Here is a 55,359-nt window from a genome sequence, read left to right on the forward strand (position 1 = left end):
TAAGGTTGCACGTGTGCGCCTCAACGGCGGCGTTGAAGTTACCGCGTACATCCCCGGTGTAGGCCACAACCTGCAGGAGCACTCCATTGTGCTCGTCCGTGGCGGCCGCGTTAAGGACCTTCCGGGTGTCCGTTACAAGATCGTCCGTGGCGCCCTCGATACCCAGGGTGTCAAGAACCGTAAGCAGGCTCGTAGCCGCTACGGCGCAAAGATGGAGAAGAAGTAATATGCCTCGCAAGGGTCCGGCCCCCAAGCGGCCGCTAGTTCTAGATCCCGTTTACGGCTCCCCGCTGGTCACCCAGCTGATCAACAAGGTGCTCGTCGACGGCAAGAAGTCCACCGCAGAGCGCATCGTTTACGGTGCACTCGAAGGTGCTCGTGCCAAGTCCGGCGGCGACCCGGTTGCAGCCCTCAAGAAGGCCATGGAGAACGTCAAGCCTTCCCTCGAGGTCCGCTCCCGCCGCGTCGGCGGCGCCACCTACCAGGTTCCGGTTGAGGTCAAGCCGGGCCGCTCCACCGCACTCGCCCTGCGCTGGCTGGTTGGCTACTCCAAGGCCCGCCGCGAAAAGACCATGACCGAGCGCCTCCAGAACGAAATTCTGGATGCCTCCAACGGTCTCGGTGCCGCTGTGAAGCGTCGCGAAGACACCCACAAGATGGCCGAGTCCAACAAGGCCTTCGCACACTACCGCTGGTAATACTTCCCGGACGCCGCCGGCTCCACCGGGCCGGCGGCGATCGTGCAGTTCATCCGAAAGGGAGACACCGTGGCACAGGACGTGCTTACCGACCTTAGCAAGGTCCGCAATATCGGCATTATGGCCCACATTGATGCCGGCAAGACCACTACTACCGAGCGCATCCTCTTCTACACGGGTGTGAACCACAAGATCGGCGAAACGCACGACGGCGCTTCGACGACTGACTGGATGGAACAGGAAAAGGAACGCGGCATCACCATCACGTCTGCCGCCGTGACCTGCTTCTGGGAAAACAACCAGATCAACATCATCGACACCCCCGGCCACGTGGACTTCACGGTTGAGGTTGAGCGCTCCCTGCGTGTCCTCGACGGTGCAGTTGCCGTGTTCGACGGCAAGGAAGGCGTGGAGCCGCAGTCTGAGACTGTCTGGCGCCAGGCTGACAAGTACAACGTCCCGCGCATCTGCTTCGTCAACAAGATGGACAAGCTCGGCGCTGACTTCTACTTCACCGTCGACACCATCATCAGCCGCCTCGGTGCCAAGCCGCTCGTCATGCAGCTGCCGATCGGCGCCGAGAACGACTTTGTCGGCGTCGTCGACCTGCTGTACATGCGCGCACTGGTCTGGCCCGGCGACTCCAAGGGTGACGTCACCATGGGTGCCAAGTACGAGATCCAGGAGATCCCGGCTGACCTCAAGGAAAAGGCCGAAGAGTACCGCGCAACGCTCGTCGAGACCGTTGCAGAGTCCTCCGAAGAGCTCATGGAGAAGTACCTCGAAGGTGAAGAAATCACCGAAGACGAGCTCAAGGCCGGCATCCGCAAGATGACGATCAACTCCGAGCTCTACCCGGTCTTCTGTGGCTCCGCGTTCAAGAACCGCGGCGTCCAGCCGATGCTTGACGCCGTCGTGGACTACCTGCCGAACCCGCTCGACGTCCCGCCGATGATCGGTCTCGATCCCCGCGACGAAGAGAAGGAACTGACGCGCAAGCCGTCCTCCGAAGAGCCGTTCTCGGCTCTGGCGTTCAAGATTGCTACGCACCCGTTCTTCGGTCAGCTCACCTTCATCCGCGTGTACTCCGGTCACGTGGAAGCAGGCTCCCAGGTGGTCAACTCCACCAAGGGCAAGAAGGAGCGCATCGGCAAGCTGTTCCAGATGCACGCCAACAAGGAAATGCCCGTTGACGGCGCTACCGCTGGCCACATCTACGCGGCGATCGGTCTGAAGGACACCACCACGGGTGACACCCTGTGTGATCCCAGCAACCAGATCGTCCTCGAGTCCATGAGCTTCCCGGAGCCCGTGATCTCGGTTGCGATCGAGCCGAACACCAAGGGTGACCAGGAGAAGCTCTCCACGGCCATCCAGAAGCTCTCCGCTGAGGACCCGACCTTCCAGGTCTCCCTCAACGAGGACACCGGCCAGACCATCATCGCCGGCATGGGCGAGCTCCACCTGGACATCCTGGTGGACCGCATGCGCCGCGAATTCAAGGTCGAGGCCAACGTGGGCAAGCCCCAGGTTGCCTACCGCGAAACCATCAAGCGTGCTGTAGAGCGTCACGACTACACGCACAAGAAGCAGACCGGTGGTTCCGGCCAGTTCGCAAAGATCCAGATCGCGATCGAGCCGCTGGACACGTCCGAGGGCGAGCTGTACGAGTTCTCGAACAAGGTCACCGGTGGACGTATTCCGCGCGAATACATCCCCTCGGTTGACGCCGGTATCCAGGATGCGCTGAACGACGGCGTCCTCGCCGGATACCCGGTTGTCGGCATCAAGGCCACGCTGATTGACGGCGCGTACCACGATGTTGACTCCTCGGAAATGGCGTTCAAGATCGCGGGCCGTATGGCTTTCAAGGAAGCCGCACGCAAGGCGAACCCCATCCTGCTCGAACCGCTGATGGATGTCGAGGTCCGCACCCCTGAGGAATACATGGGTGAAGTTATCGGTGACCTCAACTCCCGCCGTGGCCAGATGCAGTCCATGGAAGATGCCCAGGGCGTCAAGGTCATCCGCGCTCACGTCCCGCTGTCCGGCATGTTCGGTTACATCGGTGACCTGCGCTCGAAGACTCAGGGCCGCGCTGTGTACTCCATGACGTTCCACAGCTACGCCGAGGTCCCGAAGGCATTCGCCGACGAGATCATCCAGAAGACCCGCGGCGAGTAGTCCCTAGGGCTCTCGCAGCAACAAACTCGGGTGCGTCTCCGTCCGCGGAGATTCACCCGGTGCAGGTGGCCGGCTCCGGTCAGCCGCTTTCCGGGCAAGCCGGGCGGCCACCTGCACCGACAGACTCGAGGGACTAGTATTAGTTCCTGAATCTGCAATTTCATCAATCCAAAGCCCCCCAAGTAGACTTACTGAAGTTTCGCCGCGACAAGCGCGGTCGAAGGGTAAGTCATTTGAAAACGTTCTAGGAGGAACCTGTGGCAAAGGCAAAGTTCGAGCGGACTAAGCCGCACGTCAACATCGGCACCATTGGTCACGTTGACCACGGTAAGACGACGCTGACGGCCGCTATTTCCAAGGTGCTGTACGACAAGTACCCGACACTCAACGAGCAGCGCGACTTCGCGTCCATTGACTCTGCTCCCGAAGAGCGTCAGCGCGGCATTACCATCAACATCTCCCACGTTGAGTACCAGACCGAGAAGCGCCACTACGCACACGTAGACGCTCCGGGTCACGCTGACTACATCAAGAACATGATCACCGGCGCTGCGCAGATGGACGGTGCAATCCTCGTGGTTGCCGCCACTGACGGCCCGATGGCTCAGACCCGCGAGCACGTCCTGCTCGCCCGCCAGGTTGGTGTCCCCTACCTGCTGGTTGCACTGAACAAGTCGGACATGGTCGATGACGAAGAGCTCCTCGACCTCGTCGAAATGGAAGTTCGCGAGCTGCTTTCGGCTCAGGGCTTCGATGGCGATGAGGCTCCTGTCGTTCGCGTCTCCGGTCTGAAGGCTCTCGAAGGCGACCCGGTTTGGGTCAAGTCCGTCGAGGACCTCATGGAAGCTGTCGACAACTCCGTGCCGGACCCGGTACGTGACCGCGACAAGCCGTTCCTGATGCCCATCGAAGATGTCTTCACGATCACCGGCCGTGGCACCGTTGTCACGGGCCGCGCCGAGCGTGGAACCCTCGCCATCAACTCTGAGGTCGAGATCGTCGGCATCCGCCCGGTCCAGAAGACCACGGTTACCGGTATCGAGATGTTCCACAAGCAGCTCGACGAAGCATGGGCCGGCGAGAACTGTGGCCTTCTGCTCCGCGGTCTGAAGCGCGACGATGTCGAGCGCGGCCAGGTTGTCGTCAAGCCGGGTTCCATTACCCCGCACACCGACTTCGAGGCTAACGTCTACATCCTCTCCAAGGACGAAGGCGGGCGTCACAACCCGTTCTACTCCAACTACCGCCCGCAGTTCTACTTCCGCACCACGGACGTAACCGGCGTTATCACCCTGCCGGAAGGCACGGAAATGGTTATGCCTGGCGACAACACTGAGATGACCGTTGCGCTCATCCAGCCCATCGCCATGGAAGATGGCCTCGGCTTCGCTATCCGCGAAGGCGGCCGCACCGTTGGTTCGGGACGTGTTACCAAGATCCTCAAGTAATACTTGATGATCTGAGTTAGACCTCTGATCGGGTCGGCCGTCTGACGGCCCCCGTGAAGCAAAGAACAGCCCTGCTGCACTCGCAGCGGGGCTGTTCTTTTTTGCGGCCGCGGTCCCTGGCCTCGTCCCCTGGCCCGGCCCCGGCCGCCCGAGCCGGTCGAGCCGTGGCCCGGCTCCGGCCGCCCGAGCCGGTCGAGCCGTGGCGCGGCGTCCGTGACGCCACCAGGCTCGGGCCGGAGCCCGCGCAGGTGGCGCCCCCTTCCACCGGCGGCCCGGACCAGGGGGCGGCCGAGGACTGGACCGAAGTCACCTCCGCGTTTGCGGCGGTGGAACGCGCCGCGCCGTCCGGGGACTGCCTGAACCTCAACGTCTGGACGCCGGATCCCGGCGCGTCGGGGTTGCCGGTGATGGTCTGGATCGAGGGCGGCATGTTCGAGCTCAGCTCGACGGCGGCCTACGACGGCAGCCGCTTCGCCCGGGACGGCGTGGTCTGTATCGTCATCAACTGGCGTTCCGGCGCGGAGGGGTTCCTCTACCTCGGCGACGGCATCGCCAACCTCGGGCTGCTCGATCATCTGGCGGCGCTGCAGTGGGTGCGGGAAAACATCGCAGCCTTCGGCGGTGACCCCGGCAACGTCACGGTCTTCGGCGAGTCCGCCGGCGCGACGAGCATCGGCATGCTGCTCTCCATGCCCCGCGCCGTAGGGCTGTTCCGGCGGGCGATCCTGCAGAGCGGAGCGGCCCACCAGGTCACGCCGGCCGCGGATGCGCTGCGCATCGCCGGGTATCTGGCCGGCAAGCTCGGCGTTCCCCGCACCCGTGCCGCGATCGTGGGTGCCGGGGTCGAGCGGCTGCTGGCGGCCCAGGCTGAGTTGAAGGCCGAGCTGATGGAAAAGATCGCCGCCGGATCCGGCGGGTCCGTGGACCTGATCGTCGGTACGAACGCCGACGACTGGCGGCTGTGGCTGGTCGCCAGCGGCGCGATCGGCGGGATCACCGACGAGATCCTGAGCGGACCCGTCCGCAGCTACGGACACCAGCCCCTGCAGGCTTTCGGGCTGATTGCCGGCCAGGCTTTGCCCGCCTACCGGGAAAGATACCCGACGGCGGCCCCCGGCGAGCTGCTCGCGGTGGTCCAGCCGGACTGGTGGATGCGGATCCCCGCCATCCGTCTGGCGGACGCGCACGCCAGTGCCGCCGCAGGCACCTACATGTACGAGTTCCATTGGGCCTCGCCGGGCCCGGGCGCGGTCCATGCCCTTGAGATTCCCTTTGTCCTTGATACGGCGACACCCGATGCGCCGCTGTTCGGTCCGATGCTGGGCGAAGATCCGCCGCAGGGACTCGCTCAGACGATGCACGCCGCGTGGGTGGCCTTCGCGAGAACCGGAGACCCGGGGTGGCCGAGATATGAGCCCGGGCGACGGGCCACGATGCGGTTCGACACGGTCTCCAGGGTCGCGGAGGATCCCCGGGCCTGGGAGCGGGCCCTGTGGACAGGAACCCGCTAACCGTCCACCGGTGCTATATTTCATCTAGTCATTGGATTTAAGGAGCGCTGGGCGGGTACGGGCAGCCGGAGTCACGAAGGATGTTCATGTCGACCGCTGTTCACCCCCTGGTGGTAATACTCCTGGTTGCGGGCGCCCTCCTGCTGGGCCTGCTCTGGGGGAGGACGCGGGAACGCCGGCGTGCCGCCGATGCGAACAGCCAGGCTTTCGCTGCCGGCTTCCGGGCCGGGCACCTCCAGGGCTGGCGGGACGCTCAGGCGGCGCGGGAGCCGATGGCGGCGACCGTCCCGCCCGCGACCGTTGCGCCGGCGGCTGGGGCAGTTCCCCCGCCGGCCGCGCCGGTGCCGCCGGCGGCTCCACCGCTGGCCCCGCCGGGCTGGCCAACACGGCAGTCCCAGCCTGTCGGGGCGTTCCAGTATCGGCCAACAGCGCCGGTCCGGCCGGCAGCGCGCGACCAGGGCCGGCCCCCGCCGGTGCACCGGCCCGCTCCTTACCAGGTGGCCGACCGCCCGCCTGTTCCAGAGGAGTCCGCTGCGGATCGGGCTGCCCGGAAGGAGAAACGGGACCGGCAGAACATCAACATCACCCTCTACGTCGCCAGCCTCCTGCTGGTGGCTGCCGGTGCCCTGTTCATCGGCACCGGCCTCCCGGCAGTCCTCCGCTTCGCCGGCGTTGTCGCTATCACCGCGCTGTTCTACACCGGCGGTCTGGTCCTGCATGCGAAGGCCCCGCGGCTGAGGCCGGCCGCCGTCGCCTTCGCCGGAACCGGGCTGGCCCTGATCCCGGTCGTCGGCCTGGCCATGTACAACTTCACCCTGCCCGACGGCCCCGCCGCCTGGCTGGTCACCTCGTTCATCGGCACTGTGGCCTATGTTGCCGCCGCCGTCCGGATGGACAGCAGGGTGCTCGCCTACCTGTCGCTGACGTTTGTCGTGTCGACGGCGTGGTCCGGGATTTCGGTCGTCGGCGGAGCCCTGCTCTGGTACTTCGCGGCGCTGATCGCCATCGCGGTCATCCTGACGCTGCTGGCACTGACCCGTCCGCGCTGGATGCCGTCGGTGTTCCTCAAACCGCTGATGGACCTGCACCCGTTCATGGTCCCCGGCGTCGCCGCCGCTGCGACCTTCCTCCCGATGCTGCTGGGCAGGGGCGAGTACGCGTTCATTATGTTCCTGTGCGGAACGTACTTCGCCCTGATGGCTGCGCTGCCGCAAAGCCGGTTCCGGGTCGGCCAGTACTACGGCGCGCGGGTCAGCCTTACCGCGGCGGCGGCGGCCGCGGTCTGGGCGGCAAGCGACAGCCTGCCGTGGATGGCGCTGACCGCCATCATGCTCGCAGCCGTCCAGTCCGTGCTGCTGGCGTCCGGACTGACGGTGGGTCCGGGCACGCTGCTGGGCTCGGCCGGCCGCCGGCGGGCGGACGCCCTCGGCACCTTCGGAGCGCAACTGCTCCTGACCCTGCTGTGGGGCGCGGCCACCCTGTTCGTTGCCGCCGTGGGCCCCGCCGTCGGCCCCGGCGTCGGCGTCCCGGTGTGGCTGCCGCTGCTGCTGGCCCTGTGCACCGGCATGGCCCTCGCCGTTAGCCTGGGAGGGCTGGCGGAAGGGGCCCCCGTGGCCGCCCTCCTGGTGGCGGCGGCGTTCGGCGGCCGCGCCGGAGTCTGGAGTCCGGCGGTGTTCCTGTTGCTGGTCGCGCTGTTCTGGGCGGTGCGCTCCCTGCCCCCGGCGGAGCCCCTGCGCCGGCACTTTGTGCTCGCCGCCCGGATCGCAGCCACGCTGGCCGTTCCGGCGGTGGCCGCGGCCGCGACCGGCGGCGGCGCTGTCCCGGTGCTGTCCGCATTCCTGCTGGCTCTCGTGCTGCAGCAGCTGGCCACGGCAGCCCTGGTCCGGGCCGGCGTTCCGTCGCTGGCCCCGGACGTGAGCCTGGCGGCCTTCTCGCTGGCGGCCCTCCTCGTTCTCGCCGCGCTGGCCCTCGCGGATGACTCGACGGGGCGAACGCTCGCCGGCGCCGCCGTCGTGCTCCAGCTCCTCACGTCACTGGGCCTCGGCCGGGCACTCTCCGGGGAAGCTGCGGCCGGGACTCCGCGGCGGTCCGGTGTCCGTGAACTGCTGCCCCTCGGCATGGCGGCGGGGCTGGCCGGGCTGGCGTTTGCCGGGGTCTCGCTGGGGATCGGCAACATCAGCCTGGCCCTGACGGTGCTCTACCTCGTGGCAACCGCGCTGCGCCGCGCTTCGCTGCAGCAGCGGTGGTGCTACTGGTGGATGGCCAGGGGGACCGGCACCGTCCTGGTCCTGACGGGTTTCCAGCAGCTGCGGCGGGAGACCGGTCCGCTGCTGATCGGCGGCGAGGAGCTCATGGGTGCATCGCTGGCGGTGCTGGTGCTGGGGCTGCAGCTGGCGTTCCCCCTGCTGGCCGAGCTCCGGCGCCGGGCTCCCGGCGGCGTGGTCGCCGACGCCGCCGCGGTGCTGGTGCTGCAGGCCGCCGCACTGGCTGTCCTCACGGCCTCCGGTCTCCAGGCCCAGCCGGCCGGGGGCTGGCAGCTGACCGCGGCCGTCGTCGTGATGGCCCTCGGCGCAGCGGCGGCGGGTCTCGTGCTGCGGGCCCGCCCGCGGGCGGCGGTGTTTGCCCCGGCGGTGCTGGCGGTGCTGCTGGCGGCCCGTGCGGGGTCGGCGCTCGACGCCGAGCTGGTGCTGGGCATCTTTGCCGCCTTCAGCGCCGCGATGGTGGTGGCCTCCGCCTCGCGCACGGCCAAGGGCGTCTACTTCGCGGCGGCCCGGGTCCTGACCCTGGCGCTGGCGCTCGTCCTGAGCTACGACGCGACCGTCTCGGTCACCGCGGTATCGGTGACCTTCGGGCTGGTCCTTGCAGCCCAGCACGTGATCCGCTCGCTCATGCGGCACCGCCTGCTGGAAGTCCCGTTCCAGCAGGCGGCGGTGTGGATCACGCTCGCCGCCCAGACGGCGCTTCCGCTCGGTTACCTGGCGGCGGCGCCGGACGACGGCGGCCGCTGGGTCATCGTGCTGCATGTGGCCCTGCTGCTGGTCTCCGCCGCGGTGGCCAGCCGGGTGTTTGCGGCCCGCGGGGCCGCGTACCTGACGGTCTATGCCGCCGTGGTCGGCACTGTGGCGCTGGGGCCCCTGGCGCCGTTCGACGGCGGCATCCCTGCCGGCGGTCTGCTGGACCGGCCGGCGCTCAGCCACGACGGGGTCGTGGTGGTGCTGCTCGTGCTGTCGCTGGCGGCCACCGCCGCCGGCCTGCGGTTCCGGCGGAACGCGCGGGCCGACGTCGAACGCTGGCTCTGGCTGGCGGCGTCCGGTGCTTTCGTGCTGACTGCCCTGGTGCTGGTTCCGCTCGCCGCTGTCTGGCTGGCCGGGGCGTCGGTCCTGGTGCTGGCAGCGGTGTGTTTTGCGGCGTCGCACTTGGAACGGTGGCCGGCGCTCTACGTCCCGGCCGTGGCGGCGGCCCTGTCCGGTGCCACATTGTCCGGTGCCGCGCTGCCGGCCTCCGTGCTGCTGGAAGCCGTGCCGGGTGCCTGGGGCAGCTACCTTCCGTGGCTGGCGGGCTGCGCCGCGGCGGTTTCACTGTATGCCGTCCGGTGGCTGCGCCGCGGACCGCTGGCCGCCGATCCGGTCCGCCGCTGGTCGCTGGTGTCGGCTGCTGTCCTGGGGCTTGGCCTCGCCGCGGCCGCCGGGCTCTGGTGGGAAGCGACGGCCTGGACCGGGGCAGCACTGGTGGCCGCCACGGCCGCGGTGTGCTGCGCCGAAGCGCCGGCCAGAGCCCGCAGGGCCGGTGCGGAACTGGGACTTTTCGCCACGACGGCGGCGGTGCAGCGCGCGGCGCTGTTCGCCGGACTCGAGGCACGCTCCGAGTGGCCCGATGCGTTCTGGACTCTGCAGTGGTACGTCGTTCTGGCCGGGTTGCTAGGAGCCCTGCGCCTGGCGTCCTGGAACCGCGGGGCGGGCCACCGCAGAACGGGCCGGGCGCTGTTATCGGGCGCCGCCGGGCTGCTGACGCTGTCCGGGCTGGGGATCATCCTCGGCGGCGGTCCGGGCCAGCAGCTGTGGGTCCTGGCCCTGCTGGCCGTCCTGCTCATGGGCGGGCTGGCCTTCGGCGAACGGTTGTTTGTCTGGTGGGGTGCGGCAGGGGTGGCGCTGTGCATCATGTGGGCGATGCGCCAGTACACCTTCGCGCTGCTGGCCCTTATCGCCGCGGCCCTCATCGTGCTGGCGGTCTGGAGGCTGAACCGCAGCAAGCCCGTGGTCGACGAGCCGGCACCGCAACGTGAGCCGGCGGACCATAGTTGATGGGGACCGGGCGCTGATATCGTTGCTCTCAACGAAGGGAGCTCACAATGGGCTGGTTGATTTTCCTGCTGGTGGCCGTTGCCGTCGTCGCCGCTGTCTTTTGGGCCAAGAAGCATTTCCGCGACGAGATTGAGCGGGCCAAGCGCATTAACCGGGCCAACCGGGACAAATAGCACGCCAACGTTAAAACGCGCCAACTCGCGCCAGCTTTATTAAGCGAGCAGGCAACCAGGCCACTGCCGGCCCGGCGCCGCGGGGCCGTGCCGGCTCAGGGCTTGCGGGCCCGGCTGAGGGCCTGGTACCAGTAATATGAATCCTTGGGCGTGCGTTCCTGGCTCTCGAAATCGACGTGGACCAGCCCGAAGCGCTGCGAGTACCCGGCGGCCCACTCGAAGTTGTCCATCAGGGTCCAGACGTAATAGCCCAGCAGTTCAACGTCCTCGGCGATGCCGCCCGGCGCCGTGGCGTCCACAGCATGCCCCAGATGGGATGCGAGGTAGCTGATCCGGTCCGTATCCGGCAGGGGGCCGGACACGTGCTCGGGCTCGGGGAAGCTGGCCCCGCTTTCGGTGATGTACAGCGGAGGCAGCGCGGCACCGTACCTGTCCTTCAGTTCGCGGAGGAGCGGGCCCAGGTGGTCCGGCGCCACCGGCCAGCCGAAACCCGTGGTCGCATATTCCGGGAACGCCGCCATATGGAACGGCATCTTCAACATTGCGTCCGCGGTGCCCGCGGGGCTCTCGCCCAGGCCGCGCCCGGTCGCGACCTTCACGGGGTAGTAGTAGTTCAGCCCGTAGAAATCGAGGGGCTGGTGGATGGTCCGCAGGTCGGCGTCGGAGATTTTCCCCATCGATCGGAACCACGGCTTCGCGATGAGCGGCACCTTCGGGTAGCGGCCCAGGAGGATCGGATCCGCATAGACCCGGTTCAGGACCAGGTCGAAGATGTTGGCCAGGAACCGGTCCGTCACCGACCGGGACGCAGGCCGGACCGGGGAATGCAGGTTGGTGACGCCCACAGTGCCGGTGACCCCCTCCGCGCGCAGCGCTTGCACCGCCAGGCCGTGCCCCAGGAGCTGGTGGTGCACGGCGGGCAGGGCATCGAAGAGCAGGTCGTGGCCCGGGGCATGGAGCCCCAGGGCATAGCCGTTGAGCGTGACCGAGACCGGTTCGTTGAGCGTCACCCACTGCGCGACACGGTCGCCGAAGCGGCGGCCGGCCGCGGCGCTGTATTCGGCGAAGCGTTCCGCGGTGGACCGCTGCAGCCAGCCGCCCCGGTGTTCCAGCGGCAGCGGGGTGTCCCAGTGGTACAGGGTGGCCATGGGGGAGATGCCGGCAGCCAGCAGCTGGTCAATGAGCCGGTCGTAGAAGTCGAGTCCTGCGCTGTTGAACGGGCCCGTCCCGTCGGGCTGGATCCGGGGCCAGGAGAGGGAGAACCGGTAGGAGTCGATGCCGAGCGTGCGCATCAGTTCGACGTCCTCGGCGGTGCGGTTGTAGTGGTCGCACGCGATGGCGGGGGAGTGGCCGTCCTGGATGGTGCCGGGCTTCTCGACAAAGGCGTCCCAGCCGGAGGGGCCGCGGCCGCCGGCCGCGAGGGACCCTTCAATCTGGAAAGCGGCCGAGGCAACTCCCAGCTGGAAATCCGGCCGCAGGCGCGCGGCGAGGGCCTGAACTGCTACCGAATCCTGCACAGTCATGTCCCCATCATCCCCACGGTGCCCGCCGATGGCAATGAGCGGCCGTCCTGTCCCGCCGTCGGCCGTCCTGTCCCGCCGTCGGCCGTTCCGAAACGGCGGAACCCGTTCGGTCGCTGGCCGGCGGATGCCGTACCCCGCCCGGCCGTCGATTCGCTTCTGCCCGGCAATTCCGGCATACTAGATGAGTTGTTCAAGCGCTCTTTCGTGTCCCGATCCGGATAATGCCGGGTGTCAGGGTCCAAGTAGGAGACCAAACATAGCCCACGCCCCAAGGAATTGCGGACGAGTACGCGTCAAAAAGCGCGACACGCCCGACCGCGGGGGTCGGTTACGTCGGCAGGTTGAGGAACCCGGATTTATCCGGATTCAGCTTGTGCGGCGGGTGGTAGTTACGACTTCAATTGCTTCGGCAGCCACATGCAACACGCAAGTAAACAGAGCAGCCCTCACTGGAGCAGCACTAACGAAAGAGAGTCAGGCGACATGGCGGGACAAAAAATCCGCATCCGGCTGAAGTCATACGACCACGAGGTCATTGACTCTTCAGCACGGAAGATCGTTGAGACGGTCACGCGCGCAGGCGCCACGGTAGTAGGCCCTGTGCCGCTGCCGACGGAGAAGAACATCTACTGCGTCATCCGCTCTCCGCACAAGTACAAGGACAGCCGTGAGCACTTCGAAATGCGTACTCACAAGCGTCTGATCGACATCATCGACCCCACGCCGAAGGCAGTTGATTCGCTGATGCGTCTCGACCTGCCGGCCGACGTGAACATCGAAATCAAGCTGTAGGGAGGTGCTGAGAAACTATGACCGCAACCCGTAACGTAAAGGGCCTGCTGGGCACGAAGCTCGGCATGACCCAGGTCTGGGACGAGAACAACAAGCTCATCCCCGTCACTGTGGTCCAGGCTGACTCGAACGTCATCACGCAGCTGCGCAATGCAGACACTGATGGCTATGTCGCCGTTCAGATCGGCTACGGCCAGATCGATCCCCGCAAGGTCACCAAGCCGCTGGCTGGTCACTTTGAAAAGGCAGGCGTCACGCCTCGCCGTCACGTCGTCGAACTGCGCACCGCAGATGCTGACTCTTACGAGCTGGGCCAGGAGCTCTCCGTAGAGCTCTTCGAAGCCGGCCAGAAGATCGACGTCGTTGGCACCACCAAGGGTAAGGGCTTCGCCGGTGTTATGAAGCGTCACGGCTTCCACGGCGTTGGAGCTTCCCACGGTGCCCACAAGAACCACCGTAAGCCCGGTTCAATCGGTGGCGCATCCACCCCGAGCCGCGTCTTCAAGGGCATGAAAATGGCCGGCCGCATGGGCGCCGTTCGTCACACCACGCTGAACCTCACGGTCCACGCGGTTGACGTCGAGAAGTCGCTGCTCCTGATCAAGGGCGCCGTCCCCGGCGCCCGCGGCCAGGTCGTACTCGTACGCACCGCCGTGAAGGGAGCCTAGTTCAATGACTAGCACTGTCAAGGTTGACCTGCCTGCAGAGATCTTCGACGTACAGACCAACGTGCCGCTGATGCACCAGGTCGTCGTTGCCCAGCTCGCTGCAGCTCGCCAGGGTACCCACAAGACCAAGACCCGCGCCGAGGTTTCCGGTGCAGGTCGCAAGCCGTTCAAGCAGAAGGGCACCGGCCGCGCCCGTCAGGGTTCAATCCGTGCTCCTCACATGACCGGTGGTGGCGTTGTCCACGGCCCCACGCCGCGTGACTACAGCCAGCGCACCCCCAAGAAGATGATTGCTGCTGCCCTGCGCGGCGCACTCTCTGACCGCGCCCGTAACGGCCGCATCCACGTTGTTGCTGAACTGGTTCCCGGCACCAAGCCGTCCTCCAGCGCCGCACTGGCGACCCTGCGGGATGTCTCCGAGCGCAAGAACCTGCTCGTTGTCATCGAGCGCGCCAACGATGTTGCTGCACTCTCGGTGCGCAACCTCACGGATGTTCACGTTCTGTACGCAGACCAGCTGAACACCTACGACGTTCTCGTCTCCGATGACGTTGTCTTCACCAAGGCTGCCTACGAAGCATTCGTTGCTTCCAAGGCAGTGGCAAAGAACGAGGAGGATGCCAAGTGAGTGCAGCCACCATCAAAGACCCGCGCGACGTCGTGCTTGCACCCGTCGTCTCGGAAAAGAGCTACGGCCTGATCGATGAGGGCAAGTACACCTTCCTGGTGGACCCCCGCTCGAACAAGACCGAGATCAAGCTGGCCGTGGAGAAAATCTTCTCCGTCAAGGTCGACTCGATCAACACCATCAACCGTGCAGGTAAGCGCAAGCGGACCAAATTCGGATGGGGCACCCGCAAGAACACCAAGCGTGCAATTGTGAGCCTCAAAGAAGGCACGATCGACATCTTCGGCGGTCCGCTCTCGTAGCGGAGACCACTTTAACGAGGAAATTAAATTATGGGAATCCGTAAATATAAGCCGACTACCCCGGGCCGTCGCGGCTCGAGCGTAGCGGACTTCACTGAAATCACGCGGTCGACGCCGGAAAAGTCGTTGGTACGTCCCCTCCCGAAAAAGGGTGGCCGTAACAACACCGGTAAGATCACGACCCGTCACAAGGGTGGTGGCCACAAGCGCCAGTACCGTCTGATCGACTTCCGTCGCCACGACAAAGACGGCGTCAACGCCCGCGTTGCCGAGATCGAGTACGATCCGAACCGCACGGCTCGCATCGCACTCCTGCACTACATTGATGGCACCAAGCGGTACATCATTGCCCCGAACAAGCTGTCCCAGGGTGACACCGTAGAGGCAGGTGCCGACGCTGACATCAAGCCCGGCAACAACCTCCCGCTGCGGAACATCCCGGTCGGTACCGTAATCCACGCAGTTGAACTGCGTCCGGGTGGCGGCGCCAAGATGGGCCGCTCCGCCGGCGCATCGATCCAGCTCGTTGCTAAGGAAGGCCGTTTCGCCCAGCTGCGTCTGCCTTCCGGCGAAATCCGCAACGTTGACGTGCGCTGCCGCGCAACCGTCGGCGAGGTCGGCAACGCCGAGCAGTCGAACATCAACTGGGGTAAGGCCGGCCGTATGCGCTGGAAGGGCGTTCGCCCGACCGTCCGTGGTGTCGCCATGAACCCGGTTGACCACCCCCACGGTGGTGGCGAGGGTAAGACGTCCGGTGGACGTCACCCCGTCAACCCGAACGGTAAGCGCGAAGGTCGCACCCGCCGTCCCAACAAAGAGAGCGACAAGCTTATTGTTCGTCGCCGTCGTACTGGCAAGAACAAGCGATAGGAGCCTGGACACATGCCACGCAGCCTGAAAAAAGGTCCTTTCGTTGACCAGCACCTCTTTGTAAAGGTAGCCAGGGAAAACGAAAAGGGCACCAAGAACGTCATCAAGACCTGGTCCCGCCGCTCGATGATCGTCCCCGACATGCTCGGCCACACGATCGCCGTACACGACGGACGCAAGCACATCCCCGTGTTTGTCACTGAGTCGATGGTCGGGCACAAGCTCGGCGAATTCGCTCCCACGCGGACATTCCGCGGCCATGTCAAGGACGACCGTAAGGGCAAGCGCCGCTAGGCGCCTGCACTTACGTCAAAGACGAGAGAAGGAAAGCAATGGAAGCCAAGGCAATTGCGCGTCACATCCGCGTAACGCCTATGAAGGCCCGGCGCGTCGTCAACCTTGTTCGTGGTAAGCAAGCGAATGAGGCTCTGGCAATTCTGAAGTTTGCCCCCCAGGCAGCTTCAGAGCCGGTATTCAAGGTAGTTCAGTCGGCAATCTCCAACGCCCGGGTCCTCGCGGACCGCGACGGCGTGGCGTTTGACGAAGGTGACCTCATCATCAGCGAAATGTATGTTGATGAAGGCCCGACCATGAAGCGGTTCCAACCGCGAGCCCAGGGTCGTGCATTTCAGATCAAGAAGCGCACGAGCCACATCACCGTGGTAGTCGCTACCCCGGAGAAAGAGGAGGCGCGCTAAGTGGGACAGAAAGTTAACCCGCACGGGTTCCGACTCGGCATCACCACCGATCACGTATCGCACTGGTTTGCTGACAGCACCAAGCCCGGCCAGCGGTACAAGGACTTCGTCCGCGAAGACATCCGCATCCGCCAGCTCATGTCCACGGGCATGGAGCGCGCCGGTATCGCCAAGGTTGAAATCGAGCGCACCCGCGACCGTGTCCGCGTGGATATCCACACGGCACGTCCGGGCATCGTTATCGGCCGCCGCGGTGCAGAAGCAGACCGCATCCGCGGCGAGCTCGAAAAGCTCACGGGCAAGCAGGTCCAGCTGAACATCCTCGAGGTCAAGAACCCCGAGATGGAGGCACAGCTTGTCGCCCAGGGCGTTGCTGAGCAGCTGACTTCCCGCGTGGCGTTCCGCCGTGCGATGAAGAAGGCCATGCAGTCCGCACAGCGTGCAGGTGCCAAGGGCATCCGGATCGCTTGCTCGGGTCGACTGGGCGGCGCAGAAATGTCCCGCTCGGAGTTCTACCGCGAAGGCCGTGTGCCCCTGCACACCCTCCGCGCGAACATCGACTACGGCTTCTACGAGGCCAAGACCACCTTCGGCCGCATCGGCGTGAAGGTCTGGATCTACAAGGGTGACGTCACCGCCAAGGAACTGGCTCAGCAGGCAGCTGCTGCTCCGTCCCGCGGCCGTGGTGCCAGCGACCGCCCGGGCCGCCCGGGTGGCGCTGACCGTGGTGACCGCCGTCGTCGTACCGACCGCCCGGCCGAGGCTGCACCCGCTGCTGCCGAAGCTCCGGTGGTTGAGGCAGCTGCACCGGCAGTAGAAGGAGGACAGGCTTAAATGCTTATCCCACGTCGAGTCAAGCACCGTAAGCAGCACCACCCGGGTCGTTCCGGCGCTGCTACGGGCGGCACCAAGGTCTCCTTCGGTGAATGGGGTATCCAGGCTCTGAGCCCGGCATACGTCACGAACCGTCAGATCGAGTCTGCCCGTATCGCGATGACCCGCCACATCAAGCGTGGCGGAAAGGTCTGGATCAACATCTACCCGGACCGTCCGCTGACGAAGAAGCCTGCCGAAACCCGCATGGGTTCCGGTAAGGGTTCTCCGGAATGGTGGGTCTCAAACGTCAAGCCGGGCCGGGTTCTCTTTGAGATCTCCGGTGTCGATGAAGAAACTGCCCGCGAGGCACTTCGCTTGGCGATCCACAAGCTCCCGTTGAAGGCACGCATTCTGCGTCGCGAAGGTGGTGAATAGAAATGTCAGTAGGATCCAAGGAACTTGCATCCGCACAGCTGGACGGTTTCGACAACGAGCGACTCGTTGAGGAACTCCGTAAGGCCAAGGAAGAGCTGTTCAACCTGCGTTTCCAGTCCGCCACCGGCCAGCTGGAGAACCACGGTCGACTGCGCGCGGTAAAGAAGGACATCGCACGCATCTACACCGTTCTCCGTGAGCGCGAGCTGGGCATTCGTGCCGAGGTTGCCGCACCGGTTGTGGAAGCCAAGGAAGAAAAGAAGTCCAAGAAGGCGGCAACCAAGAAGGCCGATAAGGCTGAAAAGGTTGAGACCGAGGAGGACTCCAAGTGAGTGAAAAGGACGAGAACGTGACGGAAACTGTTTCCGGCGCAGCTACGGCTGACGAGCGCGGTGACCGTAAGACGAAGCGCGGCTATGTGGTCTCGGACAAGATGGAAAAGACCATCGTTGTCCAGGTCGAGGACCGTGTGAAGCACGCCCTCTATGGCAAGGTCCTTCGCCGCAACACGAAGATCAAGGCTCACGACGAAGAGAACACCGCCGGCATCGGCGACCTCGTTCTCCTCGCCGAGACCCGCCCGCTCTCCGCTACCAAGCGGTGGCGTCTGGTGGAGATCCTCGAGAAGGCCAAGTAACACCTGCAGCCTGGCTGTCAGAGAAACCCCCGTTCCCTTCTGGGAGCGGGGGTTTCTCCGTATCCGGGGCCGGGTTTCCCGCTGGCCGCGTGGGCGACGCCGGCGGGCCGGGATTCCGGGGGAGCGCGGCGGCCGGCGGGGCGAAAGACTGCCGTGCGTGACGCCGTCGTCTGTGGTATTGGCCGATTCTGACTGGGGCCCGAAACGTGCTAAGATTTTGAGTTTGTATGGCGCCCTCTGTGCGCCGTCATCAACCTCGTAAACAATCGTGCCACGGCATAGTGCCCCCTAGCGCCCCGATCCGTCGGGATCCGCGTGGGAAGCAAATGTTTTTGGCACGGGAGTTTAGGCCTGGTCTGGCAAAATCCAGGCAGGTCAAGAGACACCCCGATCAACCGTTCCGCAAGGCTCATTCCGTAGGAAGATTTTCGGTCTGAGAACCCGCGCGACGCAAGGAGTAAATAGTGATTCAGCAGGAGTCGCGACTCAAGGTCGCCGACAACACGGGTGCTAAGGAAATCCTTACCATTCGCGTTCTCGGTGGATCTGGCCGTCGCTACGCAGGCATTGGCGACGTAATCGTCGCTACCGTCAAGGACGCAATTCCGGGCGGCAACGTAAAGAAGGGCGACGTCGTTAAGGCTGTCATCGTCCGTACCAAGAAGGAACGCCGCCGTGCGGATGGTTCCTACATCAAGTTTGACGAGAACGCAGCTGTGATCCTGAAGAACGACGGTGACCCCCGCGGTACCCGTATCTTCGGACCGGTTGGTCGTGAACTTCGCGACAAGAAGTTCATGAAGATCGTTTCTCTGGCTCCGGAGGTGCTTTAGTCCATGGCTAAGATCAAGAAGGGTGACCTCGTTCAGGTCATCACTGGCGCCAAGGCTGAGCGCGGCGGCGACAAGGGCAAGCAGGGCAAGGTTCTGCGCGTTTTCCCCGAGACCAACCGTCTGCTGGTCGAAGGCATTAACCGCGTAACCAAGCACACCAAGGTCGGTCAGTCGCAGCGCGGCACCAAGACCGGTGGCATCGAAGTCGTCGAGGCGACGATCCACATCTCCAACGTGGCTCTGGTGGACCCGTCCACCAAGAAGCCCACCCGCGTCGGTTTCCGCACCGAGACCGTTGAGCGCGATGGCGTGAAGCGCGAAGTGCGTGTCCGCGTGGCCAAGAGCTCAGGGAAGGACATCTAATGACTGAGACTCTCGAGACTCCGGCAAGCAAGATCGTTCCTCGTCTGAAGACCAAGTACGCGGATTCCATCAAGAGCACGCTCGTTGAGGAATTCAAGTACGAGAACGTCAACCAGGTTCCCCGTCTGGTCAAGGTCGTTGTGAACATGGGTGTTGGAGATGCCGCTAAGGACTCCAAGCTGATCGACGGCGCTGTCCGCGATCTGACCCTGATCACCGGCCAGAAGCCGCAGGTAACCAAGGCCCGCAAGTCGATCGCACAGTTCAAGCTGCGCGAAGGCATGCCGATCGGTGCACACGCAACTCTGCGTGGGGACCGCATGTGGGAATTCCTGGACCGTCTGGTCACGCTGGCTCTGCCGCGTATCCGCGACTTCCGGGGCCTCAGCGGCAAGCAGTTCGACGGCAACGGCAACTACACCTTCGGTCTGACCGAGCAGGTTATGTTCCACGAGATCGACCAGGATTCCATCGACCGCGTTCGCGGCATGGACATCACCGTCGTGACCACTGCCAAGACCGACGACGAGGGCCGCGCGCTGCTCAAGGCGCTTGGCTTCCCGTTCAAGACCGAAGATTAATCTAGCTACGTAAAAGGTCCGTTACGTGCCGGTTCCCCTCGGGGACGACTGCACGGCGGAAACCGTTATGAGGAAGGGCAAGAGCCCACCATGACAATGACAGATCCCGTCGCAGACATGCTTACGCGTCTGCGCAACGCAAACTCGGCATACCACGATTCCGTGTCTATGCCGTACAGCAAGCTCAAGGCACGCGTTGCCGACATCCTGAAGGCCGAAGGTTACATCGCCTCCTGGAAAGAAGAAGACGCGGAGGTTGGCAAGAAGCTGACCCTCGAGCTCAAGTTCGGTCCGAACCGCGAGCGTTCAATCGCTGGCGTTCGTCGTATTTCCAAGCCGGGACTGCGCGTTTACGCAAAGTCCACCAACCTGCCGCACGTGCTCGGTGGCCTGGGTGTCGCAATCCTGTCCACCTCTTCCGGCCTCTTGACTGACAAGCAGGCTGGCAAGAAGGGCGTGGGCGGCGAAGTCCTCGCTTACGTCTGGTAACGGGAAAGGAAGAGAATAATGTCACGTATTGGACGTCTCCCCATCACCGTTCCTGCCGGCGTTGAGGTCAAGGTTGACGGCTCTGTCGTCAACGTCAAGGGTTCCAAAGGCGAGCTGAGCCACACTGTGCCCAGCCCGATCGAGGTTTCCCTGGAAGATGGCACCCTGACTGTCGCCCGCCCGAACGACGAGCGCGCCTCACGTTCGCTGCACGGCCTGACCCGCACCCTGATCGCCAACATGATCCAGGGTGTCACCGCAGGCTACGAGAAGAAGCTTGAAATCGTCGGTACCGGTTACCGCGTTCAGGCAAAGGGTTCTGACCTGGAGTTCGCTCTGGGCTACAGCCACCCCGTTAGCGTCTTGGCACCGAACGGCATCACCTTTGCAGTAGAGACCCCGACCAAGCTCTCTGTTTCAGGCATCTCCAAGCAGCAGGTCGGCGAGGTTGCTGCCAACATTCGCAAGCTGCGGAAGCCGGACCCCTACAAGGGCAAGGGCATCCGTTACGCAGGCGAAGTCATCCGCCGCAAGGTCGGAAAGGCTGGTAAGTAACCATGGCGATCGCAATTAACAAGAAGCGTACGAACAAGAGCAAGTCTGCCCAGCGCAGCCGCCGCCAGCTTCGTATCCGCAAGCGCATTTCCGGAACGGCTGTACGTCCTCGTCTGGTCGTCAACCGTTCCGCACGCCACGTATTCGTCCAGGTTGTCGATGACACCCAGGGCCTGACCGTAGCGAGCGCCTCCACTTTGGAAGCGGACCTTCGTGCATTCGACGGTGACAAGAAAGCCAAGGCCAAGCGCGTTGGCGAGCTCGTCGCCGAGCGTGCCAAGGCTGCCGGAATCGAAGCTGTTGTCTTCGACCGCGGTGGTAACAAGTACCACGGCCGGATCGCCGCCGTCGCTGACGGCGCACGTGAAGGTGGGCTGTCACTGTGACCGAAAATAACGAAAAGGACATTCAGGTGACTGAAGCTGTAGCTGCTCCGGCAACTGAGACCGCGGCGCCTGCTACCACCGACGGCGCCCGTGGTGGCGCTGCTCGTCGTGGCGAGCGTGGCGACCGCGGCCAGGGCCAGGGCCGTGGAGACCGTGGTGGCCGTGGTGGCCGCGACGGTGGCCGCGAAGCCGAAAAGAGCCAGTTCGTAGAGCGCGTCGTAACCATCAACCGTGTTTCCAAGGTCGTCAAGGGTGGTCGTCGCTTCAGCTTCACCGCCCTCGTCGTCGTCGGTGACGGCAACGGTATGGTCGGCGTCGGCTACGGCAAGGCCAAGGAAGTTCCCGCCGCCATCGCGAAGGGCGTTGAAGAAGCCAAGAAGTCCTTCTTCCGCGTTCCCCGCATCGGCAGCACCATCCCGCACCGCGTTCAGGGTGAGGCCGCCGCAGGCGTTGTTATGCTGCGTCCGGCTTCCGCCGGTACCGGTGTTATCGCCGGCGGTCCGGTCCGTGCAGTACTGGAGTGCGTGGGCATCCACGACATCCTCTCCAAGTCGCTCGGATCTTCCAACGCCATCAACATCGTGCACGCAACCGTTGACGCGCTGAAGCGCCTCGAAGAGCCGGCAGCAGTGGCAGCACGCCGCGGCCTCCCGCTCGACGAGATCGCTCCTCCGGCAATGGTGAAGGCGCTTTTGAACCAGAAGGCAGGTGTCTGAGTTGGCTAAGAACGTGCTTGTCTCTGACGCACAGTTGGAGATCACTCAGATCAGGTCGTCTATTGGCGGCAAGCAGAACCAGCGCGACACCCTGCGGTCCCTCGGCCTGAAGCGGATTGGACACACCGTTGTCCGCACCGCCGACTCCGTGACCGTCGGGATGCTCAACACGGTTCCGCACCTGGTAAAGGTAGAGGAGGCGAAGTAATGGCAGAGAAGAACACCGCCGAGAAGGCACAGGGCGCCGCTGAGAAGCAGAACGCACTGAAGGTTCACCACCTGCGTCCCGCCCCGGGTGCCAAAACCGCCAAGACCCGTGTTGGTCGTGGCGAGGGCTCCAAGGGTAAGACCGCCGGTCGTGGTACCAAGGGTACGAAGGCCCGTTACCAGATCAAGGCTGGCTTTGCCGGCGGCCAGCTGCCGCTGCACATGCGCCTGCCGAAGCTGCGCGGCTTCAAGAACCCGTTCCGGGTTGAGTACCAGGTTGTGAACCTGGACAAGCTCAACGAGCTGTTCCCGGAAGGTGGCGCAGTCACCGTGGAGAACCTGGTCGAAAAGGGTGCCGTTCGCAAGAACCAGCCCGTCAAGGTGCTTGGCACCGGCGACATCACCGTCAAGGTTGACGTCACCGTCCACGCATTCTCGGCCAGCGCCGCAGAAAAGATTGCTGCAGCAGGCGGAAGCACCGCCGCCCTCTAACGAGGCGGCGGGGCAGTTGCCCGTTGTGGAACTCCCGGTATCTAGGGGCTCAGGCCCTTAGGTACCGGGAGTTTTTCATTTTTCCGGCCCTGCGATTGTCCGCAGAGCGCGTCCACCCGTTAGACTCGGTTGTTGGGTTTATTTGACCTGTCTCACACGACTTTACTTATTACTCAGGAGGACGCTTGCTTAGCGCATTTGGCCGGGCCTTTCGCACGCCTGATCTGCGACGCAAGTTGTTGTTCACGCTGGGAATCATCACAATCTTCCGCTTGGGTGCCTTCATCCCCTCGCCTGGTGTGAACTACCAGAATGTCCAGCAATGCTTGCAGAACGGTCAGACCACGGGCGGCATCTACCAGCTCGTCAACCTGTTCAGCGGCGGTGCATTGCTTCAGGTGTCCGTTTTCGCCCTGGGCATCATGCCGTACATCACGGCCAGCATCATCGTCCAGCTGCTCCGGGTGGTCATTCCCCGCTTCCAGCAGCTGTACGAGGAGGGCGCCTCGGGCCAGTCGAAGCTGACGCAGTACACGCGTTACCTGACGATCGCGCTCGGCCTGCTCAACGCCACGACCCTGGTGTCGCTCGCACGCTCCGGCCAGCTGCTGCCGAACTGCCAGCTGCCGATCATTCCGGATGACAGCATCATCACCACGATCCTGATCATCATCACGTTGACGGCCGGCACCGGCCTCATCATGTGGATGGGCGAGCTCGTCACCGAAAAGGGTGTCGGCAACGGCATGTCGCTGCTGATCTTCACCTCGATCGTGTCCAGCTTCCCGGGCTCGCTCGGCGCCATTTGGACCTCGCAGGGCCCCGGCACCTTCTTCATGGTCCTGGTCATCGGCCTGCTGACCGTCGCTGCGGTGGTCTTCGTGGAACAGTCCCAGCGCCGGATCCCGGTGCAGTACGCGAAGCGGATGATCGGCCGGCGGACCGTGGGCGGCACCAGCACGTACATCCCCATCAAGGTGAACATGGCCGGCGTCGTGCCCGTCATCTTCGCGTCCTCGATGCTGTACCTGCCGGGCCTGATCTCGCAGTTCAACCAGCCCAAGTCCGGCGAGCCGATTGCCCCCTGGGTGGAGTGGATCAACAACAACCTGGTCCGCGGCGACCAGCCGATCTACATGGTGCTCTACTTCTCCATGATTGTGTTCTTCACTTACTTCTATGTTGCGATCACTTTCAACCCTGAAGAAGTTTCTGACAACATGAAGAAGTACGGCGGCTTCATTCCGGGTATCCGTGCCGGTAAGCCGACCGCAGATTACCTGCAGTATGTGCTTTCCAGGATCACGCTCCCCGGTGCCATTTACCTGGCTTTTGTGGCACTCATACCGCTGGTCGCACTGGTCCTGATCAATGCCAACCAGAACTTCCCGTTCGGTGGCACCTCGATCCTGATCATGGTCGGCGTAGGTTTGGAGACCGTCAAGCAGATTGATGCGCAGCTACAGCAGCGTCACTACGAAGGGCTTTTGCGATGACGAGAATGTTGATTATCGGACCTCCCGGCTCCGGCAAGGGTACGCAGGCGGAGCGCATTTCGGAGCGCCTCGGTGTGATTGCGATCTCCACGGGGGACATCTTCCGCGCCAACGTCAAGGGTGAGACGCCGTTGGGCATCGAAGCCAAGACGTACATGGACGCGGGCGACTTTGTCCCGGACAGCGTGACCAACAAGATGGTCCGCGACCGGCTGAGCGAGGGCGACGTGGAAAACGGCTTCCTCCTGGACGGGTACCCGCGCACGACCGCGCAGGTGGACTACCTCGACGGGATCCTGGCCGACGGCGACCAGAAGCTCGACGTCGTCCTGCAGCTCACGGCCGACGACGAGGAACTCGTCTCCCGCCTGCTGGGCCGCGCCAAAGAAACCGGACGCACTGACGACAACGAAGCCGTTATCCGGCACCGCCTTGACCTTTACCACGGCCAGACGGAGGCCGTTGTCGCCAAGTATGCCGACCGCGGCATCCTGACCCGCGTTGATGGCATCGGCGGCATGGACGAGGTCACCGACCGCGTCATGCAGGCCATCAAAGAGGCCCAGAAGGCCTGACCGGCCCGCAAACCTCGAGGCCCCTCCCGGATGATCGGGAGGGGCCTCAGCCATTTGCCGGCGGCCTCACCGCCGGCACAGCCCCATTGAAAGGAAGTTGCGGATGGCATTCGGCCAGCCACGCATCGAATACAAGACCAACGCCCAGATGCGTTCCATGCACGAGGCCGGGCTCGTCCTCAGCCGGGCCCTGGACGCCGCGGTTGCGGCCGCCGCGCCGGGGAAGACCACCAAGGACCTTGATGCGGTATTCGCCGCGGTGCTTAAGGACGCCGGCGCCACGTCGAATTTCCTGGGCTACCACGGCTTCCCCGCCACCGTCTGCACCTCAGTCAATGAGGAGGTCGTGCACGGCATTCCCGGGGACCGCGTCCTGCAGGACGGGGACATCCTCTCGGTCGACGGCGGCGCGATCCTGGGCGGCTGGCACTCCGACTCGGCCCGCACCGTGATCGTGGGCACCGCGGACCCGGAGGACCAGCGGCTCTCCGACGTCACTGAGGCCGCGATGTGGCACGGGATTGCCGCGCTGGCGACCGGGAAGTTCGTCGGCGACATCGGCAATGCCGTGGACGACTATGTCTCCTCCGTGCCCGGCAAGGCACTGGGCATCCTGGAGGACTATGTGGGCCACGGGATCGGCTCCGAAATGCACATGGCCCCGGACGTCCCGAACTACCGCACCAACCACCGCGGGCCGAAGATCCGCCCGGGGCTCTGCCTGGCCATCGAACCAATGCTGGTGCGCGGCGGCATCGAAACGGCTGTGCTGGACGACGACTGGACCGTGGTGACCACCGACGGGAAACGCTCCTGCCAGTGGGAGCACTCCGTGGCGGTCCACGACAAGGGCATCTGGGTGCTCTCCGCGCCCGACGGGGGAGCGGCGAAGCTGGCCCCGCTCGGCGTTGTGCCCGTCCCGATCCCCTGAGCCCGCGCTGCGGCGACGTGCTCGCGACGCGCTTTCGCGCCTGAGACGCGAAGAATCCCTGGCGCTGCTGGAAGACCAGCAGCGCCAGGCATTCGTCGTAGCGGCAGAGACTGTCCGCGCCCTCAGCTCTTGAGCTTGGGCTTCACGTCCTTGGTGTAGATGCCTTCCAGGGTGGCCTTGAGTGCCGTCATGGTCGCCTTGACGTCGCCCTGCTGGGTGAGGATCGCCGCGGCGGCCTTGGCCATCTCCTGGTCCGCGCCCGGCAGGAACACGCGGGCGTTGTCCTGGACGCGGGTCACGGCAAGCTGGTCCATGGCGGTCTTGATCTGCGGGGTCTTGGCGAGCACGGTGGTCATGTCGGCCGAGGTGCGGGTGGGCATGTAGCCGGTGGCCGCGGAGAACTGGGCTGTGTTCTCCGGTTCCGTCATAAACTTCAGGAAGGTGGCGGCGGCGAGCTGCACCTCCTTGCTGACGCCGCTGGGGATGCCCAGCCCTGCGCCGCCGGTGGGGCAGACCGGGCTTTCGTTCTTGGGACCGCCCGGAAGGTAACCGACGCCCACGTTGAACTTCGCGGACTTCAGGACCCCCAGCAGGGAACCCGTCGAGGAAATCGTTGACGAGGTGATTCCCGCAGCGAAGTCATCGGCGGCTTCCTTGGACGAGACCCCGGCCCACTTGTCCTTGAAGATCGAGTCCTGGGCCCACTGCAGTGCGGCCACCGACTCGGCCGAATCGCAGTTAAACTTCCACTCGTCGGACCAGCTGCCGCCCCAGCCCCACAGGTTGTTCTGCAGCGTCCAGCCCGCGTAGCCGGCCAGCGCCGGGTAGATGTATGCGTACTGGGCGCCGGAACTGGCCTTCAGCTTGGGCGCCCACTCGGCGAACTCCTGCCACGTCTTCGGGGCGCGGTCCGGCAGCCCGGCGGCCTTGAAGTGGTCCTTGTTGTAGTAGAACAGCGGGGTGGATCGGCCGTAGGGGAGCGCCCACTGCTTGTTCCCGTACTGGTAGTCCGCGATGAGGGACTTCTGGAAGTCATCGACCTTGACGTCCAGCTGCTTGATCAGGCCGTCCAGGGCGATGATGTTGCCGTTGGAGTAATACCGGAACCACCAGACATCCGAGAGCACCACGAGGCCCGGAAGGCCGGACTTCGCGGCCTGCGAGGTCTGGAACTTCTGGGCGATTTCCTCATAGTTGGCCCCGGCGGTGACCAGGTTGACCTTGATCTCCGGGAACGCGGCGTGGAACTTGGCGATAATGGCCTTTTCCACGTCCTGGGACTTGCCCGGGTGGTTCGTCCAGAAATCGATCGAGGCCGCCGGCTTGACGCCGCTGAAGTCGATGTCGGCGGCCGCGGTTGCAGTTGCGGGGCCTGCGGTGGTGGTTGGGCCTCCGCAAGCCGACAGTGCGGCGGCGCCGGCACCGGCACCTGCCAGTCCCAGGAAGTGCCTGCGGTCAAGATTCAATGCCATGGTGGATCCTCTCGATGCTGCTGACTCGTTGAATGGCTGTTGGAGTTGAAACTTTCGCACGCACCGTCACCCGGTGACGCTGCCCTGGGTGAGACCGGCCACGATGTAACGCTGCAGAGCCGCGAAAACCAGCAGGATGGGGACGATCACCAGCACGGCGCCGGCCATCAGGATGCCCCAGCCGGAGCCGTTGCCCTCGGAGTTCTGCAGCAGTGTCAGTCCGACCGGGAGCGTCATCGTCTCCGGACGGTCCGTGATGATGAGCGGCCAGATGTAGTCGTTCCATTCGCTCACGACGACTACGAGGGCCACCGTGGCGATCGACGGTCCGGAGACCGGCGCCACGATCTGCCAGAGGCGGCGCCAGTGGCCGGCGCCGTCTATTTCTGCCGATTCCAGGATGGACGCGGGCAGCGTCATGAAGTGCTGGCGCAACAGGAACGTCCCGAATGCCGTGCCAAGTCCCGGGAGGATGATGCCCCACAGGGTGTTCTTGCCGCCCATCCCTGCAATCAGGATGTAGTTGGGCAGGATGGACACCTGCGGCGGGACCATCAGGGCCACCAGGATCAGCACGAAGATGACGTTCTTGTAGGGGAAACGGACAAACACGAGCGCGTAGGCGGTCAGGATGGCCAGGAGGACCTTGATGGTGGCGCCCACGGTGGTGACGATCAGGCTGTTGATGAAGAACTGCGCGAACGGGACTGTTGTCATGGCGATGTTGTAGTTCTCGAGGTTCAGGCCCTCCGGCAGGATCTTCAAGTCCATGGTGATGATTTCGCCGGGCTGCTTGAAGGAGCTCAGCACCATCCACAGCAGCGGCAGGAATACCACCAGGGTGCTGAGGATCAGCGGAAGATAGCCGCCGGCGATGGTCTGGGCCAGGTTGGCCCGCGAGAACGGCCGGTGACGGCGCAGGGGGATCGGGGGCTCTGCGCCGGAGTCGGGTCCGGCGTCGGCGGCGGGGTCGGGGCTGACGGGAGAGAGCAGGCTCACGAGTAGTGCACCTTCCGTTCGACGAACCGCAGCTGCAGCACGGTGATGATGAGCAGGATGGCGAACAGGATCACGGAGATGGCCGCCGAGTAGCCGGCCCGGTTGAACGCCCCGAAGGCCTGGAGGTAGGCCTCGTAGATCAGCGTGCTGGTGCCGTTGCCCAGCGGGGTCATGATCCGGATCAGGTCAAACGCCTGCAGCGAGCTGAGCATGGTGGTGATGAGCAGGAAGAACGTGGTGGGGGAGAGCAGCGGCAGGGACATCGTGACGAAGCGCTTGAAGCCGTTGGCCCCGTCGAGCGACGCGGCCTCCATGACATCCTGCGGCAGCGACTGCAGCCCGGCGAGGTAGACGACGGCGCAGTAGCCAAGGTTTTTCCAGACGTAGACGATCATGACCATGACCAGGGACAACTGGGGGTCATTGATCCACTGCGGACTCTGCTGGCCGAGGCCGCGCAGTAGCCAGGCGAGCACCCCGTAGCCGGGATCGAAAATGAACAGCCAGACGAGGCCGACGCCGACGCCGCTGAGCACGTAGGGGGCGAAGACGGCTGAGCGTGCGAACGTGGTGCCGCGGATCCTGGAGTTCAGGGCCAGGGCCACCAGCAGGCCCAGGACCATGGACCCGCCGACCGTGACGAGGGTGAATAGGGCGGTGGTACCCAGGACCTTGGTGGCGTCCGAACTCGTGAAGAACGTGACGTAGTTATCGAGGCCCACCACCGTGGCCGAGGCGGAACCCAGCGTCCAGTCCAGGGTGGAGTAGTAGATGTTGTTGAAAAGCGGGAGATAGGTGAACACCGCAATCAGGAGCAGGTTGGGCAGGGCCAGGGCCAGGAAGACGAAGAAGTCCCGGCGGGTTCTGGCGGACCAGCGGGCGCGCGGAGCCGCGGCCGGTTTGGCCTCGACGACGGCGCGGGGCCGGTCGGTCAATTGTCGCGTCATTCAGGTCTCTAACGGGTCCGTGCCTGCCGGGGCAGGCGGGGGGCGGGCATACCTTGCTATCACTTCACCACATGGTTGGTGGGCAGAACCCCGCACGAGACACCAGTAGAACTTTGTTGTCCAAGGCTTCGTTGCCCGTTCACGCTGTGTTGCATGCAGTATTACATAACGATCGTTGGGACCACAGACATCCGGGCGCGATTCTTCAAGACGCTGGAAAGACCCGGCGGGGCTGTGGCCGTCGCCGGGGAGCACAATAGAGCCATGACTGCGATTACTGATGTGCCGGGCCTGAGGGTGGGCCACGCCGGCAGGACAGGTGGGGGCTGGCTCAGCGGGGTGACGGTGGTGCTGCCTCCGGCCGGGACCGTGGGCTCCGTCGATGTCCGCGGCGGCGGGCCCGGGACCCATGAGACCGATGCCCTGGACCCCACGACCCTGACCCGGACCGTCGACGCCGTCCTGCTCACCGGGGGAAGCGCTTTCGGCCTCGCCGCGGCCCACGGCGCCCAGCAATGGTGCGAGGAGAACGACCGGGGGTTCGCCGTGACCGGCGGCGTGGTGCCGATCGTCCCGGCGGCCGCAATTTTCGACCTCGGCCGCGGCGGGGACTTCGCCGCCCGCCCGGACGCGGCCATGGGCTACGCGGCGACCGCGGACGCCGCCGCCCGCAAGATCGGCCACGCCGTTGAACGGGGCAACGTCGGCGCCGGCACGGGCGCAGCAATCGGCCGGGGGAAATACAAAGGCGGAGTAGGCACCGCCTCCATCACCCTGGACAACGGCTTCGTTGTTGGGGCACTCGCCGTCGTCAACGCGCTGGGGTTACCTTTTGGCACATCGCCGCAACGGGTGGAACCCGGCAGCGTGCGTCTAAGCGACGAAGGAGCGAGCACGCCGAGGGGTGCGCCCGCTGCGGCGAAAGCCGGGGACGGCACAGCTGGCGCGTCAGCGCCGCCCGCGCTCAACACCACCCTTGTCGTCGTCGCCACGAACGCGATCCTGGACAAAGCCGAATGCAAACGCACCGCGTCGGCCGCCCACGCCGGGCTGGCCCGGGCGCTGAACCCCAGCCACACCCTCGCGGACGGGGACACCGTCTTCTGCCTCGCCACCGGCGCGCTCGCGGTCGACCGCAGCAGCGAGGCTGCCCGGCAGGCGAGCCTCATCACCCTGCAGAGTGCGGCAGCCGACGTCGTGCGTCTGGCCATCCTGGACGCGATCGACTGCGCGGAGGCCGTGACCACGCCAGCGGGCGAATTTGGTGCATACGGACGCTGAGTGCGCTACGATTGCTGGATTTAACATCCAGGCCGTAATGGCGTAGTGTTGTCTGTTGGTTGTCTGCCCTGTTGTGCCCTTTTGGGGCCGGGAGGCATCAGCCAATCAATCAAAAACGTCCGCAGTGATTTCCGGTGCAAGCCGAAGGGCTGCGGCAAACAACAGTTAGCGGAGGGTATGGCCAAGAAGGACGGGGTCATTGAGATCGAGGGCGTTGTGACTGAGGCGCTGCCTAACGCGATGTTTCGCGTTGAGCTCACCAACAAGCACGTCGTTCTGGCACACATCTCTGGAAAGATGCGCCAGCACTACATCAGGATTCTCCCTGAGGACCGGGTAGTGGTGGAGCTGAGCCCGTACGACCTGACACGTGGTCGTATCGTCTACCGCTACAAGTAAACACTGGGCGGCCAGAGCAATAGCCGAAGGCCGGTCCAGCTGACCACTGCAACACGCAAAGGAACGCCATGAAGGTCAAGCCGAGCGTCAAGCAGATCTGCGAAAAGTGCAAAGTGATCCGCCGTAATGGCCGGGTCATGGTGATCTGCGAGAACCCGCGCCACAAGCAGCGCCAGGGCTAATTTCCCACTTCGGGAAATCCTGGGTTGCTAACCCACGCAAGTAAATAGAAGGCAGCACAAGCTGATCTGGGACGTATGAGCCCGTACAGCTAACCCCCGGTCGGAGGCTGGGGCCGCACGGAATGTGCGGGTGTACTGCCTACGACCTCCGGTTTATACAAGGAGCACTGCCTCTATGGCTCGTCTCGCTGGCGTAGACATTCCCCGCGAAAAGCGGTTGGAAATTGCGCTTACTTACATCTACGGCGTGGGCAAGACCCGTGCACACGAAACCCTGGCTGCCACCGGCATCAGCGCGGACGTTCGGGTCAAGGACCTGTCCGACGCCGAGCTCGTCCAGCTGCGTGATTACATTGAAGGCAACTACAAGGTTGAGGGTGACCTTCGCCGCGAAGTAGCAGCAGATATCCGCCGCAAGGTTGAAATCGGCAGCTACGAAGGTATTCGCCACCGTAAGGGCCTGCCAGTGCGCGGACAGCGTACGAAGACGAACGCACGTACCCGTAAGGGTCCGAAGCGCACCGTTGCAGGCAAGAAGAAGACGCGCTAAACCGCTCGTCTTCCCCCCGATAACTTTCTGTAGGAGAAATAATGCCCCCGAAGACTCGTGGCGCGGTTCGCAAGCCGCGTAAGAAGGACAAAAAGAATATCGCGCTGGGCCAGGCGCACATCAAGAGCACCTTTAACAACACCATCGTGTCCATCACGGACCCGAACGGTGCTGTCATCTCCTGGGCTTCGTCCGGTGAGGTTGGCTTCAAGGGCTCACGTAAGTCCACCCCGTTCGCAGCCCAGATGGCCGCCGAAGCCGCCGCAAAGCGTGCGCAGGAGCACGGTATGCGCAAGGTTGACGTATTCGTCAAGGGCCCGGGCTCGGGACGCGAAACGGCAATCCGTTCACTCCAGGCTGCTGGCCTTGAGGTTGGGTCCATCCAGGATGTAACCCCCAGCGCCCACAACGGCTGCCGTCCGCCGAAGCGCCGCCGCGTCTAAGGCTTTCCAACGCACCGGTGCTTGCCCGGACCTTCGCGGGTCCGGGCAAGCCCAGCCGCGTTAAGTCTCAGACCGATCTTTCCACCACCTGTGTTGCGTCATATAGCGGATGCTCGCCGAAAGGAAACCTAAGTGCTCATTGCACAGCGCCCCACCCTCTCCGAAGAGGTCGTCTCAGACAACCGCTCCCGTTTCATTATTGAACCGCTGGAGCCCGGTTTCGGTTACACTCTCGGAAACTCCCTCCGCCGTACCCTGCTCTCCTCCATCCCCGGTGCCTCTGTCACGAGCATCCGGATCGATGGCGTGCTGCACGAGTTCACCACGGTTCCGGGTGTCAAGGAAGATGTCACCGAGATCATCCTGAACATCAAGAACCTGTCGGTCTCCTCCGAGCACGACGAGCCGGTTGTTGCTTACCTGCGCAAGCAGGGCCCGGGAGTCGTCACCGCCGCGGACATCGCTCCGCCGGCCGGCGTCGAATTCCACAACCCGGATCTGCACATTGCCACGCTGAACTCGAAGGGCAAGTTCGAGCTCGAGCTGACCATCGAGCGCGGCCGCGGCTACGTTTCGGCAGCTCAGAACAAGTCCGGCGACTCCGAGATCGGCCGCATTCCGGTCGACTCGATCTACTCGCCGGTCCTGAAGGTTACTTTCCGCGTGGAAGCTACCCGTGTTGAGCAGCGCACTGACTTCGACAAGCTCATTGTCGACGTCGAGACCAAGCAGGCCATCGCCCCGCGCGATGCCGTTGCTTCGGCAGGTACCACCCTGGTGGAACTGTTCGGTCTGGCCCGCGAGCTGAACACCGCAGCTGAAGGTATCGAGATTGGCCCGTCGCCGACGGATGCTGCCCTGGCAGCTGACATGGCCCTGCCGATCGAGGATCTGGACCTCACCGTCCGTTCCTACAACTGCCTCAAGCGTGAGGGCATCCACACCGTGGGTGAACTCGTGGCCCGCTCCGAGGCCGACCTCATGGACATCCGTAACTTCGGTGCGAAGTCCATCGATGAGGTCAAGGCAAAGCTGGTTGAACTGGGCCTGTCCCTCAAGGACTCGCCTCCCGGTTTTGACCTCGCAGCACGCGCCGCAGCAATTGAAGAGGACGACGCCGCTTTCAGCGACGACGAACTCTAACAAACAGATCTTGGCCGGCCGGCTGGATGCACCACGGTGTGCGCAGCCCAACGGCTTCCATATGAGGAGAAACTATTATGCCTACCCCCGCTAAGGGTCCGCGCCTCGGAGGCGGAGCAAGTCACGAGCGTCTGATGCTCGCGAACCTCTCCGCCGCACTGTTCGAGCACAAGCGGATCACCACCACGGTGACCAAGGCCAAGCGACTGAAGCCGTACGCCGAGCGCCTGGTGACTTTCGCCAAGCGTGGCGACCTGGCTTCCCGCCGCCGTGTACTCGGCTTGATCAGCGACAAGGGCATCGTCCACGAGCTGTTCACCGACATTGCACAGGCAGTGGAGAACCGCAACGGCGGCTACACCCGCATCACCAAGATCGGCAACCGCAAGGGCGACAACGCTCCCATGGCTGTCATTGAACTGGTTCTCGAGCCGGTTTCCGCCAAGCAGGCAGTCGTAGCCGAGGCTACCTCCGCTGCAAAGCGCGATGCTGACAAGAAGGACGCCGACAAGGCAGAAGCTGCTCCGGTCGCCGAGACCGAAGCCGCTGAAACCGAGGAGGCTCCGGCCGCTGAAGCAGTTGAGACTGAAGCAGTAGCTACCGAAGAGGCTCCGGCCGCTGAGGAAGCTCCCGCGAAGTCCAAGAAGGACGCGAAATAATTCGCTGATTCTTTCGCATAGACTTAAGTCTATGAACGACCAGAAACCCGTTGCCCCTTTTAGAGGGGGCAACGGGTTTTTGCGTGTCCGGCTTGATCTGGCGTACGACGGCGGACCCTTCAGCGGGTGGGCCGTCCAGCCCGGGCGGCGCACCGTCCAGGGCACCCTGGAGGAAGCCCTCGCACTGCTCATCCGCCGGCCGATCCGCGTGACCGTGGCCGGACGCACCGACGCCGGGGTGCACGCCCGCGGCCAGGTGGTCCATGTGGACTTCACGGAGGAGGAGTGGCTGGGCCTGAACCGCGGCGTAGAGCTGGACCCGGCCGTCGCCCTGCTGCGGCGGCTCCGCGGCGCACTCAGCCGCGGGCTGGGCGACCTCACCGGGTCCATCGAGGTCCACAAGGTCACCATCGCACCCAGGGGCTTCGACGCGCGGTTCTCCGCGCTCTGGCGCCGCTACAGCTACCGGATCGCCGACGGTCCGCTCCTCTGGGACCCGCTGGGCCGCACCGCCACGCTGTGGCATCAGGAACCGCTCGACGTCGGCCTGCTCAACGAAGGTGCCTCCCAGCTGCTGGGGCTCCAGGATTTCCGGTCCTACTGCAAGCCGCGGCAAGGCGCCACTACCATCCGGGAACTCCAGCGTTTCGAGTTCGCCCGCGGCACCGACGGCGTCCTGGTGGCCACGGTCCAGGCCGATGCGTTCTGCCACAACATGGTCCGCTCGCTCGTGGGATCGGCGTTGTTCGTGGGGGCCGGCCTCGAGGCGCCCGGCTGGCTGCACGAACGGCTGATCACCCGGCAGCGGGACGCCAAGTCCGTGCTGGCCGCCCCGCATCCGCTGGTGCTGGAAGAGGTGGCCTATCCCTCGGCCAGCGGGCTGCTGGCCCGGGCCGAGCTGACGCGCGCTATGCGCCAGTAGCACCGCCCTTCGGCCGCCGGACCGAGTAGGCCGCTGGGACCGCCTCGGGATGAGGTGGCGGCGCCGTTCCGGCGGGAAGGTCCACGGTGAATGTGCTCCCGCAGCCGGGACGTGTGCTGCAGGAAATGGTGCCGCCGTGGCGTTCTACGATTGATTTCGTGATGGCCAGCCCCAGCCCGGCTCCGGGGATCGGGCCCTCGCGGACTCCGGGGCTGCGGAAGAATCGGGTGAAGACCCGTTCGGCGTCGGCGGCTGTCATGCCCATTCCGTCGTCCTTCACGTGCAGCAGCACCCGGCCTCCCTCTGAGCTGGCGGAGACGTGCACGGTGCCGCCGTCGGGCGAGTACTTGATGGCGTTGGACACGAGGTTGTCGAGGGCCTGGCCGATCCGCAGCGGATCCACCTGGGCCCAAAGCGGAGCCGGGAGGTCCATGGACAGCGAGATCCGGGCAGTCTGGGCGTGGGCGTGGGCGTGGGCCGAGCCGAGGCTGGCTTCGACCAGGCTGGCCAGGTCGGTCCGGCGGGGGTGGACGTGCACCGCGGTGTCGGCGGACATCATCAGGTCCGAGACCAGTGCCTGCAGGCGTTCGGCATTCCGCTGCGCGACCTGGATCCGGCGCACGGTGGCCGGGGAGAGCTCCGCGGATTCGCCGAGGACCAGGTCCAGGTTGCCGACGATGGAGGTCAGCGGGGTGCGGAACTCGTGCGAGACGGTGGAGACCAGGCTGTCCTTGGCCATCAGGGCATCGGCAAGAACGGTGACCTCACCGGTGAGCAGCCGCTCGCGTTTGCCGCTCTCCGCGAGCAGGGCCTGGAGCTCGGCCTCCCGGGCTCCGGTCAGCCGGACGAGGGCCAGCTGCGCACGCCGGGGGAGGCCCGGGAAGAATCCATCCGGATTCCGGACCTGCTGCTCTTTACCCAATGGAGCCGCGCCCCTTTCTCGCCGCGTCAATTTAACAGCGTGCGTCACGTTAGCTTGACACAGGATGAATATTTGTGGCCGCGGCTGTGCCTAAACAACAATTACCGTTATACCGTGGGTACCCTGACATTACGGGCGCACCACGAGTGTGCAGCTGTAACAATGCGGCCTCTATGGGGGTCGAAGCCGCATCATCAGAATGTAGGAGGGGGACTATGACTGACTTGGGAGTCGCAGTCGTCGTGGAGGACGACGAAGACGTACGTAACCTCGTCGAAGCGGTGTTGAGCCAGGCGGGCTTTGACGTCCACGGCGCAGCCAGCGGGCGGGAGGGGGTCGAGGTTGTGCGGAGCCAGAAGGCCAGCGTCGTCACCCTGGACATTGGCCTGAACGACATTGACGGCTTTGAGGTCCTGCGCCAGATCCGGCAGTTCAGTGACGCGTATGTGGTCATGCTGACCGGACGGACGGATGAGCTGGACACGCTTACCGCCCTGCACACCGGCGCCGACGATTTTATGAGTAAACCGTTCCGCCCGCGCGAGCTCCGGGCCCGGGTCGCCGCAATGATGCGCCGGCCCCGGCAGGAATTCGCCGGGGGCACGTCGCCCGAGCCGGCGGCAGCACTGCCGGCGGGCCGGGTCCTGGCCCAGGACCCGGCGTTTCGGCACAACGGCCTGGTGTTGAACCCGCACACCCGCTCGGTCACCCTTGACGGTATTCCCGCCAGCCTGACCCGCAGTGAGTTCGACCTGCTGCACGCGCTGCTGAAGGCGGACGGCGCCGTCCGGACCAAGGTTGATCTGGTGCGGGTGGTGCGGGGAGAGTATTACGGCGCAGACGCGTACATCAGTGAATCCGACGAGCGTGCCGTCGAGGTCCATATCGGCAACCTCCGGCGCAAACTGCGGGAGGATCCGCTGCAGCCGCGCTGGCTCCAGACGGTCCGCGGCGTGGGGTACCGGCTCGCTTCGGCCGTGGATTAGCTGTCCTTGAGATAGCTGAACTGCAGTTCCTCCACTGTTTCATCGCCGCTCTCGGCGACTTCCTGCAGGAGCTGCCGCGCGAGGTCGGCGTCGCTGACACGGATGGCGTCTTCCAGCTCCCTGGCGAGCTCGGCCAGCCGGACCCCGCCAACCATCGCTGAGGATGTCTTCAGGCTGAGCACGGCGTCCAGTGCCGCTGCCTCGTCCCCGCTGTCGATGGAGCTGGCGAGCGACTGGTAGCGCCGGTCCCACATGTTGCTGTAGTCCCGTGCGAATCCCTTCGCCACGGCAGGGCTGTCCAGCTGGGTCCCGAGCTCCTGGAGGGCGGAGGGGTCCACGAGAGGGGGCGCCGTGTCGGGAACGGTGTCCTTGGCCTCCGCGGGGGCCAGCCCCGCACCTGCGGGGGAGGCCTCCGCGGAAAGGCCGGTGTTTGGGTCGCCGTCGTCTGGTGCACCTTGAAAGGACATGTGTCCACGCTACTGCCTGCACCGGCCGCTGCACCGTGCTCCGGGCGATCCTGCGCAAACCCTTGCGCTATCCCGATGGCTTCCTGAGGGTTCCGTTCAGGCTGATGGCCCGGGTGGCCGGGGCGCTACTGGCCGCTGAAAGTCTCGATTGCGTTTATCACCGCAGGGCCAAGGATGGCGATAAACAGCACTGGGAAGATGAAGAAGAGCAATGGGAACAAGATGGTGACGGGCAGCTTCATGGCTTTCTCCTCGGCCCGCTGCCGGCGCTTGACCCGCATAACTTTCGCCTGAATCCGGAGTACACGGCTAATGGCAATGCCGTAGGTATCCGCCTGAACCACCGCCTGGACGAAGCTGCGCAGTTCGGGAATGTTCGTCCGCTCGGACAATGCAAGGTAGGATTCTCGGCGGCTCCGGCCAACCTGCATGTCCTGCAACGTCCGAACGAGTTCCTCAGCCAGTGGGCCCTTGCCGTTCTCTCCGGCCCGGGCCATGGCTCCTTCGAAGCCGAGGCCGGCCTCTACGGAAATCAGCATCTGGTCCAGGGTGTTGGCTAGTTCCAACTGCATGATCTTCTGGCGTTCCTGGCCCTTGCTATAGAGCAGGAGATCCGGGATGAAGTAGCCCAGAAGTACTACAAAAAGTCCCGTCAGCTTGATAATCGGAGTCGGGCCGCTGGAGCTGATGTATAAGCCGAGCAGGGCACCCAACATACCCAGCAGCGGTTTTGCCGCCAGGACTCGTCCGAGGGGCAGCGAAGCGGGACGTCCGGCTAGGGACAGCAGCTTGTCGAGTTTCCGAACGTACCCGGCGGGCGCCAGCGCGTATCCGATCCGATCCAGCAGTTTGCTTTGTTTCTGCTCCGTTTGCTCCGCGGGGTCCGCTCCGAGTGCGAGCATCCTGCGGATTGCCCGTTGGGACGATCGATCAAGAGAGAGCAGCGACCACACCAGATATGCAACGGGAAAGGAGACCAGCAAGAGGGAAAGTAGCACCAAGGAGTTCACAGTCGCCTCAGAACTTCAGGTCGATGATCTTGCGCATCCACAAGCCGCCGATGGTCATCAGGATGATGGAGCCCACGATCATTCCCCAGCCCAGGGGGTTAGTGAACATTACGTTCATGTAGCCGGGGTTGACGAGCATGAGCATGAAAACAATTCCGATGGGCATGGCCATCAGGATGTAGGCGGAGAACTTGCCCTCGGCGGCAAGGGACTTGATGTGGCCCTTGATTTCACTGCGCTCGCGGATGGTTTCGTTCACCTGGTCCAGGACCTCGGCCAGGTTTCCACCGACTTCGCGGTTTATCTGGATGGCCTGGGCGATCCAGACGAAGTCCTCGTTCCGCATCCGCTCGGCGGTGTCGTTAAGGGAGGTCTGCAGATCACGGCCCAGACTTGTTTCCGTGACCACTCGACGCATTTCTTCCGACGTCGGGCTCAGCGATTCGGTGGCGGCAGCGTCGATGGCACGCAGGATACTGTGCCCGGCCCGCAGGCCGCCGGCCAGCAGTTGGAGTGTGTCGCCGAGCTGCTGGTCAAAGGTGTTCCGGCGTTTGCCGGCCAGGAAACCAATCACAAGGTACCCCGCCACCGGGGATAAAAAGACGAAGAGAATCGCAAGCAGTGGACCGGCCACGACCAAACCGGCCAGCGCTCCAACCACGGCTCCAGCCAGCACGATGACGAAGAAGTCGGCCTGGCTCATTCTTAGGCCGGCATTTTCCAGCGCTTCCCGGTTGAACAGCCGGACCGTTCGTTGCGAGAAGAAACCGTCGACCAGGTTTACGGCGGAACCGGCAACCTTGGTCAGCCGGGACTCGGGCCGGTTCTGAACAGGTCTCCGCCGGTCCAGCGGCACGCTGGCTCCTCCAGCGGCCAGCAAGGCGTAGCCGAGCAGCAGCACCGCAGTGAAAAGCAACCCGCCTCCTATGAACAACAGAATCATCCTCGGCTCACACCTTCCCCGCCGTACTGGACGGCGCCGCGAACACGCTGGGGGAGACGAAGATGCCCAAGTCCTCGAACCGGTCAATGAAGCGCGGGCGGATTCCGGTAGGGACCGGCTTGCCGAGGAAGCGGCCATGGGCGTCGACGCCGGCCGAGTAGTCGAAAACGAACGCGTCCTGGAGCGTGACGATGTCCCCTTCCATGCCCTGGACCTCGGTGACATGGGTGATTCGGCGGGTGCCGTCGCGGAGGCGGGAGATCTGGACAATCAGGTTGACGGCTGAGGCAATCTGCTCGCGAATGGCACGCAACGGCAGGTCCATGCCGGCCATCAGCACAAGGGTTTCGAGGCGTGCGACGGCGTCGCGGGGCGAGTTCGAGTGGACCGTTGAGAGGGACCCGTCGTGGCCGGTGTTCATGGCCTGAAGCATGTCCAGCGATTCACCGCCGCGGACCTCACCCACAACGATCCGGTCAGGGCGCATACGCAGCGAGTTGCGTAGCAGTTCACGAATGGTGACTTCGCCCTTGCCTTCAGTGTTGGGCGGACGGCTTTCGAGCCGGACCACGTGACGCTGTTGGATCTGCAACTCCACGGCGTCCTCGATGGTCACGATCCGCTCGTCTTCCGGCAGGAAAGAGGAGAGGACGTTGAGTAGCGTGGTCTTTCCCGTGCCGGTGCCACCGGAGACGATGATGTTCAACTTCGCCTTCACGCAGGCGTTCAGCAGTTCTGCCATTTCCGGAGTCAGGGTGCCGAACTCGATGAGGTTCCTGACCGTAAGCGGCACCTTGCTGAACTTTCTGATGGTCAGCGAGGAACCCCCCACCGCGAGCGGGGGTATGACGGCGTTGACACGCGACCCATCTTCCAGTCGGGCGTCCACTAGGGGCGACGACTCGTCGATACGGCGGCCCACCTTGGAAACGATCCGCTCAATGACTTTGCGCAGATGGTCTTCGGAGCTGAAGCGCGATTCGGTCAGGGTCAGCTTGCCGTGCCGTTCGACGTAGATCTGGTCCATGCAGTTGACCATGATCTCCGTGACGGCGGGATCGTCGAGGAGGCGCTGCAAGGGACCGTAGCCGAGCACGTCGTCGGCGACGTCTTGGACAAGGCGGGAGCGCTCTTCGACGGACAGAGGGACCAGCTCGGCGTCGATGATCCGGATGAGCTCCTCCCTCGCGGAGGTCCGCAGCTCGTCCTCCTTAACTGTGGAATCGTTGAACCGGGTACCCATCCGCTCGAACAGGGCGGTCGCGGCGCGTTGCTTGAGGGCCGCGAAGACGTCAACCGGCTGCTGGGCCTTGGACCGGTACGTTTCCGACGGTTCAGCGAGAGCGGGTGGAACCGTGGTGACGGGCTTCCGGAGTTCGACGACGGGGGACCGGGCCGCCGTCGGCTCGGTCCGGGAGGGCGGCTGCGCCGGCGCTGGATGCGCCGTGGGTGCGGCTGCCGGGGGCTGTGTACCCTCGGCGGTACGGAGCCGTTCGGAGAGCTTCACTTAAACCACCACACGGCGGTGCAGTTTCTTTTGCGCCGTGGCCCGCCACGCGGGATCGAACCTGGCCACCAGTTGCTGGAGTCCCTTAACGGCAGGGTCCCTGCGGCCGTCCTGCAGAACCGGAATGCCGCGGTTGGTGGAGAATGCCACTGCTTTGGAGCGGGGGATGCTGACGTCCACAGGCGCACTGATGGTGGCTTCCACGTCCTGGACACTGAGGCCGGACTTGGAATCGGCCATGTTCAGGACCACATGCCGGGTCTCCGGAAGCAAGTCCAGCCGGCGGAGGATTCCGAGGCCGGAGCGCAGCCCGCGAATACTCGGAACATCCATGGCCGTAACCCATACGACGTCAGTGCACTGCTCCATAGCGGCCAGGCCGACCTCGGGAAGGCCGGGAGCTGTGTCCACGACGACGTACTGGAACTGTTCCGCGAGCTGCTGGAGGAGCCGGGAGACCTGTTGCGGGGTGATGTCGTCGGCGTCCTCCGGACTCCGTGGCGCGCAGAGGGCATAGATGTTGGCGGAGTGGACGGTCAGGAACGCCTTGAGCACGAGGGAATCGTTGCTGGCGGCGGCGGAGACCGCGTCCGTGACGGTGTGCTCCGGGTTCAGGTAGAGCCCGGACGCCACGTCCCCGAACTGCAGGTCCAGGTCGACAATAACCACGCCCATCGGGGCCACCTTGCCCAGGCCGATGGCGATGTTGGTGGCGATGGTGGTTTTGCCGACGCCACCCTTGGGGGAGAAGACGCCGATGACTAGGCCCTTGGGGCCCTCGGCCGGATGGACGGCTGACGTCCGGCTCCGGCTCGTGTAGGACTGGCAGGCCCGCTCGAGCAGCATGCGGATCTGCGCCGGATCCGCGGCGGGGCTGAGGATGTCCCGGATGCCAGCGCGCATGGCGAGCAGGATAAAGGCGGGGTCCGTCTCACCGACGAGGACAACACTGAGTTCGGGCAGCTGCACATCGAACACTGTGGCGAGCCGCAGGGCGTCCTCGACCGGGATGTCTGGGCCAAGGATGAGCACCTCCGGACGCTCCTGGTCGAGGCTCGCAAACAGCTCGCCTGGGTCGGACGGGTTGACGAACGCGAACGTTTGTAGCCCGCCAGTTAGGCCGCCGGCCAGGGCCAGCCGGACGCGGGAGTCGAAGTCGGTGTTGGGGGTGATCAGGACAAAGCGGCTCACTTGTATACCTCCGGTTTCGTCATGATTCCAGGCTCGCCGCTCTCCGTGGCGTTGAGCGGTTCCTTACTCAACCAGAGGCTGGCGAACTCCGTGAATTCGGAGGCATAGACAATCTTTGTGGCATCCGCATCGTTCACCGCCACAGTCAGCAACAGTGATCCCGTGGGGAGGGACATGTCCTCGGCCGCAGGCGCAGAGCCGTCCGCTGAGGGCTGCGGGGACGGCGTGGCAAGGGGCGCCCGCTGTACGGCGGTCACGAGGACCTTATGGATCGAGAGTTGGGTTGTTTGCTTGTCAGGCTTGGCCTCGATCCCGCCACTCTTCAAATTAATGAAGATTCCGACGCGGTCTCCCGGGGCGATCCTGCCGCCTACGACGCGCTGAGGTTCGAGCTGGAAGGAGATTTCCTGCAGTCCCTCGGGGATGTCCACCGATCCTTGGGCTTGTAGATCCTCCGGGGCGATCAGCCGCTCCGCGACGAGCTGCTCGCCCGGGAGCAGCTCGACGGCGGTGACCTTCTCGGCGATGCCGTCGAGGTTTTTCAGGGCTGACTTGGTGACAGCTTTGCCGGGAAGGTCCTCACTGGCAACGAAGGCTTTCAGTGCCTCGACCGAGGTACCGGCGGGCACGGCTTTCTTCACCACGAGCACAGTGACCGGGTCCAGCCCCTGCACCGCCCTGGCGTCGGCACCCTGCGCGTAGCTGACCACGAGGATGGCACCGATGATGGCAAGCACAACGGCGGCCAGCCCTGCCAATAAGCGTGACTTCAAAAAACTGCTCCTGAACCGGTCGGTGAACTCTGGGCGAAAAACTTGCTATTTGGTGAGACGGACGATGGTCGCCCCGTTGGCGTCAACTGGCCCGAGGGAGAAGCCGTCGGCCAGGGAGACATATTTGATGAAGCTTCCCATGATTCCCCGGCAGTTCCCGTCGCAGGCCACCGAGGCAGGGACATATGCTGTGGTGTTTTGGAACGAGTTTGGCAATTTATTGTCTCCACTGAAACTCCAGCCTTTGACCTTGAAAGCAGCAAAGGAAATGAGACCGTAGATGGCGCCCGCACCGGTGCCCGCCACCTTGTCGAAGACAGGTAGAAAGACGATGACGTCCCTGCCAGCCGTAATCTCTGACGCCCATTTGGTCAGCGTTGCCTGGCAGGAGCCTGGGGCGCTGTTGCCGGGGTCGCTGCCGCCTTCAGCCACGGCAAGGTCGATCAGTGCCCCGCAGATCCCCGGATCGTTGGTTAGCCAGCCAAAGCCGCCCTCCACTGCTGCTCCCGATGGCCCGTAGAGGCAGTCCGGGTTTGCGTTGCTGCCGTGGTTTTGCAGCAATTGGAGCGTGCCGTCCACATGGTTCTTGACCTGACAGATCGAGAAAGCCACGGGAAAGGCCGTGGGCCCGGCCAGCGGGCTGCCCCACTCGACCGTTGACGCGGCCATGACTTCGGTGGCGTTGATGCCGAAGGCGCGGGCGAAGAACAGAGAAACTTGGTTAGGCGCTTTGCCAGCCTCCTGCGATCCGGCAGTGACGCTGACCGTGCGGGCCGTCTTGTCCAGAGCTAGGGATGCGACGTTACTCAGACCATCGCCTGCGTTGCTGCTGGTCAAGCTGCGCGCCAGCGGAGACATAGTGGAACACTCGACGTCGTTGACGTCCTTGGCGCATTTTTGCGCCACAGCGATGGCAGCGGCATCGGATCCGTTGCGAAGCTGCGTTCGCTCGGCGTAAAGCATTCCTACGTCGACCGCCAGGGCGGCGAAGCCCAGGAGCGCCACCATCAGTATCGCCACGAGGACACTGATGGCTCCGCGCTCGCCGTCTTGAGACGTGGATGCTCTCCTGCCTAACCGCCGCATAGCATGACCCCTTTGCCTTCCATCGGGAACGGCCCGGCGATCCCGGTCAGCGTGGTTAGCGTGTAGGTGATTTTGACCGTCGTCTGGACCCCTGCGGCGCAACTAGTCGGAGCAATGGTGATGTTCCCGTCCGTCAGGGTCGGTTGCAGCCCGGTGGCCGCATTCTTCACTGCGTTTCGCGTGGCCGCGGTGTTATTGCCTATGGCCATGACCCGGACGCCCTCGCGGGCGGCGCTGGAGAGCGTGACCTGGGCGTTGTAGGCGCGGCCGAACTCCATGACGCCCAAAAGCAGCATCACGAGGACCGGGACTAGGAGGGCGAACTCCACCGCGACGGCGCCCCGTTCAGATGGTTTGGACATGGGTGACCGCCTTCCTGGATTTCTTTTTTCACCGGCTCCGGAAACAGGCAGGGTTGGGAAAGGCCGGAGCCTCCCCCAACCCTGTGGATCGCCCTGGTTCTGCTACTTGGAGCAGCTGCCGTCGGTGGGGGTGGCACCCGTCGTAGCCGCCGTGTAGACGCCGCCCTTGATGCTGCACTGGGTCGAGTTGAAGGTCTCCTTCAAACTCCCGCCAAGGAGTGTCACCGCGACGATTATCACGACGGCGATGAGCGAGACCATGATGCCGTATTCGACTGCGGTGGCGCCGCGCTGGTCGCGGCGAAGACGCGTCGCGATGTCAGAAGAAAGGAAAATCATGTGATGTGAACTCCTAAGCGAGGTGGTGACGGCCTATGCCAGCGGCGGGACGAAATGGTCTTGTTATTTCGAGCAGCTGCCGGCTACGGGAGTGGCGCCGGAGGTGGCCGCCGTGTAGACGCCGCCCTTGATGCTGCACTGGGTCGAGTTGAAGGTCTCCTTCAAAGTGCCACCCAGCAGCGTCACCGCGACGATGATCACGACGGCGATGAGTGAAACCATGATGCCGTATTCCACGGCGGTGGCGCCGCGCTGGTCACGGCGGAAACGGGATGCAAGGTTGGAGAAAAAAGAACGCATGGGGACTCCTGAGCGAGTTCGGGGCTGGCACTGCACCAGCACACATAGGAACTTAGCAACCGCCGACACGCCGAGGATTCGACTTTGAGGCATCCTGTGCCAAGGCTTCCCAAACTGCACGTTTCCTGTATGTTCCCTGCGCAGAATCTGCGCTCGTCCGGAGAAGAATTCACGAGACACAAGAGGACCCCCTCGGCTCTGGGGTCCAAGGGGGTCCGGTCTGTGGGGCAGTCTGGGAGACGGCTGCCGGTTACTTGTTGGCGAAAACTTCCATAATGCTCAGCACCGTTGGTCCGAGAACGACGATGAAAAGGGTGGGCAGGATGAAGAAGATGAGCGGAAACAACATCTTCACCGGCATCTTCATCGCGTGCTCTTCCGCCCGCTGGCGACGCTTGACGCGCATATCCTTCGCTTGTGACTCGAGCACCCTGGCGATGGCGATGCCGTAGGTGTCTGCTTGCACCACTGCCCGGACGAAAGACCTCAGATCCGGGACGTCAACCCGTTGGGCCATCGCTAGGTACGCTTCCTTGCGGGAGCGGCCCACCTGGATGTCCTGCAAGGTTCTGATCAGCTCATCGGCGAGCGGCCCCTTGCCGTTCTGGCCCGCCCGAGCCATCGCCGTCTCAAAGCCGAGACCTGCCTGCACGGAAATCAGCATCTGGTCCAAGGCGTTGGGGAGTTCGAGCTTGATGGCCTCACGGCGCTTTTGCGCGTAGTTCCGGATCAGAAGGTCCGGCACAAAGTAGGCCAATGCGGTGGCCCCTACCATCAGCAGCACCTTAGGGGGCGTCGGCCCCGACGTCACAACGACGATGCCCAGCACCGATCCAGCCAACGCAAGCAGGGGCTTTACCATGATGACCCGCGCCAAGGGCCAGTCCTTGGGCCGCCCGGCGCCAGCGAGCTGTCTGTCTAGCCAAGCCGCGTAGCCCTGGGGCATCGCCTTCTTGGACAACGATGCGAGCTGCTCATTGGCAGTAAGGGTGGATGCTCCGGAACTGGGACGTCGCCCCAGATTCGACTGTATGTTCCTCAGCCCTGCACGATCTCCTGTGAACGCGAGCCATGTCATGACTGAGGCGGGGAGGATAACCGCCAGGATGGCGGCATACGCAATGGTTTGCACTGTTCTCTCTTTCTCAGAACTTCGGCTTGATGATGCGACTGAGCCAGAATCCGCCCCCGGCGAGGAGCACCAGGGCGGCCGCTATCATTGCATAGCCCGTAAGCGTGGAGAGGAAGACCTGCTGGTACAGGGGGTTGAAGGCGGTCAGCCCAATAAACATCACGATGGGGAGTGCCATGAGCACGATCGCGGACATCTTGCCTTCAGCACTGAGCGCCCTGATCTGACCTCGGATCTGGTTTCGATCCCTGATTGTTTCGCCTACGTGGTCGAGCACCTGGGCCAGATCACCGCCGACTTCCCGGTGTATGTCGATGGCCCGCGCAATTGCGCCGAAGTCTTCGTTGGCCGTCCGGGTAGCGACATCGGTCAGTGAGTCGCCGAGATCCCTGCCGATCCTGGTTTCATTGACTACTCGGTTCAGCTCTTCGGTCATCGGGGCGTCGCTTTCTTGGGCAGCAGCGTCCACCGACCGCAAGAGACTATGCCCGGCACGAAGGCCACCGGCAAACATCTGCAGGGTGTCCGGTACTTGGTCGTCAAACTTCTTACGGCGGCGGGCGACCAGGAGATTCAAGCACAAGATGAGGCCAATGGGCGCGAGGATCAGCATGAGTGCAGCGACGACGGGACCGCTGACGAGGAATCCCAGAACGACACAAACAAAAGTCACAGCCCCGGCTATTAGGAGGTAGTCGCCCGGCTGCTTCTTAAGGCCGGCTTCTTCAAGCCTCCCCCTGCTGAGGACGCCGGATCCAGTGCTCCGGACGCCCTTGTTGAGAGTCTGCACGGCTTGGTCTGTGAGCCTGGTCAGATTCGATGAGTGCACCTCGGCGACGTCCGGACGGCGACGGGACAGTTCAATTTCCCTTGACTTGAGCACTAGCGAGACAGTGATTGCGAGTGCAGCGTAGACCAGCAGCAGGCCGGCGACGAAAACCAGAGGGGACAACTCGGGAAGCACGGCTACCGCCCCCTGACAGGTTGTGCGCCGAACACCGTCGGCGAAATCGCTATCCCTAATTCGACGAAGCGGTCCGTGAATCGAGGACGGACGCCAGTAGGAATCGGTTTCCCGAGGAAATGTCCGCTCTCGTCAACTCCTGCCGAATAGTCAAAGACGAAGGCATCCTGCAGGGTGACGATGTCCCCTTCCATGCCTTGGACCTCGGTGATGTGGGTGACGCGGCGTGTGCCGTCGCGGAGCCGGGAAATGTGAACGATCAAGTTCACTGCCGAGGCGACCTGCTCGCGGACCGCCCTGAGCGGAAGGTCCATGCCTGCCATCAGTACCAGCGTTTCCAGCCTAGCGATGGCGTCTCGGGGCGAGTTGGCATGCACCGTGGAGATCGAGCCGTCGTGGCCGGTATTCATAGCCTGCAGCATGTCCAGGCACTCGCCACCACGGACTTCGCCGACGACGATCCGGTCCGGCCGCATGCGCAGCGAGTTCCGCACGAGGTCTCTAATGGAGACCTCGCCCTTGCCCTCGATGTTCTGCGGCCGACTCTCGAGTCTCACGACGTGGTCCTGCTGGAGCTGGAGCTCCACGGCATCCTCGATAGTAACGATCCGGTCTGTGGCCGGGATGAATGAGGAGAGTACGTTCAGCAGGGTTGTCTTACCCGTGCCGGTACCACCCGAGACGATGATATTCATCCGTGCCAACACACAGGCCTGAAGGAGTTCAGCCATCTCCGGAGAGAGGCTGCCCATCGTGATCAGGTTTTGCACGGTTAGCGGATCACGGCCGAATTTCCGGATGGTCATGGCTGGACCATTCACTGCGAGGGGCGGAATGATCGCGTTGACTCGGGAGCCGTCGGCGAGCCTGGCGTCCACGAGGGGCGAAGACTCATCGATGCGTCGTCCTATGCGCGAAACAATCCGTTCAATGACCCGGCGCAGGGCATCGTCCGATGTGAATTTCGTGTCCGTCAGGTGGAGTTGTCCTGCGCGCTCAACATAGATCTGGTCAAAGCGGTTGACCATGACCTCCGTGATGGCTGGGTCGTCCAGGAACCGCTGAATCGGGCCGTGACCCAAGACGTCGTCTGTGATTTCGCGAATCAGGCGTTGCCGTTCCAAGGCAGTGAGGGGGATCTGTTCCTCCTCGAGAACCACCTTCAGTTCGTCCTTCACGGACTGATGGAGTTCTGCTTCTGCGATGGACGAGTCAGTGATCCTGCCGCCAAGCCGCTCGAAAAGGGCCAGACTGGCCCGTTCCTTGAGAGCGTTGAGTGCTTCGCTGGCGACGGATGCTGTCTGTTGGACCTCGATGGTTTCAGTCTGCAGCTCGGCTGCCGTCTTTGCCTCAAGTATCCGGCCTAACGTTGCTGGCGCGGCTTGTGACGATGGGAGGTCTGTCTCCGCCGGGGTCTCCTCGACGGATAGAACGGGCTGGGATACTCCGCGCAATTGCTGGAATCGGTCTGTGAGGCTCACTGGAATACCGCCCTTCTGTGCAGTTGCTTATGCGGTCTGGCTTCCCAATCGGGCCTGAATCGCTCCACCAATTGGCGAAGACCCTTTGCTGCTGGATCCCGGTTACCGTCTTGGAGCACAGGAACGCCTTTGTTTGTCGAGAAGGGGAGGCTCTTGGACCGTGGCAACACCACGTCCACCGGCGCACCGATGGTGGCTTCCACGTCCTTCAAACTCAGACCTGCGCGACGGTCGGCCATGTTCAGCACGATGTGTCGTTGTTCTGGAACCAAGGCCAGCTCCTCTAGGATCTGAAAGCCGGTCCGAATTCCCCTGATACTGGGGACGTCCATGCCACATATCCAAACGGCATCAGTGGCCTGTTCGAGGGTGGCCAGCACATGCTCTCCGAGTCCAGGCGCCGTGTCTACCACTATGTATTGAAATTCGTGGCGGAGTTGGTTCAGCAGGTGGGAGATGTGCGCAGCGGTGATCCGGTCCATCTCGACGGGGGTGCGCGGTGCGCACAAGGCGTAGATACCGGCCGGGTGGACCGTCAGGTAGGTCTTGAGGACCATCGAGTCTTGGCTGGCGGCGCCCAGTACCGCGTCGGTGATGGTGAACTCCGGTTCAAGCAGTAGGCCGCTGGCCACGTCCCCGAACTGTAGATCAAGATCGACAATAACGACGCTCATCGGTGCACTCTTGCCGAGCCCGATGGCCAGGTTGGTGGCAACCGTCGTTTTGCCGACCCCGCCCTTGGGCGACATTACGGCGATGATGCGCCCGGGTGAGCCGTTGTCCAAGTGCTCGGAGGCTTGCGGCGCGAGCCCTCGACGCCTTCCAGCCGCGGCCAGGCTGGCCCGCTCCAGCATGACGCGGATGGTGTCCGGGTCTGCGCCCGGGTCCAAAAGATCACGGACCCCCGCCCGCATCGCTTGCAGCACGGTTTCCGGGTTAGATGGCGCGGCCAGAATGACGCTGATCTCCGGGTATTGAAGGTCTACGATTGACGCGAGTTTCAGCGAGCCGTCGACGGAGATACCGGGCCCAAGGATCAGGACCTCGGGCGGCTCTCCTACCATTTGGCGGAGCACGTCCCCTGGGCCGTCAGGCAGGTAGTCAACCTTGAAGACCTGCAGTGAGCCGTGCATGCCGGCAACGGCGAGGCGGACCAGCCGTTCGAAATCGCCGTTAGGCGTGATGAGTACGAAGCGGCTCATCGGAACAACCTTGATGAGTCAACGTAGGATGCTCCGTCTTCAACTGCATCGCTGGGTTCCTTTGAAAGGTAGACCTTGCCGAACTCGGCAGCGAAAACGATCCGTTCCGCGTCGGCAGAGTTCCTGGCGATGGTGATGAGGTACGTTTCGTCCGTTTGTGCCTTGCCGCTGTCCGATTTCGAGGACACTTGGCTGGTTCCCGACGCGGTGGCGGAATCGCCGGTCTGGGCTGCCGTGCCGTTGCTGAATTGTGCCCCTGTCACGAGTACTTTGTGAAAGCTCAGCTGCGTTTTGCTCGAAATTGTGGCCGGCTGGCCCTCAGTGCCGGTGTCGGCGGCCTGATCCAGGGACAGGAAGATACCTACCGTGTCGCCGGCGGTCACTCTACCGCCTGCTACGCGTTCAATCGGCAGTTTCAGCGTGATTTCCTGGAGTCCGGCAGGAACTTGGACGCGTGAGGGGCCGAGGAACGACTTCTCTTCCACCATCCGGGTGGACAGCAGTTGTTCGCCCGGCACCAGCGCCACCGCGGCGACTTTGGATCCCAGAATCGCCAGGTCGGTGACATTGTTTTCGGCAAGCGCGACCTTCGGAACAGACTTCTTGATGACCGCGCCAGCTATCTCGTCAGCAGCTGCTCCGGCCGGAATGGCTTTCTGCACCACGTAGATTGTTTCTGTTTCTGTGCCAGCCAATGCGCGCTTATCTGCATTTTGCACGTATGAAACCAGTAAAACGGTTCCGATAATTGCCACAAGTAATGCGGCTATGCCTCCCAGTAGGCGTGTTTTCATCTTCTTTTCCCCTTAAAATTACCTATTTGATCAATTTGATATCAACCGTTCCAAGATCCTCACCCGTGCCGCCTCCCCCCGTCCAGGAGTCGATGGATTCAAACTTGACGAACTGGCCGATGATGCAGCGATTGTTGCCTCCAGCGCAGGCCAGTGCGGACGTCATTCCAGGGTCGCTGGCTGTGTTGCGAAACTCGTATTGGTGGTTATTACCAAATTTCCAGCCCCAGATTTTGAAAGTGGCGTAGCCGATGATGCTGAAGGTTCCGTTTTGTCCCTGGTTGGTGGCATCTTCGAAGATCGGGAACGCGACGTTCACTTCGCCGCCGGCGAGAACCGTGGCTTTCCAGCCATCAAGGATCGCTGCGCAACCGGTCGGCGGATTATTGCCGGGGTCGGATCCCATTTCATTTGTCCCCATCACCGTTGTCGCCTCGCAGGGGGAGCTCTGGTCAAGCCAGCCCCAGCCGCCCGGGATCTGTGTGCCGGACGGGCCGGTGCACGTTCCGCCGGGTTTGTAGGAGATTTTCTGTACTTGGCTTGTGTCGCTAGCCGTCGAGAGATTGAAGCACTTGTCTGAAATCGCCAGCGGAAAGCCGGAACCACCCGTGGGTGGTGCCATGGAGGCCGTCGCTCGCGCCCCGACCGTGACGGGAGGGGCGTTCAGCGCGCTGGCGAACATTTTCGTCAGAAATCCGTTGGTTCCGTTGAGGGTCGACGTAGCCACCGTTACCTGGTTGGGAACTGAGAGATCCACCGAGTGGACCGTCGTGGCTCCGTCGTTGGAGTTACCGCCGGTCATTTCCTTGGCCCATTGGAGAGCCTGGGCGTCTGAGCATCCTCCGGCCTTGTGGCACTGCTGTGCGGCCGCCATAGCTCCAGCGTCGGCTGCGTTCTGGAGCTGAGCACGTTCGGCGTAAATCTGGCCGACGTCAACTGCCAAGGCCCCGGCGCCGATCATTGCCAACATCATCACCGCGACGAGAACGCCAGTGGCGCCTTCTTCCTTGTCGACACGATGCCTCAGCCGCCGCATCGCATTGCCCCTTCGCCCTCGACAGTTAGATTCGCGCCGAGCAGTCCGGTAAGGGCACCGGCGGTGTACGTAACGGTGACGGCGGCATTGCCGGGCGCTCCTGTGCAGACACTTGTGAAATCGAATCCGAAGGATCCGGCGTCGAGCCCTGGTGCCCCCGCGATGCCGGCGGCGGTGGCCGCATCCTTGTTCTGCTCGACGGCCATCGTCCGGGCAGCCTCCCGGGCGGCCTGTGTGACCGAAATTTGAAGGTTGTACATGTGCGAGAACTCGACGATACCGCCGACCAGGAGCAGCAGAACGGGTGCTACGAGGCCAAATTCGACGGCAGCGGCACCCCGCTCACGCCCTTCCACGCCCGAGCCGGACGCTCTTGACTTGCTGCGCTTCATTGAATCCCCCCGGGGATAGATGCAGCTGATGGGAAAAAGATGTGCCGCGTCCGCGATACACGGACGCGGCACATTCGGTGTTGCTGAGACCAATTGCGGGTCGTTGGAATTGAATCTGGCTAGTTCTTCCAGCCGGAGACGGTTGTGCCGAGATCCTTGAACCAGAGGCTGAGGGCGTCGCCGAAGAGGGTTGCGCCGCCGATGACAGCGAAAGCGATGAAAGCGACGAGCAGTGAGTATTCCGTTGCGGTCGCCCCCTTTTCCGAATCGAGCTTGTCCTTGACGCCGGCTACAAAAGCGAGCATGGAGACCATGAGACCAGTCATTGTAATAATCCTTTTCCAGAGTTTTGAATGTGAAACGAAATTCCAGAAAATCCCCTGTTGCCAAACCCCTGGAGTTCCGTTGGGACAACATTTGCACGGCGATTAAGGGCGCAGCAATGCATGGGAATACTCGAGTTTTAGGGGTGGAAAAGGTCACACCACCTATGACAATCCGGGGGTGTACTCAGTTCGTCACGGCATGCCGGCGCCCACTACTTGGATTGATACGCCCGCTTACTAATGGGGACAGAGAAACCGCAGTGGCAGGTGTTACGGAAGAAGTAGAATGATGGCCAGCCCGGCGGCCAGCATTGAGGGGCCGTAGGCAACCTCTTTCGGCCTATTTCCGCGGTTTTTCAGTACCAAGACCACCGAGGCGACACCGCCCGCCACGAAAGCCAGGGCTCCGCCGTAAAAGAGGTGCGACCAGCCTAGGTAGCCCAAGTACAGGCCAAGTGGTGCCGCGAGCTTCACATCACCCATTCCAAGGCCATTTCGGCTGGTCAGGGCAAGAATTAAGTAAGAACCGAACAAAATTACGGACCCGGCGACTCCGCGATACAGGTCACCCGCGGCCCCCTGGGCCAGTGCGGCGAAGGTCAGAAGTGCAAGCCCGGCCACCAGGAGCGGTCCAATAAGCCGGTTCGGCAGCAAGTGATGCGCAATATCGATCCGTGCCAGCGGAACGGCGAGAATGCCCAGTAATACGTAGGCGGGAAGTTCGGCGGTGCTTCCGAAGCGCCAGGCGAGCAGGGACGCGAGTGCAAAGGTGACCGCCGCCGTCGTGATCTTGAGCCGGGTGGAAACTTCGCCGGCCAGCTGGGGGAGGGCGCGCCGGATGAGAGCGTCGGCAAGGAGTCCCAGGCACGCGCCGGCCAGCCCGACCCCGGCAATAAACAGCGGCGAAGCGGTGCCAGCGGCGGCGGTCTCGAACACGGTTCCTCCAGGGATGCGGCGGGCCGGGGGCGGGCAGAATGCATCCGGACACCCCATTTTGACCCAGCGACACGTCATCCGCTATTCTTGGTAGTCGTTGTGCGTGTCCTTCTCGATGATGCGTGCCCGCTTGGGAATCCGGTTGCAGGATGACTACCCAGCGTGCACATTCGAGACTTCAGGATGACTGGTTACATAGAGCCCTCACCTCTGTTCCGGTAGCGCATAGATAGTAGGTGCACCTTCGTGTGACGCCTAAAACAAGAACGCCAGAACAAGAACGAGGCAAACACCGTGCGTACGTACACCCCGAAGCCCGGCGATATCAACCGCCAGTGGCACGTCATTGACGCCACAGACGTTGTCCTTGGTCGTCTTGCCAGCCAGACCGCAATCCTGCTGCGCGGCAAGCACAAGGCCACCTTTGCGTCCCACATGGACATGGGCGACTTCGTCATCATCATCAACGCTGAGAAGGTTGCCCTCACCGGCGCCAAGCTGGAGCAGAAGCGCGCATACCGCCACTCCGGTTACCCGGGCGGCCTGACGTCTGTCACCTACGCTGAGCTGCTGGAATCCAACCCGGTCCGCGCCGTGGAGAAGGCCATCAAGGGCATGCTCCCGAAGAACTCCCTCGCTGCACAGCAGCTGGGCAAGCTGAAGGTCTACAAGGGTGCCGAGCACCCCCACGCCGCCCAGCAGCCCAAAACTTACGAAATCACCCAGGTCGCCCAGTAGTCCTGGCCACCAACAAACTTTTAATCAAGGAGAATCGTGGCTCAGAACGAAGAGACCACCGAGGCCGTTGTGGCTGAGGAAAACCTGACCAGCTACACCTCGGAAAGCGGTCCTGCGGAAGCAGAAGCGCCCAAGAAGGAACGCCCGGCCCTCACGGTTGCCGGCGCAGCAGTTGGCCGTCGCAAGGAAGCCGTCGCACGTGTTCGCATCGTGCCCGGCACCGGCAAGTGGATCATCAACGGCCGCGAGCTGGCCAACTACTTCCCGAACAAGCTGCACCAGCAGGACGTCAACGAGCCCTTCAAGATCCTCGATCTTGACGGCGCCTACGACGTTATCGCCCGCATCCACGGTGGCGGCATTTCCGGCCAGGCCGGTGCCCTGCGCCTCGGCATCGCCCGTTCACTGAACGAAATCGACACCGAGAACAACCGCGCCACCCTGAAGAAGGCCGGTTACCTGCGCCGTGACGCCCGCGTCATCGAGCGCAAGAAGGCCGGCCTCAAGAAGGCCCGTAAGGCTCAGCAGTACTCCAAGCGCTAAACCCGCTTTCAGGCGCCCTCGGCGCTTGCAAGAAAGCCCGTTCCGCCCTCTGTGGCGGGACGGGCTTTCGCCGTTTAACCAGTGCAAACACCGCGGCATGAGCGGCGCTCCGGGCCCGCCAATTGGCTCCGGGACCGGGAGCGCCCAGCTGATCGTCTAAACTTGATCCGATGTCTAGATTATTTGGAACAGATGGTGTCCGGGGTTTGGCGAACGGCCTGCTGACGGCCGAACTGGCGATGCAGCTGGCCCAGGCCGCCGCCGTCGTGCTTGGCCATGACCGCAATACCAGCGGAACACGGCCGCGGGCCGTGGTGGCCCGCGACCCCCGCGCCAGCGGTGAGTTTATTGCGGCTGCCGTGGAGGCGGGGCTGTCCAGCTCCGGGATCGACGTCTACGACGCCGGCGTGCTTCCCACCCCGGCCGCGGCCTATCTGGTGGCAGACCTGGACGCGGACTTCGGCGTGATGATCTCCGCCTCGCACAACCCCGCCCCGGACAACGGCATCAAGTTCTTTGCCCGCGGCGGCCAGAAGCTCCCCGACGACGTGGAAAACGCGATCGAGGCGCAGCTCGGCGAAGAGCCGCTCCGCCCGGTGGGCGGCGAGGTCGGCCGGATCCAGCGATTCTCCGACGCCGAGGACCGCTACATCGTCCACCTGCTCGGCACCCTCCCGCACCGCCTCGACGGACTCAAGGTCGTGCTGGACTGCGCCCACGGCGCCGCGAGCGGCTGCTCCCCGCAGGTCTTCAAGGACGCCGGCGCCGACGTCATCGTCATCGGCGCCGAACCGGACGGCCTCAACATCAACGAAGGCGTCGGGTCCACCCACCTGGGGCCGCTGAAGCAGGCCGTCCTGGCACACGGCGCCGACCTGGGCATCGCGCACGACGGCGACGCGGACCGCTGCCTCGCGGTGGACCACGAAGGAAACGTAGTCGACGGCGATGAGATCATGGCTATCCTCGCCGTAGCGCTGAAGGCCTCGGGCAAGCTCAAGGACGACGTCCTCGTCGCGACCGTAATGAGCAACCTCGGACTCAAGATCGCACTCCGCGAGGCGGGCATCAGCCTGCGCGAAACCGGCGTGGGCGACCGCTACGTCCTGGAGGGAATGCGCGACGGCGGGTTCAACCTCGGCGGCGAGCAGTCCGGCCACGTGATTTTCGCCGACTACGCCACGACGGGTGACGGAGTCCTCACCGGCCTGCAGATTGCCGCCCAGGTGGCACTGACGGGCCGTCCGCTGAAGGAACTCGCGAAGGTGATGACCAAACTTCCGCAGGTTCTGATCAACGTCAAGGGAGTGGACCGCACCCGGGTCAAGGGCGATGAGGCCGTGGCCGGGGCTGTGGCCCTCGCCGAGGCCGAGCTCGGCGACACCGGCCGCGTGCTCCTGCGCCCCTCCGGTACCGAACCGGTGGTGCGCGTCATGGTTGAGGCTGCATCGCAGGAGACCGCCCAGGCCGTCGCTGAGCGCCTGGCGACGGTGGTCCGAACCGAGCTGGCACTGGAACTCGTCGCGGACTAACGATCGACGCAGTCCCGCACCAGCATAAGAACGGCCCGCATTGAGAGGCGGGCCGTTCTTGGTTGCTCCGTCGGTTGGAGGGTGGCTGTCCG

Annotated in this window: 66 protein-coding genes (1 of these 66 running past the window's edge); 42 read left to right on the plus strand and 24 right to left on the minus strand. The window is 63.8% G+C overall.

From position 1 onward, the window contains the following. The 7 genes from rpsL to QK291_RS05210 form a co-directional block, all read left to right on the plus strand. Nucleotides 1–226, plus strand: the 3' portion of a protein-coding gene (gene rpsL / locus QK291_RS05180; RefSeq protein WP_011692814.1) for a 30S ribosomal protein S12. It extends 149 nt beyond the left edge of the window; the window shows 226 of its 375 coding nt (coding positions 150–375); its start codon lies beyond the left edge, outside the window; it ends in the stop codon at nt 224–226. 1 nt (nt 227) lies between these two features. Further along, entirely contained in the window at nt 228–698 is a 471-nt protein-coding gene (gene rpsG / locus QK291_RS05185) for a 30S ribosomal protein S7 (RefSeq protein WP_011692813.1), read from the plus strand. Nucleotides 699–767: 69 nt separating this feature from the next. Beyond that, nucleotides 768–2,882 (plus strand): elongation factor G, encoded by a 2,115-nt coding sequence (gene fusA / locus QK291_RS05190; RefSeq protein WP_282379769.1) that lies wholly within the window; start codon nt 768–770, stop codon nt 2,880–2,882. Between the two features lie 257 nt (nt 2,883–3,139). Continuing rightward, nucleotides 3,140–4,330, plus strand: a complete 1,191-nt coding sequence (tuf, locus tag QK291_RS05195; RefSeq protein WP_282379770.1) for an elongation factor Tu — start codon at nt 3,140–3,142, stop codon at nt 4,328–4,330. A 164-nt stretch (nt 4,331–4,494) separates the two neighbouring features. Beyond that, a complete protein-coding gene (locus tag QK291_RS05200; protein WP_282379771.1) occupies nt 4,495–5,841 on the plus strand; it encodes a carboxylesterase family protein in 1,347 nt (448 codons plus the stop codon). An 86-nt stretch (nt 5,842–5,927) separates the two neighbouring features. Then, complete coding sequence (locus QK291_RS05205) at nt 5,928–10,142, plus strand: hypothetical protein (protein ID WP_282379772.1); 4,215 nt, start codon at nt 5,928–5,930, stop codon at nt 10,140–10,142. Nucleotides 10,143–10,189: 47 nt separating this feature from the next. Continuing rightward, nucleotides 10,190–10,315: a hypothetical protein gene (locus QK291_RS05210; RefSeq protein ID WP_282379773.1), complete on the plus strand. Its 126-nt coding sequence runs from the start codon at nt 10,190–10,192 to the stop codon at nt 10,313–10,315. A gap of 95 nt (nt 10,316–10,410) precedes the next feature. Here the strand turns inward: QK291_RS05210 and QK291_RS05215 are convergent, their stop codons facing one another. Further along, complete coding sequence (locus tag QK291_RS05215) at nt 10,411–11,838, minus strand: GH1 family beta-glucosidase (RefSeq protein WP_282379774.1); 1,428 nt, start codon at nt 11,836–11,838, stop codon at nt 10,411–10,413. A 483-nt stretch (nt 11,839–12,321) separates the two neighbouring features. Here QK291_RS05215 and rpsJ point away from each other — a divergent pair, with 483 nt between their 5' ends. The 23 genes from rpsJ (at nt 12,322) to map (ending at nt 25,308) form a co-directional block, all read left to right on the plus strand. Further along, nucleotides 12,322–12,630 carry a 30S ribosomal protein S10 gene (rpsJ, locus tag QK291_RS05220; RefSeq protein WP_024366135.1) on the plus strand — a complete coding sequence of 103 codons (309 nt, stop codon included), beginning with the start codon at nt 12,322–12,324 and terminating at the stop codon, nt 12,628–12,630. Between the two features lie 17 nt (nt 12,631–12,647). Further along, nucleotides 12,648–13,298 (plus strand): 50S ribosomal protein L3, encoded by a 651-nt coding sequence (gene rplC / locus QK291_RS05225; RefSeq protein WP_024366134.1) that lies wholly within the window; start codon nt 12,648–12,650, stop codon nt 13,296–13,298. A gap of 4 nt (nt 13,299–13,302) precedes the next feature. Beyond that, nucleotides 13,303–13,926, plus strand: a complete 624-nt coding sequence (gene rplD / locus QK291_RS05230) for a 50S ribosomal protein L4 (protein ID WP_282379776.1) — start codon at nt 13,303–13,305, stop codon at nt 13,924–13,926. Then, a complete protein-coding gene (gene rplW, locus QK291_RS05235) occupies nt 13,923–14,228 on the plus strand; it encodes a 50S ribosomal protein L23 (protein WP_024366132.1) in 306 nt (101 codons plus the stop codon). Before rplD ends, rplW begins: the two co-directional genes overlap by 4 nt. Before the next feature lie 30 nt (nt 14,229–14,258). Further along, complete coding sequence (gene rplB / locus QK291_RS05240) at nt 14,259–15,098, plus strand: 50S ribosomal protein L2 (protein ID WP_069949299.1); 840 nt, start codon at nt 14,259–14,261, stop codon at nt 15,096–15,098. A 12-nt stretch (nt 15,099–15,110) separates the two neighbouring features. Continuing rightward, nucleotides 15,111–15,392: a 30S ribosomal protein S19 gene (rpsS, locus tag QK291_RS05245; protein ID WP_018773666.1), complete on the plus strand. Its 282-nt coding sequence runs from the start codon at nt 15,111–15,113 to the stop codon at nt 15,390–15,392. 38 nt (nt 15,393–15,430) lie between these two features. After that, the gene (gene rplV / locus QK291_RS05250) at nt 15,431–15,796 is read left to right on the plus strand and encodes a 50S ribosomal protein L22 (RefSeq protein WP_069949298.1); all 366 of its coding nucleotides are present in this window, start codon (nt 15,431–15,433) and stop codon (nt 15,794–15,796) included. Further along, nucleotides 15,797–16,630 (plus strand): 30S ribosomal protein S3, encoded by an 834-nt coding sequence (gene rpsC / locus QK291_RS05255; protein WP_226760325.1) that lies wholly within the window; start codon nt 15,797–15,799, stop codon nt 16,628–16,630. Further along, entirely contained in the window at nt 16,631–17,047 is a 417-nt protein-coding gene (rplP, locus tag QK291_RS05260; protein WP_024366129.1) for a 50S ribosomal protein L16, read from the plus strand. Between the two features lie 2 nt (nt 17,048–17,049). Beyond that, nucleotides 17,050–17,379 (plus strand): 50S ribosomal protein L29, encoded by a 330-nt coding sequence (gene rpmC, locus QK291_RS05265; RefSeq protein WP_282379781.1) that lies wholly within the window; start codon nt 17,050–17,052, stop codon nt 17,377–17,379. Continuing rightward, nucleotides 17,376–17,684, plus strand: coding sequence for a 30S ribosomal protein S17 (gene rpsQ, locus QK291_RS05270; RefSeq protein ID WP_282379782.1), 309 nt, complete (start codon nt 17,376–17,378; stop codon nt 17,682–17,684). The genes rpmC and rpsQ overlap by 4 nt, the downstream gene beginning before the upstream one ends. A 464-nt stretch (nt 17,685–18,148) precedes the next feature. Beyond that, entirely contained in the window at nt 18,149–18,517 is a 369-nt protein-coding gene (gene rplN, locus QK291_RS05275; protein ID WP_003803789.1) for a 50S ribosomal protein L14, read from the plus strand. A 3-nt stretch (nt 18,518–18,520) separates the two neighbouring features. Beyond that, nucleotides 18,521–18,880 carry a 50S ribosomal protein L24 gene (gene rplX, locus QK291_RS05280; RefSeq protein WP_069949294.1) on the plus strand — a complete coding sequence of 120 codons (360 nt, stop codon included), beginning with the start codon at nt 18,521–18,523 and terminating at the stop codon, nt 18,878–18,880. Continuing rightward, nucleotides 18,880–19,461, plus strand: coding sequence for a 50S ribosomal protein L5 (gene rplE, locus QK291_RS05285; RefSeq protein WP_024366124.1), 582 nt, complete (start codon nt 18,880–18,882; stop codon nt 19,459–19,461). The genes rplX and rplE overlap by 1 nt, the downstream gene beginning before the upstream one ends. A gap of 90 nt (nt 19,462–19,551) precedes the next feature. Continuing rightward, the gene (gene rpsH, locus QK291_RS05290) at nt 19,552–19,950 is read left to right on the plus strand and encodes a 30S ribosomal protein S8 (RefSeq protein ID WP_056425243.1); all 399 of its coding nucleotides are present in this window, start codon (nt 19,552–19,554) and stop codon (nt 19,948–19,950) included. An 18-nt stretch (nt 19,951–19,968) separates the two neighbouring features. Beyond that, nucleotides 19,969–20,505 (plus strand): 50S ribosomal protein L6, encoded by a 537-nt coding sequence (rplF, locus tag QK291_RS05295; RefSeq protein WP_282379793.1) that lies wholly within the window; start codon nt 19,969–19,971, stop codon nt 20,503–20,505. 2 nt (nt 20,506–20,507) lie between these two features. Continuing rightward, nucleotides 20,508–20,891: a 50S ribosomal protein L18 gene (rplR, locus tag QK291_RS05300; RefSeq protein WP_282379795.1), complete on the plus strand. Its 384-nt coding sequence runs from the start codon at nt 20,508–20,510 to the stop codon at nt 20,889–20,891. Nucleotides 20,892–20,917: 26 nt separating this feature from the next. Then, nucleotides 20,918–21,607 carry a 30S ribosomal protein S5 gene (gene rpsE / locus QK291_RS05305; RefSeq protein WP_282379797.1) on the plus strand — a complete coding sequence of 230 codons (690 nt, stop codon included), beginning with the start codon at nt 20,918–20,920 and terminating at the stop codon, nt 21,605–21,607. A 1-nt stretch (nt 21,608) separates the two neighbouring features. Next, the gene (rpmD, locus tag QK291_RS05310) at nt 21,609–21,815 is read left to right on the plus strand and encodes a 50S ribosomal protein L30 (protein ID WP_282379798.1); all 207 of its coding nucleotides are present in this window, start codon (nt 21,609–21,611) and stop codon (nt 21,813–21,815) included. Next, on the plus strand, nt 21,815–22,306 hold the full coding sequence (gene rplO / locus QK291_RS05315) for a 50S ribosomal protein L15 (RefSeq protein WP_282379799.1): 492 nt from the start codon (nt 21,815–21,817) through the stop codon (nt 22,304–22,306). The genes rpmD and rplO overlap by 1 nt, the downstream gene beginning before the upstream one ends. A 185-nt stretch (nt 22,307–22,491) precedes the next feature. Then, on the plus strand, nt 22,492–23,802 hold the full coding sequence (secY, locus tag QK291_RS05320; RefSeq protein WP_282379800.1) for a preprotein translocase subunit SecY: 1,311 nt from the start codon (nt 22,492–22,494) through the stop codon (nt 23,800–23,802). 5 nt (nt 23,803–23,807) lie between these two features. After that, complete coding sequence (locus QK291_RS05325) at nt 23,808–24,377, plus strand: adenylate kinase (RefSeq protein WP_282379999.1); 570 nt, start codon at nt 23,808–23,810, stop codon at nt 24,375–24,377. 103 nt (nt 24,378–24,480) lie between these two features. Then, nucleotides 24,481–25,308 (plus strand): type I methionyl aminopeptidase, encoded by an 828-nt coding sequence (gene map, locus QK291_RS05330; RefSeq protein WP_282379802.1) that lies wholly within the window; start codon nt 24,481–24,483, stop codon nt 25,306–25,308. Between the two features lie 122 nt (nt 25,309–25,430). Here the strand turns inward: map and QK291_RS05335 are convergent, their stop codons facing one another. The 3 genes from QK291_RS05335 to QK291_RS05345 all read right to left on the minus strand — a co-directional run bounded on the left by QK291_RS05335 (nt 25,431) and on the right by QK291_RS05345 (nt 28,726). Next, the gene (locus QK291_RS05335; RefSeq protein WP_282379804.1) at nt 25,431–26,780 is read right to left on the minus strand and encodes an ABC transporter substrate-binding protein; all 1,350 of its coding nucleotides are present in this window, start codon (nt 26,778–26,780) and stop codon (nt 25,431–25,433) included. A gap of 66 nt (nt 26,781–26,846) precedes the next feature. Then, nucleotides 26,847–27,779, minus strand: coding sequence for a carbohydrate ABC transporter permease (locus QK291_RS05340; RefSeq protein ID WP_282379806.1), 933 nt, complete (start codon nt 27,777–27,779; stop codon nt 26,847–26,849). Beyond that, nucleotides 27,776–28,726: a sugar ABC transporter permease gene (locus QK291_RS05345; protein WP_282379808.1), complete on the minus strand. Its 951-nt coding sequence runs from the start codon at nt 28,724–28,726 to the stop codon at nt 27,776–27,778. The genes QK291_RS05340 and QK291_RS05345 overlap by 4 nt, the downstream gene beginning before the upstream one ends. A gap of 264 nt (nt 28,727–28,990) precedes the next feature. Here QK291_RS05345 and QK291_RS05350 point away from each other — a divergent pair, with 264 nt between their 5' ends. The 8 genes from QK291_RS05350 (at nt 28,991) to QK291_RS05385 (ending at nt 34,305) form a co-directional block, all read left to right on the plus strand. Continuing rightward, complete coding sequence (locus QK291_RS05350; protein WP_282379810.1) at nt 28,991–30,007, plus strand: P1 family peptidase; 1,017 nt, start codon at nt 28,991–28,993, stop codon at nt 30,005–30,007. A 177-nt stretch (nt 30,008–30,184) separates the two neighbouring features. Continuing rightward, nucleotides 30,185–30,406 (plus strand): translation initiation factor IF-1, encoded by a 222-nt coding sequence (gene infA / locus QK291_RS05355; protein ID WP_011775571.1) that lies wholly within the window; start codon nt 30,185–30,187, stop codon nt 30,404–30,406. A gap of 68 nt (nt 30,407–30,474) precedes the next feature. Further along, on the plus strand, nt 30,475–30,588 hold the full coding sequence (gene rpmJ / locus QK291_RS05360; RefSeq protein WP_009358722.1) for a 50S ribosomal protein L36: 114 nt from the start codon (nt 30,475–30,477) through the stop codon (nt 30,586–30,588). Between the two features lie 175 nt (nt 30,589–30,763). Further along, nucleotides 30,764–31,138, plus strand: coding sequence for a 30S ribosomal protein S13 (gene rpsM / locus QK291_RS05365; protein ID WP_024366110.1), 375 nt, complete (start codon nt 30,764–30,766; stop codon nt 31,136–31,138). 41 nt (nt 31,139–31,179) lie between these two features. Next, nucleotides 31,180–31,581, plus strand: coding sequence for a 30S ribosomal protein S11 (rpsK, locus tag QK291_RS05370; protein ID WP_018773682.1), 402 nt, complete (start codon nt 31,180–31,182; stop codon nt 31,579–31,581). A gap of 132 nt (nt 31,582–31,713) precedes the next feature. After that, nucleotides 31,714–32,724 (plus strand): DNA-directed RNA polymerase subunit alpha, encoded by a 1,011-nt coding sequence (locus tag QK291_RS05375; RefSeq protein ID WP_024366109.1) that lies wholly within the window; start codon nt 31,714–31,716, stop codon nt 32,722–32,724. Between the two features lie 77 nt (nt 32,725–32,801). Then, a complete protein-coding gene (gene rplQ, locus QK291_RS05380) occupies nt 32,802–33,383 on the plus strand; it encodes a 50S ribosomal protein L17 (protein ID WP_282379812.1) in 582 nt (193 codons plus the stop codon). 31 nt (nt 33,384–33,414) lie between these two features. Then, entirely contained in the window at nt 33,415–34,305 is an 891-nt protein-coding gene (locus QK291_RS05385) for a tRNA pseudouridine synthase A (protein ID WP_282379814.1), read from the plus strand. Here QK291_RS05385 and QK291_RS05390 read toward each other — a convergent pair. Next, nucleotides 34,292–35,227, minus strand: coding sequence for a HAMP domain-containing sensor histidine kinase (locus tag QK291_RS05390; protein WP_282379816.1), 936 nt, complete (start codon nt 35,225–35,227; stop codon nt 34,292–34,294). The two genes, QK291_RS05385 and QK291_RS05390, sit on opposite strands and share 14 nt — an antisense overlap. Before the next feature lie 215 nt (nt 35,228–35,442). Here QK291_RS05390 and QK291_RS05395 point away from each other — a divergent pair, with 215 nt between their 5' ends. After that, a complete protein-coding gene (locus tag QK291_RS05395) occupies nt 35,443–36,213 on the plus strand; it encodes a response regulator transcription factor (RefSeq protein WP_282379818.1) in 771 nt (256 codons plus the stop codon). On the opposite strand, the gene QK291_RS05400 is transcribed toward QK291_RS05395, so the two are convergent. The 19 genes from QK291_RS05400 to QK291_RS05490 all read right to left on the minus strand — a co-directional run bounded on the left by QK291_RS05400 (nt 36,210) and on the right by QK291_RS05490 (nt 52,454). Next, on the minus strand, nt 36,210–36,680 hold the full coding sequence (locus QK291_RS05400; RefSeq protein WP_282379820.1) for an Hpt domain-containing protein: 471 nt from the start codon (nt 36,678–36,680) through the stop codon (nt 36,210–36,212). The genes QK291_RS05395 and QK291_RS05400 overlap by 4 nt on opposite strands. Nucleotides 36,681–36,805: 125 nt before the next feature. Next, nucleotides 36,806–37,690, minus strand: coding sequence for a type II secretion system F family protein (locus QK291_RS05405; RefSeq protein ID WP_282379822.1), 885 nt, complete (start codon nt 37,688–37,690; stop codon nt 36,806–36,808). 7 nt (nt 37,691–37,697) lie between these two features. After that, complete coding sequence (locus tag QK291_RS05410; RefSeq protein WP_282380001.1) at nt 37,698–38,630, minus strand: type II secretion system F family protein; 933 nt, start codon at nt 38,628–38,630, stop codon at nt 37,698–37,700. Between the two features lie 10 nt (nt 38,631–38,640). After that, nucleotides 38,641–40,140: a CpaF family protein gene (locus QK291_RS05415; RefSeq protein ID WP_282379824.1), complete on the minus strand. Its 1,500-nt coding sequence runs from the start codon at nt 40,138–40,140 to the stop codon at nt 38,641–38,643. Next, entirely contained in the window at nt 40,141–41,331 is a 1,191-nt protein-coding gene (locus tag QK291_RS05420) for an AAA family ATPase (protein ID WP_282379826.1), read from the minus strand. After that, complete coding sequence (locus QK291_RS05425) at nt 41,328–42,104, minus strand: RcpC/CpaB family pilus assembly protein (protein WP_282379828.1); 777 nt, start codon at nt 42,102–42,104, stop codon at nt 41,328–41,330. The genes QK291_RS05420 and QK291_RS05425 overlap by 4 nt, the downstream gene beginning before the upstream one ends. A 45-nt stretch (nt 42,105–42,149) precedes the next feature. Further along, nucleotides 42,150–43,190: a pilus assembly protein TadG-related protein gene (locus tag QK291_RS05430; protein WP_282379831.1), complete on the minus strand. Its 1,041-nt coding sequence runs from the start codon at nt 43,188–43,190 to the stop codon at nt 42,150–42,152. After that, entirely contained in the window at nt 43,178–43,552 is a 375-nt protein-coding gene (locus QK291_RS05435; RefSeq protein ID WP_282379833.1) for a TadE/TadG family type IV pilus assembly protein, read from the minus strand. The genes QK291_RS05430 and QK291_RS05435 overlap by 13 nt, the downstream gene beginning before the upstream one ends. Before the next feature lie 102 nt (nt 43,553–43,654). Continuing rightward, entirely contained in the window at nt 43,655–43,891 is a 237-nt protein-coding gene (locus QK291_RS05440) for a Flp family type IVb pilin (RefSeq protein WP_282379835.1), read from the minus strand. A 63-nt stretch (nt 43,892–43,954) separates the two neighbouring features. Further along, complete coding sequence (locus QK291_RS05445) at nt 43,955–44,191, minus strand: Flp family type IVb pilin (protein WP_282379836.1); 237 nt, start codon at nt 44,189–44,191, stop codon at nt 43,955–43,957. 250 nt (nt 44,192–44,441) lie between these two features. Further along, nucleotides 44,442–45,323 carry a type II secretion system F family protein gene (locus tag QK291_RS05450; protein WP_282379838.1) on the minus strand — a complete coding sequence of 294 codons (882 nt, stop codon included), beginning with the start codon at nt 45,321–45,323 and terminating at the stop codon, nt 44,442–44,444. A gap of 13 nt (nt 45,324–45,336) precedes the next feature. Continuing rightward, nucleotides 45,337–46,287, minus strand: a complete 951-nt coding sequence (locus QK291_RS05455; protein WP_282379840.1) for a type II secretion system F family protein — start codon at nt 46,285–46,287, stop codon at nt 45,337–45,339. 2 nt (nt 46,288–46,289) lie between these two features. After that, nucleotides 46,290–47,618: a CpaF family protein gene (locus QK291_RS05460; RefSeq protein WP_282380002.1), complete on the minus strand. Its 1,329-nt coding sequence runs from the start codon at nt 47,616–47,618 to the stop codon at nt 46,290–46,292. Between the two features lie 146 nt (nt 47,619–47,764). Continuing rightward, nucleotides 47,765–48,970 carry an AAA family ATPase gene (locus QK291_RS05465; protein WP_282379841.1) on the minus strand — a complete coding sequence of 402 codons (1,206 nt, stop codon included), beginning with the start codon at nt 48,968–48,970 and terminating at the stop codon, nt 47,765–47,767. Beyond that, a complete protein-coding gene (locus QK291_RS05470) occupies nt 48,967–49,764 on the minus strand; it encodes an RcpC/CpaB family pilus assembly protein (protein WP_282379843.1) in 798 nt (265 codons plus the stop codon). Before QK291_RS05470 ends, QK291_RS05465 begins: the two co-directional genes overlap by 4 nt. A gap of 22 nt (nt 49,765–49,786) precedes the next feature. Then, nucleotides 49,787–50,800 carry a pilus assembly protein TadG-related protein gene (locus QK291_RS05475; RefSeq protein WP_282379845.1) on the minus strand — a complete coding sequence of 338 codons (1,014 nt, stop codon included), beginning with the start codon at nt 50,798–50,800 and terminating at the stop codon, nt 49,787–49,789. After that, nucleotides 50,788–51,192 carry a TadE/TadG family type IV pilus assembly protein gene (locus QK291_RS05480; RefSeq protein ID WP_282379846.1) on the minus strand — a complete coding sequence of 135 codons (405 nt, stop codon included), beginning with the start codon at nt 51,190–51,192 and terminating at the stop codon, nt 50,788–50,790. Before QK291_RS05480 ends, QK291_RS05475 begins: the two co-directional genes overlap by 13 nt. A gap of 119 nt (nt 51,193–51,311) precedes the next feature. Continuing rightward, nucleotides 51,312–51,518, minus strand: a complete 207-nt coding sequence (locus QK291_RS05485) for a Flp family type IVb pilin (RefSeq protein WP_282379847.1) — start codon at nt 51,516–51,518, stop codon at nt 51,312–51,314. Between the two features lie 270 nt (nt 51,519–51,788). Then, nucleotides 51,789–52,454, minus strand: a complete 666-nt coding sequence (locus QK291_RS05490) for an A24 family peptidase (RefSeq protein WP_282379848.1) — start codon at nt 52,452–52,454, stop codon at nt 51,789–51,791. A gap of 294 nt (nt 52,455–52,748) precedes the next feature. On the opposite strand from QK291_RS05490, the gene rplM reads away from it, so the two are divergent. The 3 genes from rplM (at nt 52,749) to glmM (ending at nt 55,267) form a co-directional block, all read left to right on the plus strand. Continuing rightward, nucleotides 52,749–53,192, plus strand: coding sequence for a 50S ribosomal protein L13 (gene rplM / locus QK291_RS05495; RefSeq protein WP_024367145.1), 444 nt, complete (start codon nt 52,749–52,751; stop codon nt 53,190–53,192). A gap of 36 nt (nt 53,193–53,228) precedes the next feature. Continuing rightward, entirely contained in the window at nt 53,229–53,735 is a 507-nt protein-coding gene (gene rpsI / locus QK291_RS05500) for a 30S ribosomal protein S9 (RefSeq protein WP_282379850.1), read from the plus strand. Nucleotides 53,736–53,905: 170 nt separating this feature from the next. Beyond that, complete coding sequence (gene glmM, locus QK291_RS05505) at nt 53,906–55,267, plus strand: phosphoglucosamine mutase (protein WP_282379852.1); 1,362 nt, start codon at nt 53,906–53,908, stop codon at nt 55,265–55,267. The last annotated feature ends 92 nt before the right edge of the window (nt 55,268–55,359 follow it).

The sequence above is a fragment of the Arthrobacter sp. AL12 genome (assembly GCF_029960645.1).
Lineage (GTDB): Bacteria > Actinomycetota > Actinomycetes > Actinomycetales > Micrococcaceae > Arthrobacter.

What these genes read in the sequence shown, in the direction of transcription:
- glmM (WP_282379852.1), top strand. Translation starts at nt 53,906, where the DNA reads ATGTCTAGATTATTTGGAACAGATGGTGTCCGGGGTTTGGCGAACGGC.
- QK291_RS05440 (WP_282379835.1), bottom strand. Translation starts at nt 43,891, where the DNA reads ATGATTTTCCTTTCTTCTGACATCGCGACGCGTCTTCGCCGCGACCAG.
- rplE (WP_024366124.1), top strand. Translation starts at nt 18,880, where the DNA reads ATGACTGAGACTCTCGAGACTCCGGCAAGCAAGATCGTTCCTCGTCTG.
- QK291_RS05480 (WP_282379846.1), bottom strand. Translation starts at nt 51,192, where the DNA reads ATGAAGCGCAGCAAGTCAAGAGCGTCCGGCTCGGGCGTGGAAGGGCGT.
- rplO (WP_282379799.1), top strand. Translation starts at nt 21,815, where the DNA reads ATGGCAGAGAAGAACACCGCCGAGAAGGCACAGGGCGCCGCTGAGAAG.
- QK291_RS05210 (WP_282379773.1), top strand. Translation starts at nt 10,190, where the DNA reads ATGGGCTGGTTGATTTTCCTGCTGGTGGCCGTTGCCGTCGTCGCCGCT.
- rplB (WP_069949299.1), top strand. Translation starts at nt 14,259, where the DNA reads ATGGGAATCCGTAAATATAAGCCGACTACCCCGGGCCGTCGCGGCTCG.
- QK291_RS05385 (WP_282379814.1), top strand. Translation starts at nt 33,415, where the DNA reads ATGAACGACCAGAAACCCGTTGCCCCTTTTAGAGGGGGCAACGGGTTT.
- rpsJ (WP_024366135.1), top strand. Translation starts at nt 12,322, where the DNA reads ATGGCGGGACAAAAAATCCGCATCCGGCTGAAGTCATACGACCACGAG.
- rpsG (WP_011692813.1), top strand. Translation starts at nt 228, where the DNA reads ATGCCTCGCAAGGGTCCGGCCCCCAAGCGGCCGCTAGTTCTAGATCCC.
- rpsM (WP_024366110.1), top strand. Translation starts at nt 30,764, where the DNA reads ATGGCTCGTCTCGCTGGCGTAGACATTCCCCGCGAAAAGCGGTTGGAA.
- QK291_RS05435 (WP_282379833.1), bottom strand. Translation starts at nt 43,552, where the DNA reads ATGTCCAAACCATCTGAACGGGGCGCCGTCGCGGTGGAGTTCGCCCTC.
- QK291_RS05470 (WP_282379843.1), bottom strand. Translation starts at nt 49,764, where the DNA reads ATGAAAACACGCCTACTGGGAGGCATAGCCGCATTACTTGTGGCAATT.
- QK291_RS05465 (WP_282379841.1), bottom strand. Translation starts at nt 48,970, where the DNA reads ATGAGCCGCTTCGTACTCATCACGCCTAACGGCGATTTCGAACGGCTG.
- QK291_RS05345 (WP_282379808.1), bottom strand. Translation starts at nt 28,726, where the DNA reads ATGACGCGACAATTGACCGACCGGCCCCGCGCCGTCGTCGAGGCCAAA.
- rplP (WP_024366129.1), top strand. Translation starts at nt 16,631, where the DNA reads ATGCTTATCCCACGTCGAGTCAAGCACCGTAAGCAGCACCACCCGGGT.
- rpsS (WP_018773666.1), top strand. Translation starts at nt 15,111, where the DNA reads ATGCCACGCAGCCTGAAAAAAGGTCCTTTCGTTGACCAGCACCTCTTT.
- QK291_RS05395 (WP_282379818.1), top strand. Translation starts at nt 35,443, where the DNA reads ATGACTGACTTGGGAGTCGCAGTCGTCGTGGAGGACGACGAAGACGTA.
- rplD (WP_282379776.1), top strand. Translation starts at nt 13,303, where the DNA reads ATGACTAGCACTGTCAAGGTTGACCTGCCTGCAGAGATCTTCGACGTA.
- rplQ (WP_282379812.1), top strand. Translation starts at nt 32,802, where the DNA reads ATGCCTACCCCCGCTAAGGGTCCGCGCCTCGGAGGCGGAGCAAGTCAC.
- infA (WP_011775571.1), top strand. Translation starts at nt 30,185, where the DNA reads ATGGCCAAGAAGGACGGGGTCATTGAGATCGAGGGCGTTGTGACTGAG.
- QK291_RS05335 (WP_282379804.1), bottom strand. Translation starts at nt 26,780, where the DNA reads ATGGCATTGAATCTTGACCGCAGGCACTTCCTGGGACTGGCAGGTGCC.
- QK291_RS05215 (WP_282379774.1), bottom strand. Translation starts at nt 11,838, where the DNA reads ATGACTGTGCAGGATTCGGTAGCAGTTCAGGCCCTCGCCGCGCGCCTG.
- QK291_RS05400 (WP_282379820.1), bottom strand. Translation starts at nt 36,680, where the DNA reads ATGTCCTTTCAAGGTGCACCAGACGACGGCGACCCAAACACCGGCCTT.
- rplX (WP_069949294.1), top strand. Translation starts at nt 18,521, where the DNA reads ATGGCTAAGATCAAGAAGGGTGACCTCGTTCAGGTCATCACTGGCGCC.
- rpsK (WP_018773682.1), top strand. Translation starts at nt 31,180, where the DNA reads ATGCCCCCGAAGACTCGTGGCGCGGTTCGCAAGCCGCGTAAGAAGGAC.
- rplV (WP_069949298.1), top strand. Translation starts at nt 15,431, where the DNA reads ATGGAAGCCAAGGCAATTGCGCGTCACATCCGCGTAACGCCTATGAAG.
- QK291_RS05350 (WP_282379810.1), top strand. Translation starts at nt 28,991, where the DNA reads ATGACTGCGATTACTGATGTGCCGGGCCTGAGGGTGGGCCACGCCGGC.
- rpmJ (WP_009358722.1), top strand. Translation starts at nt 30,475, where the DNA reads ATGAAGGTCAAGCCGAGCGTCAAGCAGATCTGCGAAAAGTGCAAAGTG.
- rpmC (WP_282379781.1), top strand. Translation starts at nt 17,050, where the DNA reads ATGTCAGTAGGATCCAAGGAACTTGCATCCGCACAGCTGGACGGTTTC.
- map (WP_282379802.1), top strand. Translation starts at nt 24,481, where the DNA reads ATGGCATTCGGCCAGCCACGCATCGAATACAAGACCAACGCCCAGATG.
- rplR (WP_282379795.1), top strand. Translation starts at nt 20,508, where the DNA reads ATGGCGATCGCAATTAACAAGAAGCGTACGAACAAGAGCAAGTCTGCC.
- QK291_RS05205 (WP_282379772.1), top strand. Translation starts at nt 5,928, where the DNA reads ATGTCGACCGCTGTTCACCCCCTGGTGGTAATACTCCTGGTTGCGGGC.
- QK291_RS05475 (WP_282379845.1), bottom strand. Translation starts at nt 50,800, where the DNA reads ATGCGGCGGCTGAGGCATCGTGTCGACAAGGAAGAAGGCGCCACTGGC.
- QK291_RS05325 (WP_282379999.1), top strand. Translation starts at nt 23,808, where the DNA reads ATGTTGATTATCGGACCTCCCGGCTCCGGCAAGGGTACGCAGGCGGAG.
- rpsH (WP_056425243.1), top strand. Translation starts at nt 19,552, where the DNA reads ATGACAATGACAGATCCCGTCGCAGACATGCTTACGCGTCTGCGCAAC.
- QK291_RS05485 (WP_282379847.1), bottom strand. Translation starts at nt 51,518, where the DNA reads ATGACTGGTCTCATGGTCTCCATGCTCGCTTTTGTAGCCGGCGTCAAG.
- rplF (WP_282379793.1), top strand. Translation starts at nt 19,969, where the DNA reads ATGTCACGTATTGGACGTCTCCCCATCACCGTTCCTGCCGGCGTTGAG.
- rplC (WP_024366134.1), top strand. Translation starts at nt 12,648, where the DNA reads ATGACCGCAACCCGTAACGTAAAGGGCCTGCTGGGCACGAAGCTCGGC.
- QK291_RS05445 (WP_282379836.1), bottom strand. Translation starts at nt 44,191, where the DNA reads ATGCGTTCTTTTTTCTCCAACCTTGCATCCCGTTTCCGCCGTGACCAG.
- QK291_RS05430 (WP_282379831.1), bottom strand. Translation starts at nt 43,190, where the DNA reads ATGCGGCGGTTAGGCAGGAGAGCATCCACGTCTCAAGACGGCGAGCGC.